This is a genomic window from Chromatiales bacterium (assembly GCA_024234935.1).
GTDB lineage: Bacteria > Pseudomonadota > Gammaproteobacteria > Steroidobacterales.
In genome coordinates this window covers 456081-513307 of sequence record JACKNI010000002.1, presented here as the reverse complement: position 1 = coordinate 513307, position 57227 = coordinate 456081, and the positions used below count along the sequence as shown (strand labels likewise).

The 57227-nt window shown below is 63.1% G+C and carries 53 protein-coding genes and 1 pseudogene (2 of these 54 cut by a window edge); 32 read left to right on the top strand and 22 right to left on the bottom strand.

What is annotated here, in order from left to right; genetic code table 11:
• The 5 genes and pseudogenes from H6979_07780 to H6979_07760 all read left to right on the top strand — a co-directional run.
• A protein-coding gene (locus tag H6979_07780; GenBank protein ID MCP5139739.1) for a hypothetical protein crosses the window boundary here: on the top strand, positions 1 to 630 show its 3' portion. The gene continues 66 nt to the left of window position 1, outside the view; the window shows 630 of its 696 coding nt (coding positions 67-696); the start codon falls outside the window, past its left edge; it ends in the stop codon at positions 628 to 630.
• Between the two features lie 78 nt (positions 631 to 708).
• Positions 709 to 1821 carry a hypothetical protein gene (locus H6979_07775; protein ID MCP5139738.1) on the top strand — a complete coding sequence of 371 codons (1113 nt, stop codon included), beginning with the start codon at positions 709 to 711 and terminating at the stop codon, positions 1819 to 1821.
• A gap of 23 nt (positions 1822 to 1844) precedes the next feature.
• Positions 1845 to 1922 (top strand): annotated as a pseudogene (locus tag H6979_07770) (zinc-ribbon domain-containing protein).
• 75 nt (positions 1923 to 1997) lie between these two features.
• The gene (locus tag H6979_07765; GenBank protein ID MCP5139737.1) at positions 1998 to 2414 is read left to right on the top strand and encodes a DUF4878 domain-containing protein; all 417 of its coding nucleotides are present in this window, start codon (positions 1998 to 2000) and stop codon (positions 2412 to 2414) included.
• Positions 2415 to 2434: 20 nt separating this feature from the next.
• Entirely contained in the window at positions 2435 to 3034 is a 600-nt protein-coding gene (locus H6979_07760) for a hypothetical protein (GenBank protein ID MCP5139736.1), read from the top strand.
• Between the two features lie 19 nt (positions 3035 to 3053).
• On the opposite strand, the gene H6979_07755 is transcribed toward H6979_07760, so the two are convergent.
• The 4 genes from H6979_07755 to H6979_07740 form a co-directional block, all read right to left on the bottom strand.
• Positions 3054 to 3710 carry a hypothetical protein gene (locus H6979_07755; protein ID MCP5139735.1) on the bottom strand — a complete coding sequence of 219 codons (657 nt, stop codon included), beginning with the start codon at positions 3708 to 3710 and terminating at the stop codon, positions 3054 to 3056.
• Between the two features lie 2 nt (positions 3711 to 3712).
• The gene (locus H6979_07750; protein MCP5139734.1) at positions 3713 to 4399 is read right to left on the bottom strand and encodes a hypothetical protein; all 687 of its coding nucleotides are present in this window, start codon (positions 4397 to 4399) and stop codon (positions 3713 to 3715) included.
• 99 nt (positions 4400 to 4498) lie between these two features.
• Positions 4499 to 6061 (bottom strand): glutamate--cysteine ligase, encoded by a 1563-nt coding sequence (locus H6979_07745; GenBank protein MCP5139733.1) that lies wholly within the window; start codon positions 6059 to 6061, stop codon positions 4499 to 4501.
• A 141-nt stretch (positions 6062 to 6202) separates the two neighbouring features.
• A complete protein-coding gene (locus H6979_07740) occupies positions 6203 to 7531 on the bottom strand; it encodes a response regulator (protein ID MCP5139732.1) in 1329 nt (442 codons plus the stop codon).
• Positions 7532 to 7717: 186 nt separating this feature from the next.
• Here H6979_07740 and H6979_07735 point away from each other — a divergent pair, with 186 nt between their 5' ends.
• The 10 genes from H6979_07735 to H6979_07690 all read left to right on the top strand — a co-directional run bounded on the left by H6979_07735 (position 7718) and on the right by H6979_07690 (position 22629).
• Complete coding sequence (locus tag H6979_07735; protein ID MCP5139731.1) at positions 7718 to 9739, top strand: EAL domain-containing protein; 2022 nt, start codon at positions 7718 to 7720, stop codon at positions 9737 to 9739.
• Positions 9740 to 10529: 790 nt separating this feature from the next.
• Entirely contained in the window at positions 10530 to 11783 is a 1254-nt protein-coding gene (locus H6979_07730) for a TolC family protein (protein MCP5139730.1), read from the top strand.
• On the top strand, positions 11780 to 12781 hold the full coding sequence (locus H6979_07725) for an efflux RND transporter periplasmic adaptor subunit (protein ID MCP5139729.1): 1002 nt from the start codon (positions 11780 to 11782) through the stop codon (positions 12779 to 12781). Before H6979_07730 ends, H6979_07725 begins: the two co-directional genes overlap by 4 nt.
• Before the next feature lie 11 nt (positions 12782 to 12792).
• Positions 12793 to 15942, top strand: a complete 3150-nt coding sequence (locus H6979_07720; protein ID MCP5139728.1) for a CusA/CzcA family heavy metal efflux RND transporter — start codon at positions 12793 to 12795, stop codon at positions 15940 to 15942.
• Positions 15939 to 16262, top strand: coding sequence for a P-II family nitrogen regulator (locus H6979_07715; GenBank protein ID MCP5139727.1), 324 nt, complete (start codon positions 15939 to 15941; stop codon positions 16260 to 16262). The genes H6979_07720 and H6979_07715 overlap by 4 nt, the downstream gene beginning before the upstream one ends.
• 430 nt (positions 16263 to 16692) lie before the next feature.
• Positions 16693 to 17037: a hypothetical protein gene (locus H6979_07710; protein MCP5139726.1), complete on the top strand. Its 345-nt coding sequence runs from the start codon at positions 16693 to 16695 to the stop codon at positions 17035 to 17037.
• An 85-nt stretch (positions 17038 to 17122) separates the two neighbouring features.
• Entirely contained in the window at positions 17123 to 18100 is a 978-nt protein-coding gene (locus H6979_07705) for a malate dehydrogenase (protein ID MCP5139725.1), read from the top strand.
• A 90-nt stretch (positions 18101 to 18190) separates the two neighbouring features.
• Positions 18191 to 20650 (top strand): acyl-CoA dehydrogenase, encoded by a 2460-nt coding sequence (locus H6979_07700; GenBank protein MCP5139724.1) that lies wholly within the window; start codon positions 18191 to 18193, stop codon positions 20648 to 20650.
• Positions 20651 to 20713: 63 nt separating this feature from the next.
• Positions 20714 to 21145, top strand: a complete 432-nt coding sequence (locus H6979_07695; GenBank protein MCP5139723.1) for a DUF4399 domain-containing protein — start codon at positions 20714 to 20716, stop codon at positions 21143 to 21145.
• A gap of 29 nt (positions 21146 to 21174) precedes the next feature.
• Entirely contained in the window at positions 21175 to 22629 is a 1455-nt protein-coding gene (locus tag H6979_07690) for a hydroxymethylglutaryl-CoA synthase (GenBank protein ID MCP5139722.1), read from the top strand.
• Here H6979_07690 and H6979_07685 read toward each other — a convergent pair.
• Positions 22620 to 23699 (bottom strand): hypothetical protein, encoded by a 1080-nt coding sequence (locus H6979_07685; protein MCP5139721.1) that lies wholly within the window; start codon positions 23697 to 23699, stop codon positions 22620 to 22622. The genes H6979_07690 and H6979_07685 overlap by 10 nt on opposite strands.
• Positions 23683 to 24654, bottom strand: a complete 972-nt coding sequence (mvaD, locus tag H6979_07680) for a diphosphomevalonate decarboxylase (GenBank protein ID MCP5139720.1) — start codon at positions 24652 to 24654, stop codon at positions 23683 to 23685. The genes H6979_07685 and mvaD overlap by 17 nt, the downstream gene beginning before the upstream one ends.
• A gap of 96 nt (positions 24655 to 24750) precedes the next feature.
• Here mvaD and H6979_07675 point away from each other — a divergent pair, with 96 nt between their 5' ends.
• From H6979_07675 to H6979_07665, 3 genes are read left to right on the top strand one after another with little or no spacing between them, the layout of a single operon-like run.
• Positions 24751 to 25644, top strand: coding sequence for a polyprenyl synthetase family protein (locus tag H6979_07675; GenBank protein ID MCP5139719.1), 894 nt, complete (start codon positions 24751 to 24753; stop codon positions 25642 to 25644).
• A 35-nt stretch (positions 25645 to 25679) separates the two neighbouring features.
• Complete coding sequence (locus tag H6979_07670; GenBank protein MCP5139718.1) at positions 25680 to 27347, top strand: AAA family ATPase; 1668 nt, start codon at positions 25680 to 25682, stop codon at positions 27345 to 27347.
• A gap of 31 nt (positions 27348 to 27378) precedes the next feature.
• Positions 27379 to 28056 (top strand): general secretion pathway protein GspB, encoded by a 678-nt coding sequence (locus tag H6979_07665; GenBank protein ID MCP5139717.1) that lies wholly within the window; start codon positions 27379 to 27381, stop codon positions 28054 to 28056.
• A gap of 24 nt (positions 28057 to 28080) precedes the next feature.
• Here H6979_07665 and H6979_07660 read toward each other — a convergent pair whose 3' ends face one another.
• The 3 genes from H6979_07660 to H6979_07650 are packed head-to-tail and all read right to left on the bottom strand — an operon-like array spanning position 28081 to position 30459.
• Positions 28081 to 28854 (bottom strand): ABC transporter permease, encoded by a 774-nt coding sequence (locus H6979_07660; GenBank protein ID MCP5139716.1) that lies wholly within the window; start codon positions 28852 to 28854, stop codon positions 28081 to 28083.
• Positions 28851 to 29801, bottom strand: coding sequence for an ABC transporter ATP-binding protein (locus tag H6979_07655; GenBank protein ID MCP5139715.1), 951 nt, complete (start codon positions 29799 to 29801; stop codon positions 28851 to 28853). The genes H6979_07660 and H6979_07655 overlap by 4 nt, the downstream gene beginning before the upstream one ends.
• A 22-nt stretch (positions 29802 to 29823) precedes the next feature.
• The gene (locus tag H6979_07650) at positions 29824 to 30459 is read right to left on the bottom strand and encodes a hypothetical protein (GenBank protein ID MCP5139714.1); all 636 of its coding nucleotides are present in this window, start codon (positions 30457 to 30459) and stop codon (positions 29824 to 29826) included.
• Between the two features lie 121 nt (positions 30460 to 30580).
• Between H6979_07650 and H6979_07645 the strand changes: the two genes are divergently transcribed.
• A complete protein-coding gene (locus H6979_07645) occupies positions 30581 to 31135 on the top strand; it encodes a hypothetical protein (protein ID MCP5139713.1) in 555 nt (184 codons plus the stop codon).
• A 9-nt stretch (positions 31136 to 31144) separates the two neighbouring features.
• Complete coding sequence (gene nudC, locus H6979_07640; protein MCP5139712.1) at positions 31145 to 32089, top strand: NAD(+) diphosphatase; 945 nt, start codon at positions 31145 to 31147, stop codon at positions 32087 to 32089.
• Here nudC and H6979_07635 read toward each other — a convergent pair whose 3' ends face one another.
• Both H6979_07635 and H6979_07630 read right to left on the bottom strand, forming a co-directional pair.
• Positions 32090 to 33316, bottom strand: coding sequence for a tetratricopeptide repeat protein (locus H6979_07635; protein ID MCP5139711.1), 1227 nt, complete (start codon positions 33314 to 33316; stop codon positions 32090 to 32092). It lies immediately after the preceding gene.
• On the bottom strand, positions 33313 to 34416 hold the full coding sequence (locus tag H6979_07630) for a uroporphyrinogen-III C-methyltransferase (protein ID MCP5139710.1): 1104 nt from the start codon (positions 34414 to 34416) through the stop codon (positions 33313 to 33315). The genes H6979_07635 and H6979_07630 overlap by 4 nt, the downstream gene beginning before the upstream one ends.
• A 65-nt stretch (positions 34417 to 34481) precedes the next feature.
• On the opposite strand from H6979_07630, the gene H6979_07625 reads away from it, so the two are divergent.
• On the top strand, positions 34482 to 35033 hold the full coding sequence (locus H6979_07625) for a hemerythrin domain-containing protein (GenBank protein ID MCP5139709.1): 552 nt from the start codon (positions 34482 to 34484) through the stop codon (positions 35031 to 35033).
• 6 nt (positions 35034 to 35039) lie between these two features.
• Here H6979_07625 and H6979_07620 read toward each other — a convergent pair whose 3' ends face one another.
• Positions 35040 to 36080 (bottom strand): LLM class flavin-dependent oxidoreductase, encoded by a 1041-nt coding sequence (locus H6979_07620; GenBank protein ID MCP5139708.1) that lies wholly within the window; start codon positions 36078 to 36080, stop codon positions 35040 to 35042.
• A 93-nt stretch (positions 36081 to 36173) separates the two neighbouring features.
• On the opposite strand from H6979_07620, the gene H6979_07615 reads away from it, so the two are divergent.
• Entirely contained in the window at positions 36174 to 36542 is a 369-nt protein-coding gene (locus H6979_07615; protein MCP5139707.1) for a group 1 truncated hemoglobin, read from the top strand.
• 10 nt (positions 36543 to 36552) lie between these two features.
• Here the strand turns inward: H6979_07615 and H6979_07610 are convergent, their stop codons facing one another.
• Entirely contained in the window at positions 36553 to 37473 is a 921-nt protein-coding gene (locus H6979_07610; GenBank protein MCP5139706.1) for a LysR family transcriptional regulator, read from the bottom strand.
• 163 nt (positions 37474 to 37636) lie between these two features.
• On the opposite strand from H6979_07610, the gene H6979_07605 reads away from it, so the two are divergent.
• The 6 genes from H6979_07605 to H6979_07580 all read left to right on the top strand — a co-directional run bounded on the left by H6979_07605 (position 37637) and on the right by H6979_07580 (position 45104).
• Positions 37637 to 40210 (top strand): TonB-dependent receptor, encoded by a 2574-nt coding sequence (locus H6979_07605; protein MCP5139705.1) that lies wholly within the window; start codon positions 37637 to 37639, stop codon positions 40208 to 40210.
• A gap of 26 nt (positions 40211 to 40236) precedes the next feature.
• On the top strand, positions 40237 to 41685 hold the full coding sequence (locus tag H6979_07600; protein ID MCP5139704.1) for an FAD-dependent oxidoreductase: 1449 nt from the start codon (positions 40237 to 40239) through the stop codon (positions 41683 to 41685).
• Between the two features lie 51 nt (positions 41686 to 41736).
• Positions 41737 to 42552, top strand: a complete 816-nt coding sequence (locus tag H6979_07595) for an SDR family oxidoreductase (GenBank protein MCP5139703.1) — start codon at positions 41737 to 41739, stop codon at positions 42550 to 42552.
• Between the two features lie 32 nt (positions 42553 to 42584).
• Complete coding sequence (locus tag H6979_07590; GenBank protein MCP5139702.1) at positions 42585 to 43598, top strand: LLM class flavin-dependent oxidoreductase; 1014 nt, start codon at positions 42585 to 42587, stop codon at positions 43596 to 43598.
• A gap of 70 nt (positions 43599 to 43668) precedes the next feature.
• On the top strand, positions 43669 to 44232 hold the full coding sequence (locus H6979_07585) for a DUF4136 domain-containing protein (protein MCP5139701.1): 564 nt from the start codon (positions 43669 to 43671) through the stop codon (positions 44230 to 44232).
• 68 nt (positions 44233 to 44300) lie between these two features.
• Positions 44301 to 45104 carry a pyridoxamine 5'-phosphate oxidase family protein gene (locus tag H6979_07580; protein MCP5139700.1) on the top strand — a complete coding sequence of 268 codons (804 nt, stop codon included), beginning with the start codon at positions 44301 to 44303 and terminating at the stop codon, positions 45102 to 45104.
• Between the two features lie 92 nt (positions 45105 to 45196).
• Here H6979_07580 and H6979_07575 read toward each other — a convergent pair whose 3' ends face one another.
• The 8 genes from H6979_07575 to H6979_07540 form a co-directional block, all read right to left on the bottom strand.
• A complete protein-coding gene (locus tag H6979_07575; protein ID MCP5139699.1) occupies positions 45197 to 47599 on the bottom strand; it encodes a TonB-dependent receptor in 2403 nt (800 codons plus the stop codon).
• 225 nt (positions 47600 to 47824) lie between these two features.
• A complete protein-coding gene (ubiM, locus tag H6979_07570) occupies positions 47825 to 49003 on the bottom strand; it encodes a 5-demethoxyubiquinol-8 5-hydroxylase UbiM (protein MCP5139698.1) in 1179 nt (392 codons plus the stop codon).
• 24 nt (positions 49004 to 49027) lie between these two features.
• The gene (locus H6979_07565; GenBank protein MCP5139697.1) at positions 49028 to 49879 is read right to left on the bottom strand and encodes a helix-turn-helix domain-containing protein; all 852 of its coding nucleotides are present in this window, start codon (positions 49877 to 49879) and stop codon (positions 49028 to 49030) included.
• Between the two features lie 8 nt (positions 49880 to 49887).
• A complete protein-coding gene (locus H6979_07560) occupies positions 49888 to 50646 on the bottom strand; it encodes a response regulator (protein MCP5139696.1) in 759 nt (252 codons plus the stop codon).
• Positions 50643 to 51761, bottom strand: a complete 1119-nt coding sequence (locus H6979_07555) for a sensor histidine kinase (protein MCP5139695.1) — start codon at positions 51759 to 51761, stop codon at positions 50643 to 50645. The genes H6979_07560 and H6979_07555 overlap by 4 nt, the downstream gene beginning before the upstream one ends.
• Positions 51706 to 52218, bottom strand: coding sequence for a DUF4124 domain-containing protein (locus tag H6979_07550; GenBank protein MCP5139694.1), 513 nt, complete (start codon positions 52216 to 52218; stop codon positions 51706 to 51708). The genes H6979_07555 and H6979_07550 overlap by 56 nt, the downstream gene beginning before the upstream one ends.
• 102 nt (positions 52219 to 52320) lie before the next feature.
• Positions 52321 to 53703, bottom strand: a complete 1383-nt coding sequence (locus tag H6979_07545; protein ID MCP5139693.1) for an ammonium transporter — start codon at positions 53701 to 53703, stop codon at positions 52321 to 52323.
• 74 nt (positions 53704 to 53777) lie between these two features.
• On the bottom strand, positions 53778 to 54116 hold the full coding sequence (locus tag H6979_07540) for a P-II family nitrogen regulator (GenBank protein MCP5139692.1): 339 nt from the start codon (positions 54114 to 54116) through the stop codon (positions 53778 to 53780).
• Positions 54117 to 54366: 250 nt separating this feature from the next.
• On the opposite strand from H6979_07540, the gene H6979_07535 reads away from it, so the two are divergent.
• From H6979_07535 to H6979_07520, 4 genes are read left to right on the top strand one after another with little or no spacing between them, the layout of a single operon-like run.
• Positions 54367 to 54621, top strand: a complete 255-nt coding sequence (locus H6979_07535; protein ID MCP5139691.1) for an accessory factor UbiK family protein — start codon at positions 54367 to 54369, stop codon at positions 54619 to 54621.
• A gap of 24 nt (positions 54622 to 54645) precedes the next feature.
• The gene (locus tag H6979_07530; protein MCP5139690.1) at positions 54646 to 56172 is read left to right on the top strand and encodes a YifB family Mg chelatase-like AAA ATPase; all 1527 of its coding nucleotides are present in this window, start codon (positions 54646 to 54648) and stop codon (positions 56170 to 56172) included.
• Positions 56173 to 56179: 7 nt separating this feature from the next.
• Positions 56180 to 56746 (top strand): hypothetical protein, encoded by a 567-nt coding sequence (locus H6979_07525; protein MCP5139689.1) that lies wholly within the window; start codon positions 56180 to 56182, stop codon positions 56744 to 56746.
• Positions 56721 to 56927, top strand: a complete 207-nt coding sequence (locus H6979_07520; protein ID MCP5139688.1) for a hypothetical protein — start codon at positions 56721 to 56723, stop codon at positions 56925 to 56927. Before H6979_07525 ends, H6979_07520 begins: the two co-directional genes overlap by 26 nt.
• Before the next feature lie 97 nt (positions 56928 to 57024).
• Here the strand turns inward: H6979_07520 and ppk2 are convergent, their stop codons facing one another.
• Positions 57025 to 57227, bottom strand: partial view of a polyphosphate kinase 2 gene (gene ppk2, locus H6979_07515; GenBank protein MCP5139687.1) — the end only. 577 nt of this gene lie beyond the right edge of the window; the window shows 203 of its 780 coding nt (coding positions 578-780); the start codon falls outside the window, past its right edge; it ends in the stop codon at positions 57025 to 57027.

The window sequence follows — 57227 nt, the reverse complement described above, 5'->3', positions numbered from 1 at the left end:
GCCTCGATGCCGGGTGGCGACCAGTCGGCAGCCGACGATTCGTCCTCCGCCTGCAATCCGCTGGTCGGGGCCGGTATCGGTGCGGTGGTTGGCGCCATCGCCAACAAGGGCAAGGGCGCGGTTGTCGGCGCCGCGGTCGGTGCTCTTGGCTGCATGGCCATCAACGCCATGAGCAAGCAGACCAAGCCGGCATCACAGGTAGAGAGTGATTTTCGCAAGAACAACAAGGGGACGCTGCCGGCAGAGCCGGTGGTCAGTGCCTACCAGGTCGTCGTACAGCCGGGTCCGACCATTGCCGCTGGTCAACCGGTGACGATCACCTCTACCAGCGAAGTCGTTTCGGGTACGGTGACACCGGTCACCGAGATCCGCGAGGAGTTTGCGCTGCTGGATCCCTCGGGCAAGGAGCAGGCGAAGAAGTCAAAAGTGCTGACGGAAAAAGGCGCTGGCTCGGGTGGCTACGAAAACCAGTTCAACTTCAAGCTGCCGCAGGGCGTGCCGCAGGGTGCGTACACGATTCGCACCACCTTGTACGTGAATGGTGCCGCTGCGAGTACCAATGATTCGAAAGTCCAGCTGGTGTTCAACGCACGCGAAAGCGCCACAGGCCGGATGGTCGCGGCGCGATAGCAAATGCCAGCCTGCAACTGAAACGATGACAAGGGGGAGATCATGAATGCAGTAGTCGGAGGAGGATCGCAGAATCGCATGGCCGGCCTGATGAGGGCCGCGGATGCCTTCAGAAACGTCCGTGCCGTCATGACCCTGTTTGCAACCTTCCTGCTCGTGTTCCTTGTGCTGGGGCTTTTTGGCCTGACCCGCTCGGCGGGCGGAATGGCCGTGGGCTTCCTGCTGGCGGTGCTGGTATGGATCGTCGGCGTTTCTTCGGCTGGTATCCAGTACATGAACCAGGTGCATGGTCTGGATGCGCGAACCGCTGATCCCGGCCTTGTCGGCGCGGTGTTTGCCGCCGGCAAACTCATCGCGCTGGCCGTGATCTTCTTTCTCTGCTCGCTGATCTTCCTGATCCCGATCGCCATCCTGCTGTTCATCTGCAAGATCCCTGGTATCGGGCCTTTCCTGCTGGCGATCGTCATTCCCGTGAGTACGGTGATGTCGGCGGTCTTCTATTTCGGCCTGTGGGTCGCTTTTGCGCTCTCCGCTCCGGCGGTCTGGGAGGGCAATACCATCATGGGCACCCTGGCGCGCGTCTATGCCATAGCTCGCAACCGCGGCTTCGAGGGTCTGGTCATGCTGATCCTGCTCTCGATACTCTGCGGTCTCGTCGCCGCGCTGGTCTTCGTCGGAATCGGCACCGGTTATGCGATGACACTGGGCATGGCCGGTTCGATCCTGAAACAGGGTATCGGCGGTGGCGGCATGCTTGGCGCCTTCGGCGGGCTGTTCTCGAGTCTCATGAATATCGCCTCGGGCATGCGCGGCGGTGGTACCGCACTGGGGATCGCGTTCGGCACGCTGCTGCTGCTCGGCCTCATGTGGCCGATCATCGTCGCGCCCTGGGTGATGGGCCTGAACCTGGTCTATGTCGGTCTCAGCGAGGGGCTGGACGCCTCAGCCGCCGAGGGGCAGCTCTCTGCCGGCCTGGCGCAGGCCCGGCAAAAGGCCACCGAGATGCAGGAACTCGCCCGGCAGCGCGCCGCCGAGATGCAGGCGCGTGCCCAGGAAGCGGCAGCCCAGCGCTCCGCGTCGATCAATCAGTCCCGCTCTGCACCGCCGCCCGCACCGTCCTGCCCCGGCTGCGGCCAGGCAGTCACGGCGGCCGATGTGTTTTGCGGCAACTGTGGGCACAAGCTGAAATAGACAATTGATCAGGGGGAAGCCAGATGGCCGCGTTTTGCACCAGCTGCGGTACGCAGCAAACAGGCGACGCTCAATTCTGTGAGAACTGCGGGGCACCCATCGTCAAACGGGCGGCACCGGGGTCCGCTGCTCCACCGGTAACACCAGCTGCCGCCGCCCGGCCGGCAGCTGGTCCGGTGAAATCAGGCAAGGGCTTCCCGGTGATGCTGGTCGTCGGTGGCCTGGTGGCACTGCTCGTCATCGGTGGACTCGTGGCGCTGCTGTTCTCCAGTGGCGGCGGCAGTCCGGCGAAAACAGCCAGCAATTTTTTCTGGGCACTTGAGCAGGGCAATGTCGAAGAGGCCAAAGGCATGATGAGCAGCCAGCTGCGCGCGGTACTCAACGACCAGAAGCTCACCATGGTCCTGGCGCAGAACCGGGCCATGGCCGAGCAGCGCGGTGGCCTGAAAGATATCGAAGTCGTGCAGGAAACCGTCAATGAACAGTCGGCCCTCGTCCGGCTGAAGCTCATTTATGGCGATGGCTACACCGATGTGCAGAATACGAAGCTGATACTGGAAGACAACGAATGGAAGATATCGGCTGACAAGTGAACAGGCGCGGCGCAATCGGCTTGTCTGGCGTCATCTTGCTGATCGCCGCATGGACAGTTGCGGCAACGCGCCCCGTCGAACCGGAGTTTCCCGCGCGGCCGGTCGTGCTGCCGGAAGCGCTGCATGAGGGGGACCTGGTTTTTCGCACCGGGCATGATGCGGTCAGCGGTGCTGTGCTGGCCCTGGATCCCACGCCGCAGTTCTCGCACGTGGGGATTCTCGCGCGACGTGATGGCGCCTGGGTGGTGATCCACAGTCTGCCGCCGGCATTTCCCGGCGATCGGGATGGCGTCCGCGTCGAGCCGCTGCGTGACTATCTGTCGACCGGCAACGCGCGCCAGGCAGCGGTTTACCGGCTGGCTGGCGGCTCCCGGGAACAGGTCCGGGCGGCTGTCATGGAAGCATTCAGCTACGACCGGAAACACACGGCTTTCGATGGCGACTTCGACCTCAAAGATCACCGCCGTCTGTACTGCACTGAACTCGTCTGGCTGGCGTTTCGCAAGGCCGGAGTTGATCTGGCACCGACACCGGACTGGCTCGATCTTCCCTTGCGTGCGGGGTATTACGTGCTGCCCAGCACCCTTATCCATAGCGGGGCGCTGACACCGGTGAGCTGAGTTCCAGGCCGCTGCCGCATCATCGGCTGCGCAGCGGCGGTGGACTGGCCTTGAGCGAGAGCTGCCAGCCCGGTTCACCTGTGGTGGCCGGCAGCAGGCTTTCGCGGATCTCGCCAATGTAGCCGGCATAGCGGCCAGCAGCACCGCTGACGCCGGCCAGCGTTCCGGCGGGCGGCGGCACAGAAAGCGCGTAGGCCGGTTCCGCGTTCGCATTGGCACCCGGCAGCATGGTCAGGAACCGGTCCTGCACCATTGGCCAGTAGTTGCTGTAACCACTGGCTAAGACGCTGCCCTCGCCGGGCCAGAAAAGATTCCAGTAATCCAGCGTGCCGAGCTGTGCGCGCCACAGAGCGTTCTGCTCGGCCAGCGTTGAAACCTTGACGGCCAGCGCGGCCGGACGCCCATTGCCGGCCGGCAAGACGATGATCGCAATGCGCAGATTCGCCAGCGCCGGCGCAGCCAGCGCTGTTTCGCCGGAGCGTGTGCCACCACGGAGCAGGCTGACGAGATCCGGACTCATGCCGCGGTAATCGTCCATCCGATAGCTCTTGTCCGGCACCAGATCTGCTTTCAGCGGTGCCAGCGGCCCACGTACCATCAGCGGATTGAAAAGCAGCAGCGCTGCGCCGGCAACGATGCCAAGTATCAGCCCGAGAATGCCGATCAGCCAGCGCATCGTCACTCGACCCTTTCGCTCAGGGTGGAGAGGATGATCCGGCCATGGGTGCTGCCGTCCGGGTTGATACCGTCAAGTTTCCAGGTTTCGCTGAAGCTGCCGGACAATCCGGCAAACTCGCTGGTGCCGCGCAGAATCCGGCCGGCGTAGCGGGGTGTGGCTGCAGTGATGCGCCGCTCCCTGGTGTTGTTCCAGAGTGCCCGGCTCTGCATCATGCTGAGCGCAATTACGCCGTTCAGGGTGTCGCGTTGACGCGCCGTGGTGTCGAAGGCATCGGGCTGGCTGAGAAAGATCGCACCGCGACTGGGTATTACCACCAGCCAGTTGGATACGGAGCGGTTCGTATCGGCGATGGCGCCACCGGTGCCGGCCATGCGGCTGGCTACCCCGATGACGTTGTCGTCCGTATCGCGTACGCGAAATATTTCTGCCGATACCCGCTGACCGGCGCTGTCTTCAAGGACGGCAGCGCCTGTTACCGCATCTGCCGGCAGCCCCGTACCGCTTTCACCGTTGCGCCTGATGCGGTCATCTGGCCAGCGGATGATGAAATCTTCCTGTCGCCCGCCATCGGGGAGTACGGTCGTCAGCGAACGGTACCGTGCGTGCTCAGGCAGCGGCCAGAAACTGGCGGCCAGTCCGGTGAGCAGCAGACCAGCAACAAAAGTGCCGACAAATAGCCGCGACATCTTCGGGCCCCACCCGCTGAACAGTCGTACGGTCAGTGTAAACGCCCGTCCCGGACAGCAACAGTGCGGCCGTCACGTCGCCTGCGCGATGAATCGGGCTCAGGCCAGGTAGCGCGCCAGATATTCGTCGAAATCCAGTTCGTCGCTGGCTTCCATCTGCGCCTGTCTGCGCAGCGAGTCGTCGGCTTCGGCAGCGAGAGCCTCACGATGCTGGTTCAGATCTGCGCCCAGCGACAGGAAGTAGTCGCGGGTGCGCCTGGCCAGGTCCAGACCATAGCTGGCCAGCGAAAGCTGCTTGTCGCGCAGTTCCGCAATGAGTGCTGCGGAGGGCGTCAGGGATGAATCCTCCACAATCCGCGCATGATGCCGTACTGCCTCGACATGTCCCTGCCTCCCGTCCGGATCCAGAAGCCGGGCGACTGCCTCCATCTCGCGGCAGATCGCGATACCCCACTCCGGCAGGGATATCTCACCCTCGCCGCGTGCCAGCTGCAGACCCGGCTCGCGCCCGCGCCGCGCCACCAGGCCGTGATTCCGGTCGATGCACTCCTGCTCGGCAGCAGAGATGGGCGGGCTGTCGAGCAGCAGGCAGTAAATCAGGAAGACTTCCAGAAAACGCATTTGTCTCTGGTTGAGGCCGACCGGGTCCGACGGGCTGATATCAAGGGCCCGCAGCTCGACGTATTGCACGCCGCCGCGGAGCAGTGCTGCCGTGGGTCGTTCGCCCGGCTCGATGACGCGCTTGGGCCGGATCGTGCTGTAGAACTCGTTCTCGATCTGCAGCTGGTTGGCGTTGAGCTGGCGATACTCGCCATCGACTTTCACGCCGATACGCGCGAACTCGGCTCGCGGCAAATGCGTAGCCTCGCTGAGGTCCCGGACGTATTCGTCGAGGCTGTTCGCTGAAACGACGAGATTTGCCTGCGCGTCGTTGCGATAGCCGAGATCGCTCATGCGCAGCGAGGTGGCCCAGGGACCATACAGGGTTGCGGAATCCAGCTCTTCGAGTCCTGATTCGCGGCCCTGTACAAAGCTCTTGCACAACGCGGGCGAGGCGCCGAAGAGGTACAGCAGCAACCAGTCCATACGCCGGACGTTGCGCACCGCACTGAGGTATGCGGCGGAGCGGAAGTCCTGCGGTGCGGAATCGTCTGCTTCGAGTTCGCGGTAAAGCGGCCAGAAGGCATCCGGCAGCGAATAGTTGTAATGCACACCGGAGATCGCCTGCATGATGCTGCCGTAGCGGTGGCCGAGGCCGCGCCGGTAGATGGTTTTCATGCGGCCGATATTGGATGTGCCGTAGTAGGCGATAGGCACATCGGCATCGCTCGTGATCCGGCACGGCATGCTGAGTGGCCACAGCAACTCGTCGCCGATCCGCTCCATCGTGAACTGGTGGATGTCGCAGAGAAACTGGATCGTCTGCCAGTTCCAGGACTGGGGCGGTGTGACGAATTCGAGCAGCGCTTCGGAATAATCAGTGGTAATCCAGGCGTTGGTCAGTGCCGAGCCGAGTGCCTTCGGGTGCGGGGTCCGGGCCAGCCGGCCATCCGGCGTGATGCGCAGGCACTCCCGCTCCACGCCACGCAGCCCGCCACGTACCAGGCCGGCTGCCTCTGGCGCTGACAGTCTGAGCAAGCGGTTTTCGAGCAGATCTCCCACGCATGTTCCTCTGCGTTTTCTGGTTGTTCCGGTCAGCTGCGGTTCTGGCCAGCGCGCCAGATTACACGTTATCCCTGCACTGATCTGCCCAAAGTCCGCCACCTGGCAATCACCCGGCCAGGTTTACAGTGACAAGCCGTGTTACTGGTCCGTCGGAATGACCGCCGGGTCGGCAAGCAGGCGGATCTCGACGCGCTGGTTGGCACGCGCTGCGCGGTTCCACTCGCCGGCAGTTACGCCATCGGTGGCTGCCGGATAGGGGACGCGCGGCTCCGTGTTGCCGAAGGCTTCGGTCTCGATGCGGATGGGTCCGCTGCTGATGGCGGGATCAGCAAGAAAGTTGGCGAATGCCACCGACTGCCGGCCGGATTCGGTACGCGCTTCGCTGGCCGGAAGGCCGAGACGGTCACAGCGCGTTATCGGCAGCTCATCCGCAGCCAGCTTCCAGCTGGCATCACCGGCACGTCGCATGCAGAAGTCCCCGACATGGCTTTCGAGCCGCACCGTGCCACGAAAATCCAGGCTGCGCAGCCTGTCGAGCAGGCCCTTCAGCATCTCGAGCCGGGTGTCGCCCAAGGGCAGCTCATCCGGCGGATAACTCGCCGCCTGATTGACGCTCCATTCGAGCGCAGCGGCAATTCCGGCTGAACGGTCCACCGCCGCGGCCGTGGTGCCGGTTACCGGCGATGATTTGCCGGAACCGGGTGTGCGGCCCGCCCGCTGCTCGCCCAGCGCCCTGACCAGCCCGAGATTCTGGCGGGCGACCTCGCGCCAGCGGGTTTCGGAATCGAGATGCAGCCAGAATGAAATTGCCGCGACGACGGTCAGGATCGCCACCAGTGCACCTGCCGGCCAGAATGGCAGCTGTGTGCGGCCGGTTGCCGCCTTCACTGCGCCGGACGAATTTTCCGGCCGCTCGCCCATCACCTGCCGGACGGTGGCTTCGAGGTCGGTGCGCAAGGCGCGATTGTGGTCGGCGAGCATCTCCTGCAGCCAGCGATGCAGGTCAGACCAGTCAGCGGGTGAATTCACCGACTCGATACCCGAGAGCCCCGACGGGCTGTCGCCGGCGCGGCGGGCATGCACCGGCTCCGAGCCGGACAGCAGGCGCAGGGAGCGCAGCACTTCGGTCACTTCAACCGGCTTGATCTGCTTTGGCAATACACCGACGGCGCCAAGCGCGCGGGCCTGTCCCACATACAGGTCGCCGGACTGCGAGGTGTACATCATCACGGGGATGGTGGCCGTGGCGGGGTTTTCCTTGATGGCCTTCACCGCCTGGAAGCCATCCATGCCCGGCATCATGTGATCCATGAAGATCACATCCGGTCGATTTGCGCTCAGGTATTCGAGCGCCGCTTCGGCAGATTCGGCCGTTTCCACCCGCAGCTCGTGGGCTTCGAGCATGCGTCGCAGAACCTCGCGGGCAGTCCGCGAATCATCGACGATCAGCGCGCATTTGTAGCCCATGCCAGGGGCGACCCCGACGCCAGATGGCGATGCCGGCATTCTAAACCCCGTAATGGCAGCAACGTGCGCGCTGCAACACAGTTGGCGCCATCAGCCTGCCGATGTGCCATAAGCAACTTGTCCACGCCGCGCCCGGTCGTCATGCTAGGCCCACGTGAATGACCCGCATGGGGTATGGCCCGGTCTATGCAGTCTCGTTTCAAGGCGCTCCGGTACGTTCTGGTATTTGCCGCCAGCGGCTTCGCGCCGGTGTATGCAGCGCCGTCGCTGGCGGTGACACTGGCGAACGCCGTGATCGGCCTGCTCGTGGTCGTGCTGCTCGTGGGACTGATCGTTACCCGGCTGCGGCTCCGGCGCCGGAGCCGGATGATCCGCGAACTGGCCGCGACGGTGGAAGGGCTCACGCACGTCGAGCATGTCGGCGAACTCAAGCCGCCCGCACCCGGCGAACTGCATGGCCTGGCCGACGAGCTTGAACGCCTGCGCGTCGCCCTGCTGAAGGCGAGCAGTTCCCACGAATATCTGAGCCAGGTTATCCGTACCCTCAGGGATGCGCTCATCGTCACGCGCACCGACGGGAGCATCAACCGGGTGAATCCCGCAGCCGAACGCCTGCTCGGCAGGGATAATGCGGAACTGTGCGGCCAGCCGCTGATCAGCCTGGTTGCCGAAAACCAGCGTGCCGATTTTTCCCTCAGCGACAACCAGGGGCGTACGCGCGAGACCATATTATTGAATGCCGCCGGTGATGCAGTACCGGTGACCTATAGCTGTGCGGAACTCGGCAGTGAGGATCCGGCACTCCGCGGCCACGTGATTACCGTACACAACATCAGTGAGCGAAAGCTCGCCGAGCAGCGCATCCGTTATCTGGCGCGCATCGATGCGCTGACCAAGGTGCCGAACCGCATGCAGTTCCAGCATCTGCTGCAGCGGGCGCTGGCGCGCGCGCGACGTGGCAAGCATCGCCTGGCGCTGATCTACATGGATGTAGACAAGTTCAAGGAGATCAACGACACCTTCGGGCATACGGCGGGCGACCTCTGCCTGGAAACGCTCACCACGAGGCTGCGCAACCTGTTGCCTGAAGGTTCTGTCATCGGCCGTATGGCCGGCGACGAGTTCGGGGTGGTGCTCGACAACCTTGATCCGGGGCGCAATCTGCGCGCCGAGGTCGTGGCGACGACGCGCCTGCTGCAGGAGGCAATCAGCGAGCCGCTGATGTTTCAGGGTCACCAGATCTATACCACGGTCAGCGCGGGGATTTCCCTGTATCCGGCTGACGGCAACAACGTCATCGACCTGATCCGCAACGCCGATGCCGCGCTCTATCGCGCCAAACGCCAGGGTGGCGGCGCACTCGACGTCTATCACCCGGACATGAACGCTGCAGCGGTTGACCGGCTGATGCTGAAGAGCCGTCTCCGCAAGGCTTTCGAGAAGAACGAACTCCGCGTTCACTACCAGCCCAAGGTTGATCTGCGTGACGGCTCGATCGCCGGCGCCGAGGCGCTGGTGCGCTGGGAGCTGACCGACCGTGGTCTGGTATTGCCCTCCGAGTTCATCCCGCTGGCCGAAGAGAGCAACCTGATACTCGAACTCGGTGAGTGGGTGCTGGACCGGGTCTGTCGCGACTATCGCAGCCTGCGGGACAGCGACATCAACCCGGGCCGGATCTCCGTCAACCTGTCACTGCGCCAGCTCAAACAGCGCGACTTCATCAGCCGGGTCAGCGCCATCTGCAGCAAGCACGGTGTTTCGCCCGACAGCCTCGAACTGGAAATCACCGAAACCACGCTGATGGAGGATCCGGTACGTACGACGCGAATCCTCACCGAACTGCACCAGATGGGCTTGCGCCTGGCCATCGACGATTTCGGCACCGGCTATTCATCGCTGAGCGCGCTCCAGCAGTTTCCGATTGCCACGCTGAAGATCGACCAGTCTTTTGTCCGCCACGCGACAACCGGCCACGACCAGGCCACCATCGTCGCGCTGATCATCGAGATGGGTCATACGCTGCGCCTCGACGTGGTGGCCGAAGGCGTGGAGTCGGAAGAGCAGCTGCGCTTTCTGAAGGCGCTGAACTGCGACTACGCGCAGGGCCTGCTGTTTGGCCGGGTGATGGCCGCAGATGATTTCCGTGATCTGTTGCTGGATCAGGGCGGCACAGCCGGCCGCTATCGCAGCCTGTTCGCCCGCGGCTGAGGCTGCGTCGAAATCGGCCTTAGAGGCCGGGGCCTATCAGTACGAGGCGCCGGCCGGGTCTCGCTCGCTGCCCAAGGGCTGTTGCGCTGCACCTTGACGAACCCCGCGGCGCAACCGTCTGCAGCATCTCTCGGCTTGCGCTACCGCAGGTCGTTGGCAACAGGCCCTTTGAGCGCCTTATCTGCTTTCGCAGGTCGTTACGGTTTGTGCGGCCAGGGCCGCCGCACTGGACTTGAGAGTCACTGCGGGCGTAGCCTACCCTCTCAACAATGCAGCTCTGTGGCAACTTGTCCAATTGAAGAACCCGTCACGAACCACCCTGGCTCTATTCGCGATTCTTTGCGTTGTGGTGCTGTTGCCGCGGCTCGGTGGACCTCATCTGCATTTTTGCCTGGACGGTTCCGGACCAGCCATTGCACTGCATTCTTCCGGTGCCGTTGACGACGAAGCAATACTCGGCACCGATGATACCCATGAAGACCAAACGGTTGACGTGACCAGCCCGGTTGTCGCCAAGGTCTGGCCTCCGGGGTTCGATGCGGTGCTATTCCTGATCGTTCTTCTCGTTCTTGGCGTCTTTCGTCACGCGCTTCGTCTGCCCAGGTTTCGTAGTGCGCCGCTTCCGGCATTGCCTCTGTTCCTCCGCCCACCTCTCAGAGGCCCTCCGGCCTAGTCTCCCTGCGTTTTTTCGACGTTGTCGCGTCGCACTCGGCTGCGACGCTTGGACCGGGAGACATCCATGGACTTGTTTCGAGCACGCGCTGCGGGCGCGTGCAGTCTGATTCTTGGCTTGGCGCTGAACAGCGCTTTTGCACAATCGCAGACTGTTGCTGCGCCGACAGCCAGTCCCCTGACGTTGGGGCAGGCCATTGAGCGGGCTTTGGCAGCGAACCCCGCGCTACGCGGCTTCGGATTTGACCTGAAGGCCCAGGACGCGCGGATCGTCGGTGCCGGTCAACGACCCGCCACCGAAGCATCGATGGAGCTGGAGAATTTTCTCGGCAGTGGCGAAGATCGCGGACTGGATTCTGCTGAGGCGACATTCCGGCTCTCTCAGGTAATTGAGCTGGGTGGCAAACGGAATCTCCGCACCGCGGCTGCTCAGGCTGGCCGCAATGTACTTTCGATTGAGCAGCAGGCGGCCCAACTCGATGTGTTGGCGGAGGTTACGCGCCGATTCATTCTCATTGCTGCTCATCAGGAGCAGCTTGAACTGACTCGCAATGCGACAGAAGTGTCGCGCGAGACCGTGAAAGACGTGGAGCGACGCGTTGCTGCTGCCCGGTCACCGGAGGCGGAACTCCTCCGGGCACAGGCAGCGCTGGCGACTGCAGAACTCGACGAACGGTCCGCAGAACAGCAGCTGGAAGTTGCCCGCCGCCAGCTCGCCGCCCTTTGGGGTGAGCCTGACGACCGCTTTGGTGTGATCACAGCGGATCTCTATCGCTTGCCTTCACCGGTGGAATTCGAGTCGCTGGCAAGGCGATTGGACGCTAACCCGGATTTTCTGCGCTTTACTTCGGAAGCCCGACTTCGTGAAGCAGAAATCAGGCTTGCTCGCAGCCAGCGGCGGCCCGACCTGCAAGTATCCGGTGGCGTGCGGCGACTGGAAGCAACTAACGACCAGGCCTTCGTGCTCGGCGTTTCGGTTCCCCTGTTTTCCGGTCGACGTGCCGCGCCAGCTATCGCCGAGGCGACGGCTCGCAGAGACCGGCTCGACGTAGATCGTCAGGTCGCCGTTCTTCGTGCGCGGACCCAGCTATTCGGGTTGTACCAGGAACTGCGTCAGGCCATTGCGGAGACACGCACGGTTCAGGACACGATCCTTCCCAGGTTGGAAAAAGCACTCGAGCAGACGGATTACGCCTACGAGCGGGGGCGCTACAGCTACCTGGAGCTGGTGGATGCCCAGCGCACGTGGCAGGCGGCGCGGCGGGCGCTCATTGAAGCGGCCGAGCGCGCCCAGACGCTGCAGGTCGAAATCGAACGCCTCACTGGCGAGCCCCTTGCCAACGAGAACAACAGTAATCAGGAACGGCCATGAACAGGACCAGAACACAAACGTTGTTGGTGTCTTTCGTCACCGCGGTGGCGATACTCATTCTGGGTGTTGCTGCGGGGTGTTCCGACAAACAGCCCACACCTGCCGGTGACGATCGAGATCATGATTCCGCGGAGCCGGGCCATGCGGGCGACAGCCAGGATAACCACGGCGACGAAGAAGCCGCCGACAGCGTCAGATTGTCAGCGCAGCAGATCCAGCGGGCGTCGATCGAGGTGGCCGAAGCCGGCGCAGGCACTATCCGCGAGCAACTGTCGCTGTACGGCGTGATCGCGCCCAATGCCGAGCGCGTACGAGAGGTGACGGCGCGATTTCCGGGCGCGATTCGCAGCGTCTCCAAACGGGTTGGGGATCCCGTTCGTCAGGGGGAAACGCTGGCCACGGTCGAAAGCAACGAAAGCCTGCGTACCTATGCTGTGACGTCCCCGCTGACCGGCGTGGTGACGGCGCGTGACGCCAATCCCGGTGAGCAGACCGGCAACCAGCCGCTCTTCACGGTGGCTGACCTGGCAACCGTGTGGGTTGAGGTGTCGCTGTTCCCGCGCGATCGGGCTCAGGTTCGCGTCGGTCAGTCAGTCCGCGTGCGGAGCAGTGACACGGGACAGAGCGCCGAGGGCCAGGTCACCTACGTGGCGCCCTTCGGCAGCGCAAGCAGTCAGACCCTGACGGCCCGCGTCCTGCTTGACAATCAGGATGGCCGTTGGGCGCCGGGCCTGTACGTCAGTGCGGACGTGACGTTGGCGGAGATCGTTGTCCCGGTGGCAATCAGGAATGAGGCACTACAGACCCTCGAAGAGCGCAGTGTGGTGTTTCTGGAAATTCCCGACGGCTTTCGTGCGCAACCCGTCCGCATTGGGCGCAGTGACGCCGAGCTGACTGAAATTCTTGATAGCCTGAAGGCCGGTGATCGCTATGTCACCCGGAACAGTTTCATTCTCAAAGCAGACCTCGGCAAAGGCACAGCCGAGCACGAGGACTGAGGGCAACCACCATGATTGACGCACTTCTCAGGTTTGCCATCGCGCGTCGGTGGGTGGTTCTTGCCCTGGTATTGTTCGTGGCCGCCGCGGGCATCTGGAGCTTCCAGCGCCTGCCAATCGACGCCGTACCGGATATCACCAACGTGCAGGTGCAGATCAACACCAGTGCGCCCGGGTACTCGCCGCTGGAAGTCGAACAGCGGATTACCTACCTGGTCGAGACTGCCATCGCCGGCCTGCCACACATCGAGTACACCCGTTCGCTCTCGCGGTACGGGCTGTCACAGGTGACGGTCGTGTTCGATGACGGCACGGACATCTATTTCGCGCGAAACCTGATCAATGAACGGCTCCAGGGCGCCCGGAGCCAGATGCCGGCCGGGCTTGAACCAGTGATGGGGCCCATCGCGACCGGTCTGGGTGAGATCTTCCTGTATAGCGTAGACGCTGAACCCGATGCCCGGCAGCCCGACGGTCAGCCTTATGATGCGACCGCACTGCGCACCCTGCAGGACTGGATCATCCGTCCCCAACTGCGGCAGGTTCGTGGGGTCACCGAGGTCAATACCATCGGTGGCTACGAGAAACAGTTTCACGTCACGCCGGATCCGGCGCGGTTACTGGCACTTGGTTTGACCTTTGATGATCTGGTCAGCGCACTGGAGAAGAACAACGCTAACGTCGGTGCTGGCTATATCGAGCGCAACGGTGAGCAGTATCTGATCCGCTCGCCGGGCCAGGTTGGCGATATCGCATCCATCGAACAAGTCATTGTCACCCACCGGGACGGAATACCGGTGACGGTGCGCGATATAGCGGACGTGGGGCTCGGTAAACAGTTGCGAACCGGCGCCGCAACCCATGACGGTAAGGAAACGGTACTCGGCACAGCGGTCATGCTGATCGGCGAGAATAGCCGAACGGTCTCTGCGGCCGTGGCTGCCAAACTGGCCGAGATCGCCAGGACGCTGCCAGAGGGTGTCACCGCGAAACCGGTCTATGACCGCACGGTGCTGGTCGACAAGACCATCGCCACGGTGCGCAACAACCTCCTTGAAGGGGCGGTCCTGGTCGTGGCGGTACTGTTGCTGCTGCTGGGCAATGTCCGAGCCGCGCTTCTGACCGCCGCCGTCATCCCCCTCGCCATGCTGATGCTGATCTCGGGCATGGTAAGTACCAGGGTCTCGGCGAATCTGATGAGCCTCGGCGCGCTCGATTTTGGTCTGATCGTCGACGGCGCCGTGATCATCGTGGAAAACTGCATTCTACGGCTGGGTGGCCGCCAGCATCGTCTGGGTCGTCTCCTGACCCTCGACGAGCGTTTGAACACCGTTTTCGTGGCGACGCGCGAAGTGTTTACCCCCAGTCTGGTCAGCGTGCTGGTCGTGATCCTCGTGAATCTGCCGATATTGGCGTTGTCGGGTGTCGAGGGAAAAATGTTTCAGCCGATGGCATTTGCGGTAATTCTCGCGCTGTTGTCCGCACTTGTTCTGTCTCTGACATTTGTTCCCGCGGCCGTTGCCATACTCCTGACCGGCAAAATCGAGGAAAAGGAAAACCTGCTCGTTCGGGGAGCACGGCGTGCCTACGTTCCCGTCCTTGATGCGGCACTGCGCCTGCGCCTGCCGATTCTGGCCGGCGCCGTGGTCTTCGTGGTGTTTTGTGGCTGGCTGGGATCGCGAATGGGTTCCGAGTTCATACCCAGCCTGGACGAGGGCGACATCGCGGTGCAGGCTCTGCGTATTCCCGGTACGAGCCTTACCCAGTCCCTGGAAATGCAGTTCCAGCTCGAACGAGCGCTGTCGGACCTGCCAGAGGTCAAGACGTACTTCACACGCGTTGGGACCGCGGAAGTGGCAACGGACCCAATGCCGCCAAGCATTTCCGACGGCTATGTGATGCTGAAGGACAGGCAGGACTGGCCCAATCCGGACAAGACCAAAGCAGAACTGTCTGCCGAGATCGAGAGGCGCCTGGAAGCGGTCCCCGGAAATGCCTTCGAGATCAGCCAGCCCATCCAGCTGCGCTTTAACGAACTGATCTCGGGGGTTCGGTCCGACCTTGGCGTCAAGGTGTACGGCGATGATCTCGGCAAGTTGCTGGAGGCGGGTAACAGCATTGCCGCTGTCCTGAATGGCGTTGCGGGCGCCCAGGGCGTCAAAGTCGAGCAGGTCCAGGGCCTGCCAGTGCTGTCAGTGGAGCCGAATCGCGATGCCTTGTATCGCTACGGCCTGAACGTGGCCGACATTCAGGACGTATTGGCCGCAGCCACCGGGGGCGAGGAGGCCGGTCAGATCTTCGAGGGTGATCAACGATTTGCTCTCGTCGTCCGACTACCGGAAGAGTTGCGGAGTGACCTGTCTGCACTGGAGCGATTGACGATTCGGCTAAGCTCTGGCGGTTATGTGCCGCTCGGTGAAGTGGCAACTCTGAAACTGGCGCCAGGGCCGAATCAAATCAGCCGCGAGAACGGCAAACGCCGGCTTGTCGTCTCGGCAAACGTTCGTGGTCGCGACCTGGGCGGTTTTGTTCGGGAAGCGCAGGAGAAGATCGCCGATCAGGTTCGGCTCCCAACCGGCTACTGGCTCGCCTACGGTGGCACGTTTGAACAACTGCAGTCAGCGACCGAGCGCCTGACCTTGCTGGTGCCGGTCACGCTGGTGATGATATTCGCGCTTCTTCTGATGACCTTCGGATCTGCCCGGGACTCCGCACTGGTATTCAGTGGCGTCCCACTTGCCCTGACGGGCGGTGTGATCGCCTTGTGGTTCCGGGGCATTCCACTGTCGATCACAGCGGGGGTCGGATTCATCACGTTGTGTGGCGTGTCTGTTCTGACTGGCGTAATCATGGTGTCTGCGTTCAAGGAGCGTCTGGCTGAAGGACTGGGCATTGAAGACGCCATCCGTGAGGGGGCCATGCTGCGCCTTCGTCCGATACTGATGGTCGCGCTGGTAGCAGCCCTCGGCTTTCTGCCGATGGCCCTGAATACCAGCACGGGAGCCGAGGTTCAACGGCCGCTCGCGACGGTGGTGATCGGTGGAATCATCTCGTCAACGGTCCTTAGCTTGCTGGTTCTGCCGGGTTTGTACCGCATGGTTTGGCGTCCCAACGCCAGGCCCCTGCCGACGGTTGCCGTAGCCAAGGAGTCCCCCGCATGAAACTGATCAAGTCCTTCATCCACCACGTGCGTGCGCCGGACGTGATCCAGGCGCTGTCCGAAGCCGGCTTTCGAAGAATATCGCTGCTGGAGTCGAAGGGCATGCTACGCGCCGTCAGCGAAACAGAAATGGATTTCACCCTGGAAGCGGGCGGCCTTCTTATCGCGGAGGCGCAGCTTGAGTTGGTCTGCGATGACCACGAGGTGGAAGCCGTCACGGCAATTATCCGGACCCATGCCCGTATTGGCCCGCAGATTTCTGGCTGGGTGTATGTCAGTACCGTGGATGAGGTGCTGCCGATCGGCGAGGCAAGCCCATAAGGGTCGAGGCAAGTATCATGCGAACAGCACCTGTTTTATTGTCTGTACTTGTCTGCAGTCTTGCAGTATCCGGCTGCCTGTTGCCCACCCATAGGCCGCACAAGATCGACAACTTTCGCGAGGCGCTGTCGGTGTGCCGCTCTCAACACACTGGCCGGCCCAATCAGAGGCTGGCTCTTCCAGCGGACGAGGAACACATTGAAAAGTGCCTTGCTGGACATGGGTGGCTTCCGTCCGGAAAGCCTCTACTGGCCTTGCCCTGAGATTCCCGACACCGGGGTCAGGCAGGATGCTGATCTCGGCGGTGTCATATAGGAAGGCGGAATTTCTATGGCACAGATCAAGCACGCAGCCTGTTCGCACGCGGCTGAGGCTGCGGCATAATCGGATATCGTGGATAACAATCATTCTCAACCGGAGACCCCGCGCCATGCAGAAATTCATGATGACCGCCGTACTCGGTATCGCCTTTGCCATCTCCAACTCCGCTGCAGCTGCCTGCGAGTATCCAGCTGACGTCGCCCTCCCCGATGGCGCGAAATCCAGCGAAGCGGAAATGAACGCTGCATCCGCCACCGTCAAGAAATACATTGCCGACATGGATGCCTATATGGCCTGCCTGGATGCCGAAGAGGCTGCCCTGCCGGAAGAGGAAAAGACGCCGGAAACCCGGGAAATGCATATCAAGCGGCACAATGCAGCCGTCGATGCGGAAGAAGCCATGGCTGCGCGCTTCAACGAACAGATCAAGGCCTACAAGGCTGCCCACAAGTAACCGTACCTGGACCAGGTCCGCGGATCTGGCCGGGGTCCCCCATGGCGGGTAGAATCCGCGCGCCGCAAAGAGGAATTCAAGTCCCATGACCAAAGCCGCGAGAGTGACTATCACCGGTGCCGCCGGCCAGATCGGCTATCAGCTTGCCTTTCGCATTGCCTCCGGGCAATTGCTCGGACCGAACCAGCCGGTGATCCTGCAGTTGCTGGAAATCACACCGGCGCTGAACGCGCTGAACGGCGTGGTCATGGAGCTTGAAGACTGCGCGTTTCCGACCCTGCAGGGCGTGGTCGCCACCGACCAGCCGGATGTGGCCTTCAAGGATACGGACTACGCGCTGCTGGTCGGTGCCAAGCCGCGCGGCCCGGGCATGGAACGCGGTGATCTGCTGCGCGAAAACGCGAAGATCTTCTCGGTGCAGGGCAAGGCGCTCAACGAACATGCGAGCCGCGGCGTGAAGGTGCTGGTGGTCGGCAATCCGGCCAATACCAATGCGCTGATCGCACAGGCCAACGCACCGACGCTGAATCCCGCCAACTTCACCGCCATGATGCGACTTGACCACAACCGTGCCCTGGCGCAGCTTGCCCGGAAGACCGGTACGCATGTCACCCAGATCAGCCGCATGACCGTCTGGGGCAATCATTCAGCCACCCAGTATCCTGACATCAGCCAGACGGTGATCAATGAGCGACGCGCCAGCGAGCTCGTCGATGCCAAGTGGGTGAAGGACGAGTTCATTCCTGTCGTTCAGCAGCGTGGCGCAGCGATCATCAAGGCGCGCGGCCTGTCCAGCGCGGCTTCTGCCGCATCAGCGGCGATCGACCATATCCGCGACTGGGCGCTCGGTACGCCCGGCGATGACTGGGTCAGCATGGCGGTACCGTCTGATGGCAGCTACGGAATCAAGGAAGGCATCATCTACTCGTATCCGGTACGTTGCGCGAAGGGCAAGTACGAGATCGTGCAGGGTCTGCCGATCAGCGATTTCAGCCGTGAGCGCATGAGCGCAACCGAAGAAGAACTGCGCCAGGAACGCGAAGCGATCGCTGCCCTGCTCTGAACGGACTTCGACAGGGAGCCGCCTGTACCGGATGCTCCCTGACGCTCCGCGTGGTTTATAGTCAGTCACTGCACCAAGCGGGGTGACACGATGACTGATGTCATTATCTGGCTGTTATGGACCGCCGCCCTGATGGGCGTCGGCCTGTTGCTGGCCTATCGGCGTTTCGATCTGCCCACATCCACGCTGACGCTGGGTGGTGCGCTGTTTGTCTACAGCCTGTTCGGCCCCGGCTGGGCGATCTGGAAGCTGCTGCTCTGGGTATTGTTCGCGGGCCTCGTTGCGCTGAACTCGGTGAAGTTCCGTCGCGAACGGATCACCCTGCCCCTGTTGCGCTTCTATCGCACGGTCGTACCGCAGCTTTCCGATACCGAGCGTGAGGCACTGGAAGCCGGCACGGTATGGTGGGACGGCGAATTGTTCACCGGCTTGCCGGACTGGGGCCGGCTGATGGCTCTGCCGGCACCGCAACTGAGCCCTGAAGAGAAGGCGTTTCTCGACGGCCCCACCGAAGAGTTGTGCCGCCTGAGCGATGACTGGCAGATCACTCACGAGCTTGCCGATCTGCCACCGCAGGTGTGGGCATTCATCCGCCAGCATCGTTTCTTCGCGATGATCATTCCAAAGCGCTACGGTGGCCTCGAGTTCTCGCCGATAGCGGTCGCGGCCGTGCTGGCGAAACTTTCAAGCCGCAGTGCCGTCGTTGCCTCGACGGTCGGTGTACCCAACTCGCTCGGTCCGGCGGAACTGCTGCTGCACTATGGAACCGATGAACAGCGGGACTACTATCTGCCCCGGCTCGCCAGCGGTGACGAGATCCCGTGCTTTGCACTGACCGGGCCGCGCGTCGGATCAGATGCCGCGTCGATTCCGGACACAGGTGTCGTCTGCCGTGGCCAGTGGGAGGGCCGTGAAATCACCGGTATCCGCCTCAACTGGGACAAGCGCTACATCACCCTGGCACCGGTAGCGACGGTTCTCGGGCTCGCATTCAAGCTTTCGGATCCCGGGCATTTGCTTGGTCCCCAGGAAGACCGTGGAATTACCGCTGCGCTGATTCCGGTCAGCACGCCGGGTGTTGCCATCGGCCGCCGGCACTTCCCGCTCAACGTCCCGTTTCAGAATGGCCCGACGCAGGGTCACGATGTGTTCGTGCCGCTCGATGCCATCATCGGCGGACCGGAACGGGCTGGCCAGGGCTGGAAGATGCTTGTTGAACAGCTGTCGGCCGGGCGTGGCATAACCCTGCCCTCAAACGCGATGGGCGGCAGCAAGGCCATCGTTTATGCGTCCGGTGCCTACACGCGGCTGCGCCGGCAGTTCAATTTGCCGGTTTGCGAGTTCGAGGGGGTGGGCGAGGCACTGGCCCGCATGGCCGGCTTTACCTACATCATCAACGCCGGTCTGTCGGTTACGGCGACGGCGATTGCGCGCGGCGAGCGGCCATCGGTGCCCTCTGCGGTCCTCAAGTATCACTGTACCGAGCTGGCACGGCGGGTGACGAACGATGCCATGGACGTGCAGGGCGGCAAGGGCATCATGCTGGGCCGCTCGAACTATCTGGCGCGCAGCTACCAGGGCATACCGATCGCCATCACCGTTGAGGGTGCAAATATCCTCACACGCAGCCTGATCATCTTCGGCCAGGGTGCGGTGCGCTGCCATCCCTTTGTGCTGAAGGAAATGGAGGCGGCCAATGATCCGGACTTCAGCCGCGGCCTGCGCGACTTCGATCGCTACCTGTTTGCCCACGTCGGTTATGCGATCAGCAACGCGGCGCGGACTTTCGTGCTTGCCCTAAGCAACGCAAGAGCCAGCCATGCACCCATGGACGGTCCGACGGCGCGCTTTTTCCAGCACGTCAACCGCTACAGCGCCGCGTTCGCACTGGTAGCGGACGTGGCGATGCTGGTGGTCGGCGGCGGTCTGAAGCGCAAGGAGATGTTGTCGGCCCGGCTCGGCGATGTGTTCAGCTGCATCTATCTGGCGAGCATGGTGCTCAAGCACTACGACAATCAGGGCCGGCAATCCGCTGACCTGCCGCTGGTCGAGTGGTCATGCCGAACGCTGCTTTATCAGGCGCAGGAGCAGCTGCACGGCTTTCTGCGCAACTTCCCCAACCGCTGGGTTGCAGCCCTGTTGCGGGTACTCATCTTCCCGCGCGGTCGCATGTACTCGGCGCCGCCCGATGAGCTGGGCCAGCAGATCGTTGCGCTGATTACCCGACCCACCGAAACCCGCAGCCGACTCTGCGAAGGCATTTATGCCGCGCCTGAACCGGGCTGCGTGATCGGCCAGCTGCAGGCGGCGATGGAGACCGGCGAAAGCCTGCTGCCGCTGCAGCAGCGCGTGCGCGAAGCGACCAAGGCGGGTCTGCTGCCGCCGGGTGACTTCCACGAGCATATCGAGCAGGCGCGGATCCAGGGGATTCTGTCGGCGGAAGAGGCCCTGCAGCTCCGGCAGTTTGACGCTGACGTGCTGGCGCTGACGGCGGTCGATGACTTCGATCCGGCCGAGCTGCAAAGCCGTATGCAGTCGTCCCAGCCATGACACTGCGCGGCCCGGTCGGTTAGTATCCTTGCTCAATAGTCCGGTATCCGGAGGATCCCTCGCATGAAACAAAAAACAATGCTGCCGGCGCTGCTGCTCGCTGCCAGTATCGCTGTGACCGCCCAGGCCGGGCTGCCCCGTACGCCATCGCCAGCCGATGCCTCGGTAGCGATCGTGAGCCCGCAGGATGGCGATGTTGTCGCTTCACCCGTCAAGGTGGTTTTTCTCATAAACGGCATGACCCTCGCGCCAGCCGGCGATGCGCGGCCGGACAGCGGCCATCATCACCTGCTGATCGATGCCCCGGTCCCCACCGACCTGGACAAGCCCTTGCCGGCAGACGGCCAGCACCTGCATTTCGGCAAGGCACAGACAGAAACCGAAGTAACGCTCGCTCCGGGCCAGCACACCCTGCAGTTGATTCTTGGCGATGCGAACCACATCCCGCATGAACCACCGGTGATCTCGAAGCAAATCACAATCACGGTACGTTAAACATGCGCTCGTCGTGCACCGCTCAGGCGATTGCCGGGCTGAGCGGTATGGTCGTGTACCTGCCGCCCTGCCGGGTCGATCTGCACAAGTGGTGTGAATGGACCGGATCAGACTGGGAGAAGATCCGCCAGGTCGTGGGTACGGGCTTCCGCATGCTTGCTCCCGCGCAAAGCGTCTACACGATGGCGGCCAATGCCTGTCTGCGACTGATCGACAGCTACGAGGTCGATCCGGCCAGAGTCCGTTACCTGGCCCTGGGGACTGAATCCAGCACCGATAACTCGGCGGGTGCGATCATCGTCAAGGGCATGGTCGATGCGGTGCTGCGTTCGCGCGGCGCTCCGGCGCTGGCACGCAACTGTGAGGTGCCCGAGTTCAAGCACGCCTGTCTCGGCGGCATCTATGCGCTGCGCGGCGCACTGCGCTTTCTGCAATCTGACGGGAGCGATGGCGTGGCCATCGTGGTCTGTACCGACAAGGCCCTGTATGGACGTGGCAGTACCGGCGAGCCGACGCAGGGCGCCGGCGCCGTGGCGATGTTGCTTGAGAGCAGGCCAAGACTCGCCAGCATCGATCTGCGTCTGGCCGGCACGGCTTCGGAATACCGTGGCATCGATTTTCGCAAGCCCTTGACTGCCCGTGCCGGCAGCGGCGGCGAGGCAGCTTCGCTCGATATCCCGGTTTACAACGGGCGCTACTCCACCAACTGCTATATCGACGAAATACACCGCGCGCTGGACGACCTTTATTCCCGGTCTTCACTGTCGCCCGCCGCGCATCTGCGCAGCCTTGAAGCGGTATTCATGCACCGGCCCTATCAGCGCATGCCGGAAACCGGCCTGGGCCTCGCATACCTGTTCGCACTTGCCGGCGGTGACTCCGCGGACCGTGATGAACTTGCGCGCTACAGTCGCGGTGCCGGGCTTGCGGTCGAGGAGGTCATTGCCGAAATGCATGCCGAGCCCGAGCTGAACCAGCTGGCCGTTCAGGCGCGCATCCACGAAGAAGTTTTTCCGCTCAGCATGACGGTGCTGAAGGCGTTCCGGCAAAGTGAAGCGTTCAGCCAGCAGGTACTCGGGAAGATGACGCTCGGTTCCGAATGGATGCGGGAAGTGGGCAACCTGTACACGGGCGCATTGCCGGCATGGCTGGCGGCCGGATTTGCCGATGCCCGGCAGCGCGGAATCGAGCTGGCCGGCAAAGAGCTGCTTGCGATCGGCTATGGCAGCGGCGATGCGGCTGATGCGATCCCGCTGAAGGTTGTCGATGGATGGCGGGATGCGGCCGCACGGATAGGCATCGAAACTGCCCTTGAGCCGGCCATAGACCTTTCGGCTGACCAGTATCTCGCGCTGCGCGAAGGCCGGCAGCCGAAAGATCTGCAGATCGGCTACGCCGGCGAATTCATCATCGACCATATCGGCGCGCGCTCGGACCGCAGCTTTCAGGATCTCGGTGTCGAGTATTACCGCTATCAGCCCTGAGTGCCGGCCTGCACCCGGAGGCCGGGTGCGCGGGGTGCAGCTTCGCGGCACAGGTAGCCGCCGGCTCTGAAGTCCTTCTGCAGTGCTGCGAGGACTTCGCGCGATGCAGTCAACGCAATGCCGAAGTCGCCACCGCCCGCCCCGGATGGTTTGTAGGTGGCTCCATGTGCCAGCGCGATTTCCCGCATGGCCGCATGACCGCCGCCGTGGATGCCGATGCCTGCATCCTCATCCAGATCGCGCAGTGCTGCTGCGTAGCTGTCCAGCGACGCCAGCACGGTACCGGTTTCACTTGCGCGCCAGGCTGACACCGTCTGTCCGGCGATCTCGCGAAGACGTGCCATGTGACTGGCGCAGGCTGCCGGCTGTCGTTCACGGTAGCCGTGCAGCCGATCGAGCATTGCCGGTGTCGAAGCGCTCCTGCCCGACCACACGGCCAGCATGTGCAACCCGTCCGGCCACGACAAGGATGTTTCGCGCGGTAATTCACTACCTGGCGAGAAAGCAATGCTGATCACACCGCCGGCAAGCGCAGTCAGCACATCGATGCCGCTGCCGCTGCCATCCTGCAGACGTCGATGCGCTTCAAGGCAGAGCACGCGGAGCTTCTCGTGTGGCTGAGGCGCAGCGCGTACAAACTGCAGGAGCGCGCCCATCAATGCGACGGTAATCGCCGCGCTCGAACCGAGCCCCAGCTTGATGCGCTGGCCCGAAGCGTCCCTGCCCTGAAAGTCGGAGGTGTCGAGCGCGATCCGGCAAGCCGCCAGTGCACCGGTCTGTGGCAACAACTCGTGCGCAACGAGTGTTGCGATACAGGACTCGAGCGGCAGCGCAAGCGGGCCGGGAGATGGAGTGGCCCACGCCAGCCGGCCGGCCGCATCCTGATGAAACCGGAACCGTGCGCCGGTATCCGGGACGACCAGCTCGCTGTCCTGGCCAGGCCGGGTTTCCAGCGTGGCCAGCGCGCAGGCATCGACGGCCACTGCAATTCCGGGTGCGCCATGCAGCACGGCGTACTCGCCGATGATGACGAGCTTGCCCGGTGCCCTGGCTTCAATCACCGGCTGCACGCAGTCGCGCTCCGGCGCCGAGGGGGCTGCGCAGCACATTGCGCACACCATCGATGGCGGCCAGCGCTGCGGCAACGTCGCTGGCCGCTTCCGGCAGGCAGACGGCCTTCAACTGCGGTCCCGCATCGATGGTGAAAAAAACCGGCACACCGGCCGCGCGCAATTCACGGACCCGCTGCAGGCAGGCCAGTGTGGCCGGTGTCCAGTAGATCAGTGGCGGACGTGTGCTGAGCATCACCGCATGCATCTTCAGGCAGTTGTGCTCGGCCAGGTCGGCCAGTGCCGGGAAATCCCGCTTCGCCACGGCCGCGATGCCCGTCTCGAGATCCCCGGCGTGTGTTTCCACCCACGCGGGGTAGTAAGGCGAAGTCTGTTCGCTCAGCGCCATGCCCTGCCGTGAGCTGATTGCCTTTTGTCCGGTGGCCGTGACCGCAACGACGATCTCCAGCGGCCAGTCTGCCGGTGCCATGAGCTGCGTGCAGACTGTGGTCGCTGCCTGATTCTTCAGGAGCACGATACCGCCCGACAGCGAACGCGGCGCCGAGCCGGAACCCGTGCGTGCAATCTCGGCGAGCCGCGCGGCCGGCAAGCGCAAGTCGAGTGCGCGGGCTGCGGCGACGACCAGCGCCGCGAATCCGGATGCCGAGGAAGCAAGCCCGGCCCCGGTGGGGAAGTCGTTGCGGGATTCCACCACGGCGCCGTCCTGAACCCCTGCCTCGCGGCGCAGGAGATCCAGGCAGGCAGAGACGCGCGCCGAGGTTTCCGCATCCTCGCGACCATCCAGCAACACGCTGTCACCCTGCCGGCCGGCCTCGAAGCGCACCAGGGTTTCGGTCGTGAGTCCGCCGAGTACCAGCGACAGGGAGCCGGTGGCGGGCAGATTGCCAGCGGTGGCGCGTTTCCCCCAGTATTTGATGAGTGCCACGTTGGGGTGGGCTATCGCGACCGCTTGCATCGTGGACCCTGTGCCGATAAACAAAGGATTATAGCCTTGGGGAATAGCCGGCTTCCGTGCAAGCCACTATCCTGCACGGCAAAGGATTCCGAACACATGACATTTGACGACCGGGTTGAGGCTTACATCGCGCGCATCGAAGCCGTGCTCGATCACTATTTGCCGGCCGAGACCGTGGCACCTTCCATCCTGCACCGGGCCATGCGCTATTCCGCACTGAGTGGCGGCAAGCGGATCCGGCCGCTGCTGGTGTACGCCACGGGGGAAGCGCTCGGGGTGTCCCCCAATGTGCTGGACGCGCCGGCGGTCGCCATCGAGCTGATGCATACCTTCTCGCTGATCCACGATGATCTGCCAGCCATGGACAACGACGACTTGCGCCGGGGCCGGCCTACGGCGCATCGCGCGTTCGATGAGGCCACTGCAATCCTGGCGGCCGATGCCATGCAACCGCTTGCCTTCGAAGTGCTGGCTACACATCCGGCGTTGCGCGGCCAGCCCGCAACGCAGGTGCGGCTGGTCGCCTTGCTGGCGGACGCCTGTGGTTCGCGCGGCATGACCGGCGGGCAGTCGATGGACATGGAATCGGAGGGCAAACGCCTGGATCCTGCCGAACTCGAGCATATCTACCGGCTGAAGACCGGCTATCTGCTGCGTGCCAGTGTGCTGTCTGCGGCCTGTTGCTGCGCCGATGTTCCCGTAACCACGCTGCATCGGCTGGAGCGCTTTGTCGATGCGCTGGGTCTCGCCTTCCAGGTACGCGATGACATCATGGATATCGAAGGCAGTACCGAGGAAACCGGCAAGAGCGGTGGTTCCGATCTGGCCAGCGACAAGGCGACTTACCCGCATCTGTTCGGCATGGTTCAGGCGCGCGAACGGGCAGACGAACTGCTGAAGCAGGCAATGGATGCGATTGCGGATGCCGGACCGGCATATGATGGGCTGCGCTGGGCGGCGCGCTATATCGTTCTGCGGCAGCGTGCGTAGCCATACCGCGCTCCGCCTGAAGGCTTGCGAACAGGATGTACACCAGTTTTTTTGGACTGAACGAGAAGCCATTCTCGATCACCCCTGATCCGCGTTACCTCTATATGAGCGAGCGGCATGCGGAAGCGCTCGCCCATCTCATCTACGGTGTCAGGGAAAGCGGTGGCTTTATCCAGCTGACCGGCGAAGTCGGTACCGGCAAGACGACCCTGGTACGCAGCCTGCTGCAGCAGTTGCCCGAGTTTGCCGATGTTGCCGTCGTGCTGAACTCGCAGCTGTCGCGCATCGAGTTCCTGAGCGCGATCTGCGAAGAGCTGCATGTTCCGCTGCCTGAGCAGCGCAACAGCGTAAAGGCGCTGACCGACGCCCTGAACAGTTTCCTGTTGCACAATCACAGCCTGGGTCGCCGCACGATCCTGATCGTCGATGAAGCGCAGAACCTCCGGCCCGAAGTACTGGAGCAGGTGCGTCTGCTCACCAATCTCGAGACGGCCAAGCAGAAGCTGCTGCAGATTATCCTCATCGGTCAGCCAGAGCTGCGCGAACAGCTGGCGCGCAACGACATGCGACAGCTGGCGCAGCGGATCACCGGCCGTTATCACCTAGAGCCTTTGAGCAGCGACGAGACCAGTATCTACGTCGATCACCGCCTCAAGGTAGCCGGTGCGATCGGGACGATATTCACTCCGGCTGCCAAGCGCATGCTGTTTCGCCACTCGGGTGGCGTGCCGCGCATGATCAACGTGATTGCCGACCGGGCGCTGCTCGGCGGCTATACCAGCGAGACGCAGCAGATCACGCCGCAACTGGTACGCGAGGCCGTGCGTGAGGTTTACGACGAGCCGATGACGGGCTTCAGCTGGCGACGACCCTGGTGGGCGCATCCGGGTGGTTTGCTCGGCGCGGGAGTTGCCGGCCTGCTGATCGTTCTGGCCTCCGGATTTGCCGGCGTACAGTGGCTGCGTGCAAACCGCGCACAGGAAGCAGTTACGGTTTCCGCTGTGCCGCCGACCGACGCAGCACCGGCCAGTGCGATCCAGGGCGAGCCGGTCGCCGGGAGCGACAGCGAGGTGCCACCCGTGCCGCTCGGGCCGCTCCTGCATGACAACGCGGACCGCACCGGTACCGACACCGCCTTCGGTGAGCTCTTCCGGCTCTGGAATGTCGATCTGCACAGCGATTCGAGGCGTCCGTGTGTCCAGGCGGAGGAACGCGGCCTGCATTGCCTGTATCAGCGCGGTACGCTGGAACAGGTGCGTACACTGGGCCAGCCCGTGATCCTGACGCTGCGTGATACCGACAGCAATCCGCATCAGGTCGTACTCACCGGGATCGGTAATCGTGCCGCGACGCTCGATATCGCAGGTGCTGAATATCGTGTCGACAGCCAGGAACTCGCGCGGTTCTGGTTTGGTGAATATCTGTTGCTGTGGCGACCACAGACCGGGACGGTAAGCACCCTTCTGCCCGGCATGCGTGATCGCGGGGTGCGCTGGCTCCGTGACAGTCTGGCGGTCATCCAGGGGAGTCCGGTTGAGCCGGCTGATTCCGAACTGTATGACGAAAATCTGGCTGACCGGATACGCGACTATCAGCGCGAGCGCCAGTTGCCGATAGACGGCATTGCCGGACAGGCGACGCAGGCGGCGATCAACGCCGAAGTCAGCAGCGGCGATATGCCGCGACTGGCACAGACCGATTAGCCTCAATCAAGCAGCATGGTGCGACCCGTCAATGTCATTCATCCTTGATGCCCTGAGGAAAAGCGATGCCGAGCGGCAACGCGGCGCCGCACCCGGACTCGCCGATGTGCGTTATGCCACGCATCGCGGCCGGCGCAATCTCTGGGTCCCGCTGCTCGCGGTGGTACTTGTGGCAAATATCGGCTTCATGGCCTGGCTCTGGTACGGGCGGCCGGGAGATCGCACGCCGGACAACCCGGACAGCACTGCCGTGCCAGTGGCCGCGCCTGCCGTTCCGGCAGGGATATCCCCGCCTGCACCGGCCGTCCGCGCGCTGGCGCGGGAGGCGACACCGGTGGAGCCGCCGGTTGCGCCGGAAGTGGAACGCGATCTGCCCGTAGAGCCACCCGCAATGCAGACGCCCGAAGTGCCTGCAGCAGACGCACCGCCGGCTGCGGGGAAAGCATCGCCGCCAGTCTCGAAGATCATCGCTGATCCTGCGCTGCCGACTGTCGAGCAGCTGATCAGTGCCGGTACGCTGGATGTGCCGCAGCTCAATCTGGATCTGCTGGTCTACAACGACAAGCCGGCCGTTCGTTTTGTGGTGATCAATGGACGAAAATATCGGGAAGGCGCCCAGCTGACGGAAGGGCCGACACTCGAAAGCATTACGCCGGATGGAGCGATCCTCGCCAGCCGTGGACAGCGCTTCACACTCAACCGCAAATAGGCGGCAGGCAGCACTCCGCTCGCGCTAGTCGCGGATCCGCGTGCCGCGCTCGAGCAGCACGACGCAGACGGTGAAGAGCACAGCCAGACTCACCAGCATCATCGCGAAGGCCACGCCGATATCGATGTCGGAAACCCCGAGCATGCCGTAACGGAAGGCATTCACGATGTACAGGATCGGATTGAGCTTCGAAAGCTGCTGTGCGAGATCAGGCAGCAGCGAGATCGAATAGAACACTCCGCCCAGGTAGGTCAGTGGCTGGAGCACGAACGACGGGATGATCGAGATATCGTCGAAGTGCTGCGCGAGGATGCCGTTGATCAGGCCGGCCAGCGAGAAAATTGCCGCGCAGAGCAGGAATACCGTTGCCGTGGTCAGCGGATGCACCAGTGGCAGCGGCGTAAAGAGCCTTGCAACGACGGCGACCATCAGCCCCACCAGTATCCCGCGCACGATACCGCCCGCCATGTGCCCGAGCACAATGGTCGCCGCCGACATTGGTGCGACCAGCATCTCCTCCAGGTGCCGGTGGATCTTTGCAGAGAAAAAAGATGAAACGACGTTGCCGTAGGAGTTGGTGATGACCGCCATCATGATCAGCCCCGGCGCGATGTACTGCTTGTAGTCGAAGCCGTCCATCTGGCCGATGCGTGAGCCGATCAGGTTCCCGAAGATCAGGAAATAGAGACCCATGTTGATCGCCGGGGGCAGCACGGTCTGAAGCCAGATACGTACCACGCGGTTGTATTCCTTGCGGGACAGCGTGGCGAGTGCGATTGCCTGTTGGCTGAGACTCACTGCCGCGCTTCCTCGATGCGCCCCGCGGGCGTTCTGTCCTTCCGTTCGGTGAGCTTCATGAACAGTTCTTCCAGGCGGTTCGCCTTGTTGCGCAGACTCACGACCTCCAGTCCGGCGGCCGACAGCCCGGTAAACAGCTCGTTGATCTGGCGTGACCGGGGCACGCTGACCTCGATCTCGTGATCCGAGACCAGCCGGGCATCGAAGCCCGGCAGGGTCGGCAAGACAGTGATCGCTTCGCGCAGGGTCAGCAGGAAGTCCTGCTGCTGCAGCCGGGCGAGCACCGTGGCCATGCGGTCGTCCACGATCACGCGCCCATGGTCGATGATCGCCACGTGCCGGCAGAGGTTCTCGGCTTCCTCAAGATAGTGGGTGGTCAGGATGATGGTGGTGCCCGCCGCATTGGTTTCGCGCAGAAACTCCCACATGGAACGGCGAATCTCTATGTCCACACCCGCCGTCGGTTCGTCGAGTATCAGCAGCTCCGGTTCATGCATCAGCGCCCGTGCGATCATCAGCCGGCGCTTCATGCCCCCGGAAAGCGTCCGTGCTGAATCATGGCGCTTGTCCCAGAGCTGCAGTTGGCGGAGGCAGATCTCGGCGCGTCGGCGGGCGCGGGCGGGCGGCACGCCGTAAAAGCCGGCCTGGTTGACGACGATGTTGCTGACCTTGTCCCAGAGGTTGAGGTTGATCTCCTGCGGTACCACACCGATGGCCGATTTCACGGCATTCAGTTCGCGGTCGAGATCGTGGCCGAATACGCTGACCTCGCCGCTGGTCTTCCTCACGAGCGAGGTGACGATACCAATGAGGCTGGTCTTGCCGGCGCCGTTTGGCCCCAGCAGGGCGCAGAAGTCGCCGCGCGGAACATCGAGGTCAATGCCGGCGAGGGCCTGGACGCCGTTGGCGTAGACCTTGACGAGCTGACGGACAGACAGGGCATGCATGGCGCGGCATTGTGCCTGTCCCTCAGTGCTTTGTGGGCAGCCGATGCAGCTTGTCCCGCTGCGTTCCGGACAGTGGTACGCGCTGTACCAGGGTGAGCTGTACCGCAGACAGATGCGTTGCAGCCATCAGCTGCGCGTTGCCGCTTGTTGCTGCCCGAACCAGATCCGGCCAGAGCCGTGGATGACGGCAGAAGCGCGCTTCCAGGCACTCGGTCGCCGTGACCGCCGCCCGCTGCAGTTCGCCGAAGGCGGCGCCCGACAGGCCATCGAGATCGTGCAGGCCGGGGCCAATGCAGAGCACCGCCAGCAAACGGTCTTCGCGGGCGGCGTGCCAGAGCCAGGCGAGCAGCGATGCCGCAAACAGGCGGGCCGGCTCTGCCAGCGCGGCGGGAAATGGTGCCGCACCGGCACCAGGAGATTCCGCGACCCCGCGCGGGCTGCGTGCAGGGGGCAGCACCCTGAAGCTGGCCAGCAGGCAGGGTGCGCTGGCGATGCTGTCGAGCTGGCTTCCGTTCAGGCTGGCCAGCCGCTGGCGGAGCGAGGCATCCAGCCCGAATACAAGCGGCTGTCTGGCTCCCTCCCGGAGCAACTCAAGAAATTCGCGATTGAAGCCATAGATCTCGGTGCCGAGGCGCGTTTCAGGCCACTTTCCGGTCATTTGACGCATTCCAATATGGGCTGACGCAACTACTATATTTGGTCCCACAGGGACAAATATACAGGCAATATGCCGAGATTCGGTCCCAATGGACCAAATATGGTAGAAAACAGGGGTAAATATGCGCGCCACAGATGACCGCTACGCCACCGAGCGTGACCGCTTCGATCTCGCTGTTCGCATGATTCGCCACGAGGCACGCACGGGCACGATCCGCCTGTGCACGGGTTTTACGGAAGACCGGATCCGGAAAATCTATGCCAGCTACTTCCCCGGCCAGAGCGGTACCGTGCGTCGGCGCCGCGGCAAGACGCCCAGCCAGATCGCGCCCTTCGTGACCACCGCGCACCGTCAGGGCGAGGCAAGCCTGATTGCCGGCCTGCTGGTCCACAACCGGGTTGCCGAAGTCGAGGCCTCCGGCCGGAGTTTGCGCGCCGCGAAAGTACCGCCCGACGTCATGGGCTGTCGTTTCTGCGACGCCTATGAGGCCTATCTGTATCTGCATCCCCGGCCACAGCTTTCCTTTGAGTGGGCGTGGAATCTGCTGAGTTCGCTGGTACGCACGCACGAACTCCAGCTGGCCTGGTGCGCGCTGTGCGATGGCCCCTATGTGCGTGATGCCTATGCACTGGACTACGAGCGTTGCCCGTTTTGTGAAGTAAAGGATCACGCGTAACCTGCAGCCATGACCATCGCCAGGCTCACTTTCAGTGGTGCCGGCATCGAGCGCCTGGCGGAGCTGCGCCAGATTCCGGAGGCGCTGGCTGCCGCTTTTGCCGAGACCGAAACCCGTTTTCTGCCGGTATGGCAGTCGCGTTGCCTGGTGCGGGACGGATTCGTGGCCGACTGTCGTCGCGAAGAACTGGAACTGGTCGCCACGGGGCACGAGACCATGGTGTTTCTGGGCCGGCGTGCCGGTCGCGCACTGTTCGCCGTGGAATTGCCCGGCGAGGCGCCGCCACGCGGACTGCCCAGCACGGGATTTCTGGGCCTGCGCGAGATCACGAGCCAGGTCAGCGAGGCCGATGCAGCCTTGCTGGCCTACGCGCGAGCCATGATCCTCTGGCAGGAGCGTCATCGCCATTGCGGAGTCTGCGGTGCGCCAAACCGGCCGGCCGAGGGCGGATTCGTCATGACCTGCAGCGATGAATCCTGTGCGCAGCGGTGCTTTCCGCGCATTGATCCGGCTGTGATCGTGCTCGTACACCGGGGTGAGCAGTGTCTGCTCGGGCGACAGGCCAGCTGGGCGGAAGGCCGCTTTTCGACCATCGCCGGCTTTGTCGAGCCGGGTGAGACGCTGGAAGAAGCGGTGATCCGCGAGGTCCGCGAAGAAACCGATATTGTCGTGGCCGATGCGACCTATCTGGCTTCGCAGCCGTGGCCGTTTCCTTCGGCGCTCATGCTCGGCTTCCATGCCGAGGCGCGCAGCAGCGATATCCGTCTCAACGATGGCGAACTCATCGAAGCACGATGGTTGTCGCGTGCCGACATCATGGCGGGCCGGGTGCGCCTGCCGCCGCCGATTTCAATCGCCTTCCGCCTGATCGAGAGCTGGTTTGACCAGGTACCGGGACCGGGCCTTGCCAGTCTCGCCGTGGATTGGGCTACCGGCGAATCACGGCGCGCCTGATCAGATCGCGGCGCGGCTGGATGCGGCGGGCAGTGTGCCGGTCGCTGCGGAGCCCGGCTGTGGTGTCGTGGTCGCCATCGACAGCCCGCGTTCAAAAGCCCGTGAGGCAGACTGCGCCTCGCCGACCTGTGCCATCAACTGCCCGAGTGCGCGGTAGGTCTCCGGAACCGCACGGATCGCCAGGCTCGCTTCGAAATAGCTGCGCGCCTTGCCCCATAACTGGTGCCGGACACAGGTGCGCCCGGCGGCCAGCAGCAAGGCGGGATCTTCGGGATGCTCCTTCAGCCAGGCTTCGATGCGTTTCAGGTGGGCGGCGGGATCCGCAACCTGGAGTTCACCATAGAGCTTGACCAGCGCCTCGTCCCAGTCGTCTTTGAGCGTACGACGGATCTCCTGCTCGGCATCATCGATGCTGCCGCAGGCGATCAGTGCCTGAGCGCGCGCCAGGGTCAGTCGCGGCTCACGGCGCAGATGGCGCGGCACGTCATCCCAGAGGCGTTCGAGGGCGCTCCGATCGGTGTGCATTGTGGCCATCATGTTGCTCCACGCGGCCACACTCCACTCGTCAAGCATTTCCGGTGGCACATTGCCGTGCCGCCGGATCAGCGGCAGCAGGGCGGCCAGCGGCTGCCATTCCCTGCGGCGCTGGTGCAGGTCGCCGAGCAGCTTGAGCGCCTGCGCGTGGCCGGGCTGCCGTTCGCGGACACGGTTCAGGCTGGCCAGCGCCTCGTCGTACTGACCATCTTCCAGCTGCAGTTCGGCCTGCGTCAGCAGCACCGCATCGGTGGCAGCCGGTTCCTGTACGCAGGCCATGTTGAGCCATGCGTCTCGTCGCTGCCGGTCGCCCTGCATCTGGGCGGCGCGGGCGGCGGCGAGGTAGTTGAGCAAGGGTGTCTCGGAGTGACGGGCGCCGCGGGTCAGCAGTCGTTCGCCCTGGGCCAGCCGACCTTCGGCGAGTGCGATGTACCCCTGGGTCGCTTTCTTCCCGGCGCTTCTCGCACGGCCGCGTGCCCAGGCTTCGCCAAGCCGGCGGGGTGCCTGCCAGATGTAGATCACGGTGCGCACGGTGAGGTAGGCCAGTATCAGCAGCAGTACGAGTACCGGTACCGAGGTCTCTACGATGTAGCCGCGAAAGTTGATCAGGGCGTAGCCGTTGTCGGGCAGCACCAGGTGAGCGGCAAGCGCTCCGATCATCAGCGCGACGATGATCGTGAAGCCGGCTTTCATTCGTTTTTCCCGGTGTTTGTCAGACGCAGCAGCATGGTCAGCGAAGCCGATATATCCGGCAGTTCTTCGGGCAGCCGGACCGTCGACAATTCCTTGAGCGAATCCAGCGCTGACTGCACGTCCCCGGACATCGGGTCGAACTGGTCGGCAACGCGTTCGGTGGCGGCACTGATTGACCGCCGAAACATGCCCGCATCACCGCGCATGATGGCCAGTCGGGCCAGTTGCAGTTCCAGATCCAGACTGCGGATCAGAACGGTCTTCTGCGCATCGGAGAGCAGCGGCGAGATCGGGTCATCGGCCCGGCGAATGCTTACCAGGCTGGCCAACGCGGCGCGCACGGTCGCCGCAGCACGGGCAAAGCCGGTGAGTTCCTCGGCCGGTTCTGCGGGTGCTTCGCGGAAGGTGTCCGGCATCGAGTTCTTGAGCGGCAGGTCCTCCAGGCTGTCGGCGATGCCGCCGAGGGTCAGGACGATACCCTCGGTGTCGGGCCGGGGAACGGCCCTCAGCTCGTTGAGCTCCTTGGCCAGCTGCTTGCGCACCGGTGTCATGCGCGGGTCGTTGAGTTCGCGCAGCGTATCGTCGGCCAGGCCCAGCGAGGTCTGGGCGACATCGACCTCTCCGGCCAGCCCCAGCTGGGCATTGGCGATACGCATGTAGTGTTCCGCTTCCGCCAGCAGCCAGGCTGCCCGCACCTTGTCGCCGGCACCGGCGAAACGATCGACCGCTTCCTGAAGGGTGTCGATACGGGCGGGGAGCGCCCCGAGCGCTTCGGTTTCCTGGCTGATCCGCTCGGCCAACCGGTCCATGTCTTCGTCCTGGCGACGCCGCCCGGCGCTGAATTCATCGACGCGCGCCTTGAGTGCGGCGAGTTCGGAGTTCCTGACGCTTGCCTCCTTCTGCAGTTCCACGAGCTGCGGACCGACGCCCGAGCGCTGCCCGATCCAGACGTAGACCGCCACCGCCACGGCGATAGCGAGGGCGAGCAGCGCCACGCTGATTGCCTGCAGATGCCGGCTGCCCGGTGGCGGCAGCGTTGCGTCATGGTCCGTCCGCACGGCGGCTGCAGCGGTATCGGTGGCCGGCGTATATTGATTCATCTTCGGGAATGTCCGGTGGCAGGTCCAGCGGTAGCCCATTCTGCCAGTGATCGTCGGGTGCATCCATGCCGCCAAAACCTGTCACAGCTGTTCCGGCCGGTCAGCCGCCGTCCGATGCCCTGCCGATTCCGGCGCTGCTGGACCTGATCCTCGATACGCACCACGTCTATGCCCGCGATGTGCTGCCCCGCATGCGGGAGAGTGCGGCTGCCATTCCTGCCGCCGATTTCCGGCGCGATGAGCGCCTGACGAAGGTCGGGGAGGCCATCGAGGCCCTGAGTGATGAAATGCTGACGCATCTGCATCGCGAGGAAAGCATGCTGTTTCCGGTACTCCGGCATATTGCGGCGTCGACCGATGTCAGCCCGGTCGACATGGAGATCATCCTGCCGCCGATCGAGTGCATGCATCGCGAGCACGATTTCATCGACGAGCTTGTTGAATACCTGCGCCAGCTCACCGACGATTTTCAGCCGCCGGCCTGGGCGGTGGCGGAGCACCGCGCGCTGCTCGATGAGCTCGCGGCCTTTGCAACCGACACCGCCGAGCATGTGCGCAAGGAGAACGAAGTCCTCTTCCCCGCGGCCCTCAATCTTGCGCCGGCCCGGGATGCCTGAGCCGGCTCAGGCGCGTTCGAATGCCGGGACGACGTGCTCGGCGATCAGCTTCAGGCCGTCCATCGGCTCATCGAAGAGGCGCAGCGCCAGATCGCTGAGTCCGGCTGCCTCGAACTTCCGGTAGCGGACCAGTTCCTGCTCGATGTTGCCGAGGTCGCCGGCCGATGACAGCTCGGCGATCAGGTGGTTCACCATCGCCTCGGGTGCACCTTCAATGACGCCCGAGCGCGTCCAGTAAGCCTTGGCGAAATTGGCCCAGTTGTCCTTCACGTACTGCACGTCCTTTTCGTCGAGGAAGTGATGCAAGCCGGTGAATGGCGGCACCATTTCACCGCGGAACACGAGTTCCCGCCGCGCTTCATACATCGACTTGTCGCGATCCTTCTTTATGTGCCAGGCCCAGAAGTTGCCGGTTCGGAAATCTTCAGCCGGCACCTTGCGCCGGGCGAGTCCCGCGCGCACGTTCGCCATCGCCTCGCCGATCATCGGTATGGCCACATCGCTCATCTGCAGGCCATCGGCCACTTCCGCGCCCATGCGCAGCATCTGCGGTGCGGTTGAGCAGGTGTAGATGCGTGGCGGGCGCGATTTTGCCCATGCCATCTTGTGGGGCCGGGTGACCTGGAAGATCTCGCCCTTGTAACCCATGCTGAACTTGCCGGTAGTGGCGGACTTGAGGATATCCACCGCTTCGCGGACGCCGCGCACGATGCGCAGCTTCTTGTAATCGATGGTCGTGCCGATGGAACTCAGCACCGCACCACCGCCACCGACGGCGAGCATGGCGCGGCCCTTGCTGATCTCGTTGAGGCTCAGGATCGAGTTCGCCATCTTGAGCGGATGGAACTCGTAAGGGCTGACAGCCAGTACGCCGAGGAGTATCTTCTTCGTCGCCATGGCCGCCGGGACCAGCGTGACAAAAGGGTCCCAGTGGGCATGATAATTCGAATGCCACAGCGCCCGGATGCCGTAACCTTCAGCAGCGACGGCAAGTTCGGCAACCTGCTCCGGGGTGAGGTCGGGTTCGAGAATGATTTCAATTTGCATTTGCTGTACCAGAATGACCTGAAGCGATGAATGACCTGATGCTACTGAAGTACGCGACGGGTTGCAGCATCCTCAACTGATGGAAAAAATGAAATGAGCGACAAATCCCTTTATGAACGACTCGGTGGCTACGATGCGATTCGTGCCGTGGTCAACGACCTGTTGCCGCGTCTGCAGGCCGATGCGACGCTCGGACGTTTCTGGCAGAACCGCGGCGCTGACGGCATCGAACGCGAAAAGCAGCTGCTCGTGGATTTCCTCTGCTCACAGGCTGGCGGACCGATGTACTACACCGGACGCGACATGAAGCTCTCGCATGTGGGCATGAAAGTCAGCGACCGTGACTGGACGGCATTCATCGCGCATCTCAATGCGACGCTGGATGCGTTCAAGGTGCCGCCGGCCGAACGTGCCGACGTCGTGAATTTCATCCAGAGCACGCGGGCCGAAATCGTCGAATAGGCTCGCCGCCTTACAGCCGCGGCAGGTTTTTCGCGGCCGAACGCACGGTCTCGATGAATTCGGCCGCGGTTGGCCCTGGTTTGCTGTCGGCGCGCATGACCAGCAGGCAGTGCCAGCTGCGCGGCTTGGGTTGCCGGACCGGAATCGCTACCAACACGCCGCTGCGCAGTTCCGCGCTCACGAGCCGGGCAGGGAGAAACGAGACATAGTCATCGTTCAGCAGCTGCTGAACGCAGAGTTCCACCGAGTTGCTCTCCATGCTGTGTCGTGGTGGTGCCAGGCCGCTCGCCGCGTACATGTCTCGCAGTTCGTTCCACAGACGACAGAAAGGCCCGATGATCGCCCACTCGGCGTCAATCAGCCGTTTCAGTTCGAGTCGTCCTTCGCCAGCCCAGGGGTGCTGCTTGCGGACGACAAAGATATTGCGATCGGTATAGAGGGTCTCGGCGCTGAAGCGGGCGTCGAGCCGTTCGTCCGGTTCGTCGCAAATTGCAATGTCGTAGAGGCCGCTGCCGAGCTGTTCAAGCACGATATGCGTGACCTGGCGCATGATCTGCACCCGGACCGCCGGCCGTTTTGCACGGAATGAACGGATGGCAGCGGGCAGCAGGCTGCGCGCCACGGTTGGCGTGGCGCCAAGCCTCACCATTTCGCGACCGGTACCCATGACGTTCTCGATCTCATCACGGAACATCCTGAGTTCGGCCAGCGCCCGCTCTGCCCTGGGCAGGAGCATCAGGCCGAATCCGGTGGGCCCGACGCTGTGACGGGTGCCCTTTTTGCGCTCGAGCAGGCGTCCGCCACATTCCTTTTCGAGTTGCTGGATGCTGCGGCTGATCGCCTGTGGCGTGATATTGACGCGTGCCGCCGCCTTGTGAAAACTCCCGGTCTCGACGACCGCCAGAAAATGCTGCAGTTGTCTGAATTCCATCGCGCCCCCGCCTTTTATGCGCCGCTTCAAGCAACAACGGCCGCTTGTCGAACAAGAATAACAATTGCTGGTTCTGCGCGCGCCGTGTTTATACTCTCGCCGCCACGGGGTGAGTCATGCTGCCCGCAGGGCGCGTGGCCGGTTATCCAAATGGGGGTTCAAAATGCAGACGAAGTTCCGCAGTCATCTGTTACGCGGCAGTGTTCTCGGTATTTCATTGATCATGGTGGCGCCGATGGCCTCGGCGCTGGAAGAAATCATCGTCAGTACCCGCAAGCGGGAGGAAAACCTGCAGACGGTACCGGTTGCGGTATCGGTGCTGACAGCAGGCGATATCGAGAAGCTGAACATCGCGAACGTTGCCGATGTCAGCAAATTCAGCTCCAGCGTGATTTTTGACCAGGGCTTTGCGTCGCAGGACACGCGGATCACGATCCGTGGTCTCGCGCCCTCGCGCGGCCGGCAGAATGTCGCCGTCCTGGTGGACGGTATCGATATTGCTTCACAGGCGATCCAGACCAACGGTGGTGGCCTGCTCCTGAATCCGCGTCTCTTCGACCTTGAGCGGATCGAGGTGGTCAAGGGTCCGCAGAACGCCCTTTATGGCCGTACGGCTTTTGCCGGTGCGGTCAACTACATCACCCGCAAGCCGTCGAAGGATTTCGAAGCGCGGGTTGGCACGGATATCGGCGATAACGGCAAGCTGGAAGTAAAGGGCAGCCTCAGTGGTCCGCTGCTTGGCGAAACCCTGCTCGGCAGTATCAATGTGGCGAGCTGGAACCACGATGGTTTCTACAAGAATTCCGTCACTGGCCAGGATATCGGTGGGGCGGACGGCGAAGGGGTGTCCGGCACCCTCGTCTGGAACATCAATGACCGGGTCTCGGCGACTTTCCATACCGAGTACACGGATGACACCATCGAGCAGGCGCCCTATTCGGCGATCACGCCCACGGAGCTCAAGGATATTCCGCTGAGTGCGCGTACCGATCCGGATGGCGCGGGCCCGCTCGGCCCGGCCATCAATCCCAATCTGACGCAGATCGCATCGGTCACCAGCCTCCCGGACGGCGATGACCTCGCGGTCACGCTGTCGGAAGACCCGCGTACCGGCGCCGATTACCCGGGCACCGATCGGGAAATCTGGCGAAATACCCTCGACATCGGTGTGGACCTCGACGGGATGAAGTTCACCTCACTGACCCACTTCGCGACCAGCGATGTATTCAGTTTCGAGGACGGGCGTCGCGAAGGCAGCGTGTCGGCGGCGGGCAAGACCACCGGTGCCGAGTTCTGGCTGCGCGATGAAACCGACCTGTTCAGCCAGGAGCTGCGCCTGCAGTCCACGACGGACGGCGCGGTGGCGTGGACGGTTGGCGCCCTGTACTGGACTGAAAGCAAGGATGTTCAGGATGGCAGCGTCAACTGCATCTCGAATGCGGCACTGCCCTTCGCAGCGGGCGTGAACTGCGCGCCGCAGCTCGCCGCGATCAGCTCGGACGCACTGCGCTATATCGACCCATGGAGCCAGGACACCGATCACTGGTCCGTGTACGGACTGGTTGAATGGGAATTCATCGACCGCTGGAAGCTGATCGTCGAGGGCCGTTATTCCGACGAAGAGGTCAAGGTGACAGGTCCCGACCGCCGCGATCCCGACGGTACCGGCCCACTGTGTGCCCTTCCACGGGCGGTCGACTCACGCGGTCTTACGTTCCCGCCGTGTGCGAACTTCCCTGCCGCCCTGTCAGCGGCGTATGGCACCCTGTCTGACAAGGTGACCGACACCTTCTTCTCGCCGAAAGTGACCTTGCAATGGCAGGCATCGGATGATGCGATGTACTACCTGTCATGGGCCAACGCGACCAAGCCGAAGGGCATCAGCATCGTCGGCGCGCTGACGGGCTTTGATCCGGCGGCGAGCCGCTTCAATGATGAAACCCTCAACGTTTACGAAGTTGGCGCCAAGACCGACTGGCTGGACAAGCGACTGGTGCTGAACACCTCGCTGTTCTACCAGGAGTTCGATGACAAGCTGGTGTCTTCGCAGAAACAGGATCCGGATACCGGCCTGTTGTTTGCCGCGCCGGTCAATGCATCCAAGGCTACCGTCTATGGCCTTGAACTGGACATTGCCTGGCAGGCAACGGATGCGTTGCGGCTGAATGGTTCGTATACCTACCTGAACACGGAATACGACGACTTCACCCTGTTGACCAAGGGTCCGGGCACCATTGCTGATGCAGGCAACTGCACGATCGTCGCCGATCCGGGCAAGGGCAGCAACGGTGTCGATGATGACTTCTGCCAGGTCGATCTGTCCGGCAACGAGCTGGAATATGCGCCCAAGCACGCTTTCGTCGGCGGTTTTTCATACCGCAGGTCGCTGGTTGGCGAAACCGACTGGCTGTTCGAGGGCGACCTGATCTATCAGGATGATCGCTATCAGGATGCGGTCAACACCGTGAAGTTCGACGCCTATACGACGGCTGATTTCCGCCTCGGCATCGTGAACAAGCAGTGGGACATCATCGCCTACGTGGACAATGCCTTTGAGGATGACACCATCAAGTCCTCGTTTCGCAACACCTATAACCAGGGCATTGCATTCTTCGGCGGCAGTTTTTCACCCGATGGCCCGCCGAGCACCTTCGTCCTGCCCGGCAACCAGACGCCGATCAAGCCCGATCAGCGCCAGGTCGGGCTGCGCGTGAACTACCGTTTCGGCGCCCCGTAAAGCAACGACAGGAAGGACCCGTCAGCATGACTCTTACTGCCACACGCACCCGCCGACGGGTCCTGAAGGAAATCGCAGCCACTGCCGGTGTCATCACCGCCGGCAGTGGCCTCGGCACCGCAGCGCTGGCGGCCAGCCGGCGTGACGCTGATGTGATCGTCATCGGCGCAGGCCTCGCAGGACTGAATACCGCGCTCATGCTGCAGGATGCCGGCATGAGTGTGCTGCTGCTCGAGGGCAGCAACCGTGTTGGCGGGCGTGTGATGACGCTCGACAAGGTTCCGGGTCGACCCGAAGCCGGCGGTACCGAATTCGGTGCCGGCTATGCGCGCTGCCTGTCGATGATCGACCGGCTGGGCGGTTTTCCGATGCAAAAGTGGCTCGATACCGTTGAGCTGCCTTTTGCGTTGAAGGTCGATGACACGACCATGTCGATGGCGGCATGGGCCGACTCGCCGCTCAACAAGCTGGTCGGCAAGGAGCGCACCGGAGGCGGGCCGTTGATGGGGCCCTTCGGGCTGACGATGATGTATGCACCGCAGCCCTCGCCACTCAATGGTCTCGACAGCTGGCTGTTGCCTGAAATGGCGGCGCTCGACATCAGCTATGGCGACTACCTGAAGAGCTGCGGCGCCAGTGAGGCAGCCCTGCGGTTCATCGACAATGACACGCCCACCGGTGACGTCAATACGCTGTCAGCGCTGTGGCAGCATCGCCTGTTCCGTTTTCAGGACGCGATGGGTGGCATGGATGGCCTGAAGCGCATCGCCACGGGCAGCAGTCGCCTGCCGGAAAGCATGGCCAGGCAGTTCAAGCGGGAGATCGCCTTCAATGCGCATGTCACGGCGATCCGCGCTGACAAGAACGGCGTCGAAGTCAGGACCAAAGCCGGCCGCCGTTATCGTGCCGGCCGGGTGGTCGTCGCCGTACCGCTGCCGCTGCTGCGCGAGATCGCCATCGAGCCGGCGCTTCCGGCCCTGCAGGCGGCAGCCGTGCGCGAGATTCCCTACGACAACATGGTCAACGTGTTTTTCGCCGTCAAGGAGCCCTACTGGAAAGTGGACGGGCTGCCGGGGTCGCTGTGGACCAATCAACCGATGGGTCGCCTGTTCCATTTCAAGTCAGAGCAGGGCGAATATGTCTGGATGAACGTCCGCAGTCCGCGTTCACCGTGGCTGAAGATGAACGACGCGGATGTGATGCGGGCAGCTACCAAAGCACTGAATGAAGCGCGGCCAAGCACCGTCGGGCGCGTGGAAGCCACGGCGGTGGTGAACTGGTCTGCTTACCCGTGGACACGCGGCCACAACATGTACCGGACGCCGGGCCAGATTGCCCGCTTCGGCAATGTTGTTGCAGAGGCACATGGCCGTATTCATTTCGCTGGCGATCATACGGCGGCAACCATGATGGGCATGGAAGGCGCAATGGAGTCAGGCGAGCGTGCGGCGGTGGAAATCCTGCAGCTCGCCTAGATCGCCAACTGGCCTAGAATGGTCTTCTTTCTCCCTGAATGAAGAAGACGCATGCAAACGATCGTCATCACGGGCAGTACCCGGGGTATCGGCAAAGGTCTCGCCCGTGAATTCCTGAAACTCGGCCACCGGGTGGTGGTGACTGGCCGCAGTCAGGCCGCCGTCGATGCCGCAACCACGGAGCTGGGCAGCCCCGCCGAGGTGCTGGGCGGCGTCTGCGACGTACGCGACATGGCCTCGCTGCAGGCGGTTTGGGACGCGGCTGTCGCGCGCTTTGCCCGTGTCGATGTCTGGATCAGCAATGCCGCAGTCGCGACGGACCGCGCACTGCTCGCGGATCTGCCTGCGGAGCAGATCGCCGCCACCATTGAAACCAATCTGCTCGGCACGATTTACGGTACCAAGGTCGCACTCGCCGGAATGCTGCGCCAGGGCAGCGGCAAGATCTATACTTTTGAAGGCTTCGGCAGCAACGGCATGATGTCGCCGGGCCTGACGGTCTACGGCAGCAGCAAGTATGCACTGCGCTATCTGACCCGGTCCCTGGCAAAGGAATACAAGGATTCGCCGGTACTGATCGGCGCACTGAGTCCCGGCATGGTGCCGACCGACCTGCTGATCTATTCGTCGAAGAGCAAGGATCCGCAGGAGTGGGCGAAGGCCAAGCGGGTCATGAATATCCTTGGCGATACGGTCGAAACCGTAACGCCGTGGCTGGCTGCCCAGGCGCTGGCAAACTGCAAACAGGGCGCATGCATCGAGTGGCTGACGCCGCGCAAGGCTGCGCTGCGTTTCGCAATGGCGCCGTTTCGCAAGCGCGACATCATTTCGCCGATCGAAGCGCGGACGGACCTGAAGGTCCGCTGATTTCAAACTGACTGAAGTACAAGGGAGCTCTAGTGGAAATCGACATCATTCTTGAAGCGGACGTCACGCCCGCACGGGTTGCGGAGCTGGCCGCGATTGCCGAGAGCTACGGCATACGCGGCCTCTGGACGCAGAACTACGCCAATGCGCGCGATGCCTTCATGTGCCTCATGCCGGCGGCAACAGCCACGAAAAAGATCATGCTCGGTGCCGTCGTCATCAGTCCCTACGAGATGCATCCGCTGAAGATTGCCAACGCGGTTGCGACGCTGAACGAGTACTCCAATGGCCGTGGCATGGTGGTGATCGGCGGTGGCGGGGAATGGCCCGGCGTCCTCAACAAGCCTTACGGCAAACGCGTAAAGGGCCTTGGCGAAGCGGTGGCGATGGCAAAGCGCGCGGTACGCGGCGATGTGGTGGTGTGGGATGGCGAGGTCTACAAGTCGCGCTATTTCCGCTCGACCTGGGTAAAGGGCACGCCACCGATCATCTACGCGGGTGCCACCGGTCCGAAGATGCTCGATATGGCGACGCGGTTTGCCGATGGCACCATGTTCAGCGACATGATCCTGCCGATGTTGCCGAAGTGCATGGGCGACGTTCGCGAGGGGCTGGCCCGGCATGGCCGCAGCGCTGCCGATTTCCGCGTCAACAACTTCTGCGCCTTCCATATCAAGGAAGACCGTGAAGCCTCATTCCGTGAGGCGCGCCGCGAACTCATGGTCCGTGGCTGGCTGGAGGAGGCCTGGTACGAACCCTTCCTGACGCCCGAGGAAGCGAAGGTCGTCCATGACAACAAGGACGCATTCCTCACCGCGTTCCGCACCAAGGCTGGCGAGATCAAGGGCGTGGCGCCGGAGATCGTCGCCAAGCTGGTCGAAGGCCTGAGCCTGGCCGGCGATCTGAGTGATCTGGACCGGCATGTGGAGCGCATCAAGGCCTTCGCCGCAGCCGGCATGACCGAGAATGCGCTGCGTCTGCACGATGAGCCGGAGAAGTCGCTGCACATCATCGGCAAGGAATTGCTGCCCAGGTTGCGCCGCTAACAACATAAAAGTAAACAATGAGTTAGTTTTTCTACTGTCAATACAGTGTTTATAACAGGCGAGGTCCTTCATGCGCATCAAGTCTGCTTCCAGCCTGGCCCTGATCGTCAGCGCCCTGCTGGCTGGGGGCTGCACCAGTCCCTCGTCGCCCGAGCGCGCGTCACAGACCGCACCAGACGCCAACTTCGCTGCCTACCGTACCTTCGGCTGGCAGCCTCCGCCCGCCGCCGGCAGCGAAGAACCCATGCGACTGCTGGATTCCAATATCCGTGAGGCCATCCGTACCGAAATGACCCGCCGCGGATATACGGAAGCAAAAGATGATCCCGACCTGTGGATCGCTTACGAGACCGCGGCTGACGAACGCCTGAAATCCAGTCCGTTCCGCATCGGCATCGGTGTCGGCAGCTTTGGCAGCAATGTGGGTGGTTCGGTCAATGTCGGCAGTCCGAGCGTACAAAGCTATCGCGAAGGGCGGCTGGTCATCCATGTAGTGGACGCTGCGGCAAACCGCGAGTTGTGGTTTGGCTCCATCGCGGGAAGCATGCAGAAGGGCAGCCTGGAGGCGGATGCGGTAGCCCGGGCCGTCGCGCTGGCGATGCAGGATCTACCCGCCCGGACGGCTGCACCCTGACTCATGCGAACTCGGGCTGGCACCGGATTTTCTTGAATGTTGAACATACACGCGACGAGGTAATTGCAATGAAGAAACGACAATCCCTGCTGATCGGCATCGCGGCAGCTGCCGCTGTGCCGTTTGCACTCAGTACGACGCTGCTGCAGGCGGCGGAGCCCGCCAAGGCGGAACAGAAGCCGGCTGCGGGCGTCAATGTGGGCGGCGGCGAACGCGGCATCGATGCGGTCATCATCCCGGGACCGCCGATCACCGCGAACGACTTCATGAACAAGAAGCATCGCGCTTTCCCGCAGGGCATGACCTGTGCCGAGTGCCACGATGTGGACTTCACCATTGATACCGTCGCTTCCGCCACCCGGCAGATGGCGCGCAGTTCGATGCAGCTCCCCCAGGAAAAGATCTGGGAGAAGATCGTCGAGTTTCTGCCGGGCCGCGAGCGGTTCGCGCTGACCACCGCCATCAACAACAAGCCGCTGGCGACCACGGTCGACATGGTGCTCGACAAGGACGAGAAGGTCCTCTACGTCGTTTCCGAGATCGGTACCGAGAAGCTGCTGCAGATCCGCAAGAACCCGAACATCAGTGCGGTGCACTTTGCGGGCTGGAGCATCGCTGAAGGGGGTCCCAAGCTGTGGCGCAGTACGCAAATCAATGGTACGGCGGAGGTGATTCCCTCGTCTGATCCGCGTTTCAGTGTTGCCGTCGACAAGTACAACCTGGTGCGTGTGAAGAAGGAGCGGGCCCTGCGTCGCTTCGACCTTATCCGCATCAAGCCCGAGCAGATCTACTACTTCGATACGACGCTCGGTGAAGGCTATGCGGTCTACCAGCGCTGGCTGCGTGGTCGCACGGGCGTCGTCACCGACTGATGGCGCTCTGAAAAGGTCGCCTGAAAAGAAAAGGGCGGTGGATCTCACGATCCACCGCCCTTTTTATTGTCGTCGCTCTGGCCAGGTGACCGTTACTGGGCACCGCCGAACTTGTAGCTGAGCGTTGCACCGACCTGCCGGCCGGGTTGCAGGGTCAGGCCGAATCCGCGACCGCTGGTCGAGGTCGAGACGCATTGTGCGGCCGTTCCGCCGGAGGCGGTACAGCTGGGCAGTGCGCCGCCGGAGGACGCCTGCCGGTCGATGTACCGCAGGATATCCAGCGGGGTGTCATCGTCCGTCAGGTTCTTGACCCAGGCGGTAAGCTGCCAGTTCTGCCAGTTGGCGCCGATGCGCGCGCCGAGCAGATTGCGGTCTCCCGTCTCGATAAGGTTGTGCTCCTGTGAATACTTCGACTCCTCGAAGGTGTAGTCCGCACCGACGAACATGCTGCCCCAGCTGAACGGTATGTCATAGCGGGTGAACAGCGCGAACTGGTTCTCCGGTACACGCGGGGACTGCTTGCCGGATACGTCACCGAACTCGTTGTAGTAATTGCTGAGTGTCGTAAAGCCGGTGACATTGCCCACCAGATCGGCCTGGTCAGTGCTGATCCGCTCCTTGATCTCGGAGTGAGTCCAGGCGTAGATGAACCCGGCAGTCCAGTTGTCGGTGATGGCGAAGTTGGTCTCGAGTTCTGCACCCCAGACTTCGGTCTTGCCCACGTTTGCAAGCACCGACTGGGGCACGCCGCCCGGACCTTCGATGTTGGTCGTCAGCTGCTGGTCTTCCACGTCGTTGAAGTAGACCGCGAAATTCGCGATCAGGCGACGATCGAGCCACTCGGTCTTGGCACCGATCTCATAGCTCCACATGGTCTCTTCATCGACGGCACGGAAGCTCTCATCGGGCAACCCGGAAACCGGATCGTTCGGCAGCGTCGCATTGAAGTCACCGGGCTTGGTGCCGCGGGCGATGTTGGCATAGAGATTGACATCGTCGCTGTACCGGTAACGTGCGGTCAGACGCGGCGTAAAGCTGGTGAAAGTCTTCTGGCAGCTCGAACTGCCTGCGCAGGGATCAATAGTGCCGGTGCCGTCATTGACGACATTGGAGACCTCGACGTCATCGCTCGAGTAACGACCTTCCAGGCCTACCGTGAGGCGGTCGTTGATATCCACATCGATGCCACCGAATACGGCGCGATTCTGCACCCTCTGCGTGGTCAGATTGGCGATCGTCTGCAGTGCTGACACGCCACTGGACAGAACTTTGCGGTTGTAGACTTCCCATGCCTTGATATCCAGGAAGTAGAAGCCAAACGTACCGCGAACCCGCGCATCCTGTGGCGTAGTGACACGCAGCTCCTGGGTAAAGGTCTCCGACTTGTCCTCATCCAGCTGGTAAAAGCTGCCAGCCGACGCGCCAAAGGGGACGGGGTCATAGTTGGCGTAGGAATTGTCAAAGCCCGTATTGACCTTGTCCGCGATGTAGCCCGTGGTGCTGGTAAACGTGTAGCCGCTTGGACCGGTGTACTCGATGGCCAGACTCGCCAGATCGCGATCGATTTCGGCACCCGACATGCCACCGTCGGCACCTTCCAGCAACCCGGTCGCGAGGTTGATGTTGTTTTCGTCGAGAACGGCGGTACCACAGTAGTAACCGCGGGCGCGTGGCGTGGTCGCGGTTCTGGGGTAGCAATTGTTCAGCGTCCTGGGCTGCAGGTAAATCGCGAAATGGTCGTCGTCGGTGCGCTGCATGCCACCCTTCAGGGTGATCTCAAGGCCATCCAGCGGCGTCCATAGCAGCTTGGCAGTGATGTTCTTGGTCTCTGTGCCGCCCAGCTTGTCACCATAGGCCTGGTTGGTGAACTCACCGCCGTAGGTGTCGTAGCCCGCGCTGAGGTAGTAAGCGAGTTGATTGTCGATGAGTGGTCCGCTCAGCCAGCCAGAGTACTCCTGGGTGTCGTGTTCCGCGCCGGTGATGGTGGCGCCACCCTCGAGTCCGTCAAGCGAGGGCTTGCGGGTGATGTAGTTGATCGCGCCAGCATAGGTGCCACGGCCAAACTGTGCGGCCTGCGGACCCTTGATGATTTCCACCCGCTCCAGGTTGGAGAGCTCGGTCGCCTGCGGTGAGCCGGACAGATAGATGCCATCGACGAAATACCCGACAGCAGAGCTGTTGGCGACGCCGTTGACGACAGTCGTGATACCGCGCAATGACGGACGATCCGAGCCCGGTTGACGGCCAAAGCCGGAGGTGAACGAGAAGCCCGGCGTGAACTTCGCGATATCGTCGATGCTCTTCAGATTGAGCTGTTCGATGTTCTGCGCAGTGAATGCGCTCACTGCAATTGGAATTTCCTGGATGCTTTCCTCATATTTACGAGCGGTAACGACAATCTCTTCGGGGATTGCCATTGCAGGCTGCGCGAGCAGGGTGATGCCCGCTGCGGCAAGGCCCAATAAGGGCTTGTTGAAATAATCGATCGGTTTCATGCGGGTTTCCCCCTCTCTTTAGGAACAATAACTGTAGCGCGAGTGCAACACAAAGCATTGCTTCCGCCAAGTGGATATAAAGTTAGTACAACGTGCCGACACTACGAAGGCAAGTCAAGCGCTTGTCTATAGTGGAACTTACGGACGGCTACATTACAAGCGACAGTAATTCGCTGATTGTGGCCGCCAAGCAAATCGCGACTCGATAGGTTGTCCGAATAGCGGTCAGGCCCGGCCGGTCAATTGACGGGTAATTCCGGCTTTCAGGGGCGGCAACCGGTTGGCGAGACGCAGCACGGCCGACCTGACAAAGCGCGCCGGCATCTGGTCGTCGGTGAACAGGCCGACGAGCACATTGGTGCCCAGATAGATCGGCCGGGTCGCCCGCCGGTGCTCGGACTGGTAGCGAGTCAGCACCGACATGCTGCCGATATCCCGGCCGGCGGCGCGCGCACCGCGCAGGGCCCGGGTCAGCGACGCCACCCCGTAGAGGCCGCAATTGAAGCCGTGTGCGGTAACCGGGTGCATGCCGACCGCGGCGTCGCCAAGCAGCGCGAAGCGATGGGCAACAAAGCGCTGCGCATATACCGCGACCAGCGGATAGCTGTGCCGTTCGCCGACCAGCCGCATCGGGCCGAGCCGGGATTCGAACTGCTCGGTGACCAGCTTTTCGAATTCCGGGACCGGCATCTGCATCATGGCATTGCTCTGGTCGGCCGACAGCGTGATGACCGCCGAAGACACCAGACCATTGAGCGGCAACACCGCGAGAGTACGGCCATAGTGGAAACATTCGTGCGCGATCCCGTTGTGCGGCAATTCGTGGGACAGGCGACAGACAATCACGGTGCGCCCGAAGTCACGCATGTCCGCGCCGATGCCCATGCGGCGCCGCGCGTCTGAAAACCGGCTGTCGGCGGCGACCATCAGCGGAGCCTCCAGGTTCCGCCCGTCAGCCAGGCGCACTTCAGCCGCATCTGCAGTCGTCGCCACGCCGCTGACCGCCGCATCGCTGATGATCTCGATCGAAGGCATGGACGACGCCACCTCGAAGGCGGCTTTGCGGATCACGTTATTCGCCACCAGGTAGCCCAGTTCGGTCTGCTGCGTGCCACGCGTGTCAAAACCCAGAAAGTGCGGTGACTTGCCATCGAGCACCCGGGCCTCGCGGATCGGCGAAACGTCTCCGGCAGGATAGTGCTGCCACATTCCCAGCGACTGCAGGATGTCGGCGGCGCGGTGAGTGAGTGCGATCTCCCGGCCATCGGCCGGCGGGTCGGCCAGGACGGCACGCGGCAGCTTCTCGACGACCGTCACGCCGAAGCCCGCATCCGCCAGTGAAATCGCGAGTGACAGGCCAGCCGGTCCTGCGCCGATGATGATTACGTCCCGCTCGTTGACCATGTCTTGCTCCTGACCGCGCCTGATTCAGCGGCGGGTGGTCCCTGATTCCGGCCGGTGGCGATTGATCCCGCACCTGGAATAGGGGTTCATGCACTCGGCGATTGCGTACAGACCCTCCGGATTCAGCAGGGTGATCTGCCGGCGATTGGCACGCAACAGCCCGCTTTTCTGAAAACGCGCGAGTATGCGGCTGACCGTCTCGGTCGCGAGGCGCAGGTAGTTGGCGATGTCCTGACGCGACATCGCCAGTTGCAGTTCGGTCGAGACACCGCCCGCAAGTCGATGCCGGGCACCGACCATGACGAGAAAGGCCGCGAGCCGTTCCTCGGCAGTGAAGTCGCCGGAGATGCTGGTCATGCTGAACACGTGGCGGCTGAGCCCGCGCAGGATCTGGAGCTGCAGTTCCGGAATCTCGCGAGCCAGCTGGCTGATGGCGCGATAGGGCAGGTGACAGACCGAGCTTTCCACCAGCGCAATGGCGTCTGAAAAATGCTGCTCCGGGAAGATCGCATCGATGCCGATAAGCTCGCCGACGAAATGAAAATTGATCACGTGCTCCCGTCCGTTTGGATCCACGGCGCAGGTCTTGAGGCATCCGGTACGCACGGCGTACAGGGAATGGAATTTGTCGCCGACTCGAAACAGGTGTTCGCCCGGTGCCAGGGTGGCGGAGTGCTGAACGATATTCTCGAATCTGCGCAGGGCCTCGGGTGCCAGGCCGGCGGGCAGGCAGTGCGGCCGCAGGATGCAGGTCCCGCAGCGCGGCCGCGCCGGACCCGTCTTGATCGGGGTCGCCGCTGCAGCTGACCGGGCGTTTTTTGCGCCCTTGCCGGCGGCATCACCACCTGGGTTGTCTTTTTTTCCGGACCACGGCATGTGGCCGATTATACGGGAGTGCCGGAGCTCCGGCCGGCTCGCAGCCTTCGCTTGACCTCGCCGACATGGCGGCGACTCACGGCCAGTGGCGGCAAGCCGGCCTTGAGCCGTACCTGCCAGGCACCGTTGTCTTCCTGTTCGAGGCTGTCCATGTAGTCGATGGCCACCAGGGCATTGCGGTGTATGCGCAGAAAGCGTTCGCCAAACTCGCTTTCTAGACTCTTCAGGGGTTCGTCGAGGAGTGCTTCGCCACCGGCGTAATATGCCGTTACGTATTTCTGGTCGGCCTGAAAGCAGTATATGTCTTCGACCGGAATCATCTGCAGGGCGCGGCCGCGCTGGGCACAGATCTGTGTGCGTGGCAGCGCACCGGGCAATTCGGCCAGTTGCATGCGGCTGATGCGCGCCGCATGGGCCAGCGTCTGCTGCAGGCGTTCGCGGCGCACCGGCTTCAGGAGATAGCCGATCGCCTGTGCGTCGAAGGCCTGGATCGCATATTCGTCGTAAGCCGTGGTGAAGATGATTGCCGGCTTCTGCGCCCAGTTCGCCATGTGGCCGGCCACCTGCAGGCCATCGAGTCCGGGCATGCGGATATCCAGCAGCACGATGTCGGGGTGCAGTTCATTGGCCACCTGCAAGGCCTCCTCGCCGTGACTGGCCTCGCCGACCACGCTGAAGCCCGGGATTTCCGCCAGCAACTGGCGCAGGCGGCTGCGCGCCGGCGGCTCGTCATCGACGATCAGTACGCCTGTGGTCGCGCTGCTCATGCGGGCAGCGCCTGACGATCGGCCGGGAATTCGATGGTGACGGTGAACATGCCCGGCACCGTGTCGGTCACGGACAGCACCCCGCGCACGCCAAAGGCGAGTTCCAGCCGTTCGCGGATGTTGTCGAGTGCGATGCGGTTGCCCTGTCGTGCCGTGAGCACCGCGGGCGGCAGCGGGTTGCTGACGCTGATGCGCACCATGCCGCCGGTCGATTCGCCCGATACCTGGATGCGGCCAGGTGTCGGCATCGGCTCGATGCCATGGTAAATCGCGTTTTCCAGCAGCGGCTGGATGGTGAGTCCGGGAATGGCCGTATCTTCCGGCAGCGGCCCCAGCTGCCAGTCCACCTGCAGGCGTTCGCCCAGCCGATGCTGCTCCATGCGCTCATAGACGCGGGCGATCTCGAGCTCTTCGCGCAGCGGGATCAGTTGTCGGCCATCCCGCAGCGAGGCCCGGAACAGATCGGCCAGATCCTCCACGGCCTGTTCGGCGGCCAGCGGGTTGCTGCGGGTCAGTGCGGCAATGGTGTTCATGCTGTTGAAGAGAAAGTGCGGGCGGATCCGCGCCTGCAGCGCATTGAGCCGCGACTCGGCTTCACGGCGGACATTGCGCTGCCATTGCTGGGAGACATAGAAATAGCGCAGCACGGGCGCGGTCACCAGCATGCCGATGGCGAGGTTCCGGGTCAGGAAGCCCAGGTGATTGGTCGGGAACCAGCCGCCACCGGTATCAGGACCGGTGCCGAGAACCCTGCCCAGCCAGAATGCCGCTTCCGAGACGGCAGCGACGCAAGCCATGACCACCAGAAAGGTGATGACGCTGCCTTCCGGTACGGGAAAGCGCGCCAGCCAGCCGCGCAGGCGGCACAGCAATGCCGCGCTGAGCAGCCCCGTCCAGAGCAGCAGGAGCGCGGTCTGGGCAAGATGGCTGTAGAACGCCCACCAGCCGGGTTGGCCGGCCAGTGTCAGCAGCAGGGCCAGCAGTTGTGATGCGAGTACGACGCCAAAGACGGCGAGCGGGGAGCAGAGATTCGGGATTTCGAAGCCGTCAGAACCCGTGCTATTCCTCGCTGCACCATTCTTCCATGACCCGTTCCGCATCTGCGCGCTCGGCATCGAGTTCCTCATCCGTCAGGTAGATGCGGTCGCCGTTCGGACCGGGTTTGTAAAGCTTCTGGGCCTGATTGTAGTTTGCCACACGCTCCTGCGCCTTCTTGCAGGTCGCAGCCCGTTGCGCCAGGTTCCTCTCGCGATCGGTCATCGCAGCGTCAGCAGCATCGGCACTGCCGGCAGCATCGTCGGCGTCCTGCTGACCCTCTGGCGGGGTTGCAGCGTCTCCCTGGGTCTCATTGCCTTTGGTCCGCGCCTGCGCCGTGCTCTTGTCCGTCCGGCGATAACGGATCGGCAGCGTTTCAGATGCGGCATTGACCGGCGGCTGGTCGCTGTAGTGTGGAACGCCCTGGTCGTCGACCCACTTGTAGACTGCGGCCTGCTGGCCGAGCGCAGGTGTCACAACCAGGGCAGAGGCGAGAACGAGGGCGGACAAGCCGCTGGCAGTAATCAGGCGCTGCATGTTCGGGACCTCTGTGAAAGATGCCGGGGCCGTATCGATACCGCCCGCATGGCCGCGATTATGCCATCAGCGAGGCCCCGGAAAATCAGACACAGTTCACGCTCAGGTATAGGCGCTCTCGCCGTGCGAGCAGGTATCGAGGCCCGCCCGCTCCTGGTCTTCGCTGACGCGGAGGCCAATGGTGCTGTCGATGAGCGCAAAGCCGGCCACCGAAACCACGCCGGACCAGAGGATCGTGGTACCGACTGCCCACAGCTGGGCAGTCAGCTGTGCGGTGATGGAATAGTCGGCCGTGGCATTGGCGACGTAGTCGTATACACCGGTGCCGCCCAGCGCCGGATCGCAGAAAACGGCGGTCAGCAGCGCGCCGACGATCCCGCCGATGCCGTGCACGCCGAAGACGTCGAGTGAGTCGTCATAGCCGAACATCGCCTTGAGCCGGGTCACGCCGAACAGGCAGATGAGGCCGGCGACGAAGCCGATGCAGATTGCGCCCATCGGTCCGACCCAGCCACAGGCGGGGGTGACCGCCACGAGCCCGGCAACGGCACCGGATGCGGCGCCGAGTACCGTCGGCGTGCCGCGGTGTACCCATTCGGCACAGGACCAGGCCAGCGCCGCTGCCGCTGTAGCAAGGACCGTGTTGACGATCACCTGCGCGGCCAGGCCATTGGCTTCAAGATTCGAACCGGCGTTGAAACCGAACCAGCCGACCCACAGCAGCGAGGTACCGATCATGACCATCGGCAGATTGTGCGGCGGCATGGCCACCCGCCCGTAGCCCACGCGCTTGCCGACGAACAGGCAGCCGACCAGTCCGGCGATGCCCGCATTGATATGCACGACGGTACCGCCGGCGAAATCCAGCGCACCCTTCTGGAACAGGAAACCGGCCGCTTCGCCGGCGGCCGCGCCGGCGGCGGGATCCGTATAGGCATCGGGACCGGCCCAGAACCAGACCATGTGTGCGATGGGCAGGTAAGCGAAGGTGAACCAGACCACCACAAACAGCAGTACTGCGGAAAACCTTATGCGTTCGGCGAAGGCGCCGACGATCAGGCAAGGGGTGATGCAGGCGAAGGTGAGCTGAAAGGCAAAGTAGGCGAATTCGGGGATGTACACGCCCTTGGAAAAGGTCGCTGCCAGCGAGTCGACGGTAATGCCCTGCATGAACAGCCGGTCGAAACCGCCGATGAACACGCCGTTGCCGCTGAATGCCAGGCTGTAACCGTAGATGGCCCACAGCAGTGCGATCAGGCAGAAGGTCATGAACACCTGCATGAATACCGACAGGACGTTTTTCGAACGCACCATTCCACCGTAAAAGAGCGCAAGGCCGGGGATGGTCATGAGTACGACGAGGATGGTCGACAGCAGCACCCAGACGGTATCGCCCTTGTCGGGCACTGGCGCATCGGCGCCGAGCGCACTGCCGGCGGCAAGCATCAGGGGCAACAGCAGCGCTGCAGCTGAGGAAAAAGCCATCCGGCGCGGGTGGCCAGCGGGGGTCTTGTTCTGTATCACGGTCTGTTCTCCTGCTCGATTCTTCCGGGGTTTGCTCAGACAGCTTCGCTGCCTGTTTCGCCGGTGCGGATGCGGATGACTTCGTCGAGCTGGGTGACGAAGATCTTGCCGTCGCCGATCTTTCCGGTGCGGGCGACGTTGACGATCGCTTCGATGACCTGTTCGGCGATGTCGTCGGCAACCGCCAGCTCGAGCTTGGTCTTCGGCAGGAAATCGACGACATACTCGGCACCGCGATAGAGCTCGGTATGTCCACGCTGCCGGCCATAGCCCTTGACCTCGGTGACCGTCACGCCGTGTACGCCCATGTCGACGACGGCCTGACGTACATCGTCGAGCTTGAAGGGCTTGATGATTGCGGTGATCAGTTTCATGAAAGCGGGTCCTTGCATGTCAAGTCATCTGTCGCTGGTGTTTTGCCGTCATTTGCCGCTTGTGTGGCCCGGGTGGGGCTGGCACGATCTCCGGCAGCTGACAGCACGACTAAGCACGATCCGTGCCAGTCATGCGGAGGCCGCTTGGCGCAAGGCTTTGCGCTTTTTCAGACGAGGGCGTTGCCTCATGCTGGTGCAGCCGGCAGCAGCGTCTGGCGCTTTTTGGAGCGCCGTTCAGAGGACTTGCTCAATGGATGCGAAATTCATCGAAGATCTGGCCCGCAAGCTGGCCGCGAACGTGCCCGGCAGCATGCGCGTGGTACAGGCTGACCTGGAGCGGAACTTCCAGGCGCTGCTGGCCAGCACCTTCGACAAGCTCAACCTCGTCACCCGCGAGGAGTTCGACGTGCAGCGCAAGGTGCTGGAGCGCACCCGCGACAAGCTCGGCGCGCTGGAGGCGGAACTCGAGGCCATCGAGTCGCGGCGGACCGGCAGCAAGGGCTGAGCAGACGGCTGCTGCGTCCCTGCGATGCGCCTTGCCACCACGCTGACCCGCGCCCAGCTTGGTCTCAAGGCGCCGGAGGTGGTGGTCGAAGCGCATGTGGGCAGCGGCCTGCCGCAGTTCACCATCATTGGCCTGATCGAAACCGCGGTACGCGAGAGCCGCGACCGGGTGCGGGCGGCGATCAGCCAGTCAGGACTCGAATTTCCGGACGGGCGGATCACCGTCAACCTTGCGCCGGCTGACCTGCCCAAGGGTGGCAGCGGCTTCGATCTGGCCACGGCGATCGCCATTCTCGCGGCCTCCGGACAGGTATGTCCCGGGCGTCTGGCCGGCATCGAGTTTCATGGCGAACTCGCGCTTTCCGGCGCACTGCGCCGGGTACCCGGCCTCTTGCCGGCGCTGATGGCCGCACGGCGCTGCGGCCGGTCTGCTGTTGTGCCGGCCGTGGCGGAGCGTGAAGCGGCGCTGCTCGGTGGTGCAGGCATTGCTCTCGCCGATCAGCTGGTCGACGTGGTTCGCTACCTGAACGGCAGCGGCGAATTGCGCGCGCCGGTCGCGGCGCCGGTGGCTGTGCCGGCGAGCCCACTTTGCATTGAGGATCTCGCTGACGTGCGCGGTCAGGCCCAGGCGCGCCATGCACTCGAAGTCGCGGCAGCCGGCGGGCACCATCTGCTGTTCACCGGTCCGCCAGGTACCGGCAAGACCATGCTTGCCCGGCGCTTGCCGGGGCTTCTGCCCGAGATGAGTGAAAGCGAGGCGCTTGAATCAGCGGCGGTCCATTCGCTGGCCAGCGGAATGGTGGTCTTCCGCCAGCGACCATTTCGTTCCCCGCATCACACCGCGTCGACTGCGGCGATGGTCGGTGGCGGCGGCAATCCCCGCCCCGGCGAGATTTCCCTGGCCCATCACGGTGTGCTCTTTCTCGATGAGCTGCCCGAGTTCTCGCGCCCGGTGCTCGAGGCCTTGCGTGAACCGCTGGGCACCGGGCAGGTGACGATTGCCCGCGCGCTGCGCACGGTTGAATATCCGGCCGCTTTTCAGCTGGTCGCCGCAATGAATCCCTGTCCCTGCGGTTTTGCCGGCGATCAGACCGAGGCCTGTCGCTGCACGCCGGAGCAGGTGCGGCGCTACCAGCTGAAAGTCTCCGGCCCGTTGCTCGACCGTGTTGATCTGGTGGTCAGCGTCAGCCGGGCCGGCCTTGGTGACCAGCTGGCCGGTGCCTCGCCCGCCGGTACTGAATGTTCTGCTGTCGTGCGCAGCCGGGTACTGGCGGCTGTAGAGCGACAGCTGTCGCGTGCCGGCGCATTGAATGCCCGGCTGGATGCGGCCGGCCTGCGCGAGCACTGTCATCTGCAGGCCGATGCCCAGGCGCTGCTCGAGATGGCCGGTAACCGTTTCGCACTCTCCGCCCGTGCGCTCGACAGCGTGCGGCGCGTTGCGCGTACGCTGGCCGATCTTTCCGGTGCGGAGGCCATCAGTCGCACGCACCTCGCCGAAGCGCTCAGCCTGCGTGCCGACCGCGGCAAGGGCGACGGATTGATCGCCGGGTAGGGGCGACTTGCCGCCCGCAGCTTGGCACGATGCGTCGATGGCGCCATTGTCCCGACTGGGTAAACAGGTTCAGGAGGTTCTGGACTGCCTTGAGCGTATCGGCGTACCCAGTGCGCTGATCGGCGGGCTGGCGCTGGCACCGTACAAGGTCATCAGGGCTACCCAGGGCATCGATCTGTTGACGGATGCCCGGCGGGCCGATGCCGTGGATCGTGAGTTGCAAGCACTTGGTTACAGTTGTTTACACCGCAGCGGTGATGCCGGGAACTATGTACGCGGCGATGAGCGCGTAGACTTACTTTACGCAAGTCGTCCGGCTGCCCTTCGTCTTCTGGCTGACGCGAAATCACGCAGTACGCCATTTGGAACGCTGCGGGTGATCAGTCTGGAAGGCTTGATCGCCTTCAAGCTGCAGGGCCTGGTGAACGACCCGTCCCGGACCCGGGATCTTGAAGACATCCGCGCACTGCTGCAGATGAACAGGGACATCGTTGATCTGGATGCAGTGCGGGAGTATTTCCGCCTGTTTGATCGCGAGGCACTGCTGGATGAAATCCTCTCGACACTACCCTGAACCGAAGCAGAAGTTGACGCACCCGGTGGTCCTGTTTGCCGATGGCGGCGTGTCTGTGCCGATGTCCTCTGACCGCGACCCTTTCGAAGCGCTGGATGACCTGATGACGGTGATGGACGCGCTGTGTCCAGAGTGGCCGGCGCGCAGGAACTTCGGTCCGATGGACAAGCTGCGGCTGTAGTTCCGGCCCCGGGCAGGAGCGGCTGCTGCTGCGCCGGGCACGGCGGCGTCAGGCAAAACGTGCGCACTGAAGTGCAGGCGGCCAGCCCGGCGTATTTCTAGTAGCGGTTCCGGATCGGCCGCACCGGGCCGGTGTAGCGTTCCTTGCCCGGCTTGCCGCGCAGCGGGGGCAGTTTCACGCGCTGCACCGGCACGCGGCTGTCGGGGACATGGTCGAGCAGATGACGGATCAGGTTCAGGCGACCCCGGCGCTGATCATTGAAGTCGACGGCGAACCATGGCGCATGTCTGCGGTGCGTGG

Coding starts and splice junctions, on each gene's coding strand:
- H6979_07560 (MCP5139696.1), bottom strand. CDS start 50,646: ATGAGCAGCGCGACCACAGGCGTACTGATCGTCGATGACGAGCCGCCG.
- H6979_07615 (MCP5139707.1), top strand. CDS start 36,174: ATGAGCGACAAATCCCTTTATGAACGACTCGGTGGCTACGATGCGATT.
- H6979_07670 (MCP5139718.1), top strand. CDS start 25,680: ATGTACACCAGTTTTTTTGGACTGAACGAGAAGCCATTCTCGATCACC.
- H6979_07540 (MCP5139692.1), bottom strand. CDS start 54,116: ATGAAACTGATCACCGCAATCATCAAGCCCTTCAAGCTCGACGATGTA.
- H6979_07580 (MCP5139700.1), top strand. CDS start 44,301: ATGAAGAAACGACAATCCCTGCTGATCGGCATCGCGGCAGCTGCCGCT.
- H6979_07715 (MCP5139727.1), top strand. CDS start 15,939: ATGAAACTGATCAAGTCCTTCATCCACCACGTGCGTGCGCCGGACGTG.
- H6979_07520 (MCP5139688.1), top strand. CDS start 56,721: ATGAAATCCTCTCGACACTACCCTGAACCGAAGCAGAAGTTGACGCAC.
- H6979_07650 (MCP5139714.1), bottom strand. CDS start 30,459: ATGACCGGAAAGTGGCCTGAAACGCGCCTCGGCACCGAGATCTATGGC.
- H6979_07605 (MCP5139705.1), top strand. CDS start 37,637: ATGCAGACGAAGTTCCGCAGTCATCTGTTACGCGGCAGTGTTCTCGGT.
- H6979_07550 (MCP5139694.1), bottom strand. CDS start 52,218: ATGCAGCGCCTGATTACTGCCAGCGGCTTGTCCGCCCTCGTTCTCGCC.
- H6979_07565 (MCP5139697.1), bottom strand. CDS start 49,879: ATGCCGTGGTCCGGAAAAAAAGACAACCCAGGTGGTGATGCCGCCGGC.
- H6979_07530 (MCP5139690.1), top strand. CDS start 54,646: ATGCGCCTTGCCACCACGCTGACCCGCGCCCAGCTTGGTCTCAAGGCG.
- H6979_07755 (MCP5139735.1), bottom strand. CDS start 3,710: ATGCGCTGGCTGATCGGCATTCTCGGGCTGATACTTGGCATCGTTGCC.
- H6979_07735 (MCP5139731.1), top strand. CDS start 7,718: ATGCAGTCTCGTTTCAAGGCGCTCCGGTACGTTCTGGTATTTGCCGCC.
- H6979_07610 (MCP5139706.1), bottom strand. CDS start 37,473: ATGGAATTCAGACAACTGCAGCATTTTCTGGCGGTCGTCGAGACCGGG.
- H6979_07675 (MCP5139719.1), top strand. CDS start 24,751: ATGACATTTGACGACCGGGTTGAGGCTTACATCGCGCGCATCGAAGCC.
- H6979_07595 (MCP5139703.1), top strand. CDS start 41,737: ATGCAAACGATCGTCATCACGGGCAGTACCCGGGGTATCGGCAAAGGT.
- H6979_07725 (MCP5139729.1), top strand. CDS start 11,780: ATGAACAGGACCAGAACACAAACGTTGTTGGTGTCTTTCGTCACCGCG.
- H6979_07720 (MCP5139728.1), top strand. CDS start 12,793: ATGATTGACGCACTTCTCAGGTTTGCCATCGCGCGTCGGTGGGTGGTT.
- mvaD (MCP5139720.1), bottom strand. CDS start 24,654: ATGCAAGCGGTCGCGATAGCCCACCCCAACGTGGCACTCATCAAATAC.
- H6979_07635 (MCP5139711.1), bottom strand. CDS start 33,316: ATGAAAGCCGGCTTCACGATCATCGTCGCGCTGATGATCGGAGCGCTT.
- ubiM (MCP5139698.1), bottom strand. CDS start 49,003: ATGGTCAACGAGCGGGACGTAATCATCATCGGCGCAGGACCGGCTGGC.
- H6979_07630 (MCP5139710.1), bottom strand. CDS start 34,416: ATGAATCAATATACGCCGGCCACCGATACCGCTGCAGCCGCCGTGCGG.
- nudC (MCP5139712.1), top strand. CDS start 31,145: ATGACCATCGCCAGGCTCACTTTCAGTGGTGCCGGCATCGAGCGCCTG.
- H6979_07740 (MCP5139732.1), bottom strand. CDS start 7,531: ATGGGCTACAAATGCGCGCTGATCGTCGATGATTCGCGGACTGCCCGC.
- H6979_07625 (MCP5139709.1), top strand. CDS start 34,482: ATGCCGCCAAAACCTGTCACAGCTGTTCCGGCCGGTCAGCCGCCGTCC.
- H6979_07665 (MCP5139717.1), top strand. CDS start 27,379: ATGTCATTCATCCTTGATGCCCTGAGGAAAAGCGATGCCGAGCGGCAA.
- H6979_07695 (MCP5139723.1), top strand. CDS start 20,714: ATGAAACAAAAAACAATGCTGCCGGCGCTGCTGCTCGCTGCCAGTATC.
- H6979_07775 (MCP5139738.1), top strand. CDS start 709: ATGGCCGGCCTGATGAGGGCCGCGGATGCCTTCAGAAACGTCCGTGCC.
- H6979_07620 (MCP5139708.1), bottom strand. CDS start 36,080: ATGCAAATTGAAATCATTCTCGAACCCGACCTCACCCCGGAGCAGGTT.
- H6979_07600 (MCP5139704.1), top strand. CDS start 40,237: ATGACTCTTACTGCCACACGCACCCGCCGACGGGTCCTGAAGGAAATC.
- H6979_07700 (MCP5139724.1), top strand. CDS start 18,191: ATGACTGATGTCATTATCTGGCTGTTATGGACCGCCGCCCTGATGGGC.
- H6979_07535 (MCP5139691.1), top strand. CDS start 54,367: ATGGATGCGAAATTCATCGAAGATCTGGCCCGCAAGCTGGCCGCGAAC.
- H6979_07705 (MCP5139725.1), top strand. CDS start 17,123: ATGACCAAAGCCGCGAGAGTGACTATCACCGGTGCCGCCGGCCAGATC.
- H6979_07585 (MCP5139701.1), top strand. CDS start 43,669: ATGCGCATCAAGTCTGCTTCCAGCCTGGCCCTGATCGTCAGCGCCCTG.
- H6979_07545 (MCP5139693.1), bottom strand. CDS start 53,703: ATGGCTTTTTCCTCAGCTGCAGCGCTGCTGTTGCCCCTGATGCTTGCC.
- H6979_07710 (MCP5139726.1), top strand. CDS start 16,693: ATGCAGAAATTCATGATGACCGCCGTACTCGGTATCGCCTTTGCCATC.
- H6979_07555 (MCP5139695.1), bottom strand. CDS start 51,761: ATGCCGAGCGCGCAGATGCGGAACGGGTCATGGAAGAATGGTGCAGCG.
- H6979_07575 (MCP5139699.1), bottom strand. CDS start 47,599: ATGAAACCGATCGATTATTTCAACAAGCCCTTATTGGGCCTTGCCGCA.
- H6979_07750 (MCP5139734.1), bottom strand. CDS start 4,399: ATGTCGCGGCTATTTGTCGGCACTTTTGTTGCTGGTCTGCTGCTCACC.
- H6979_07645 (MCP5139713.1), top strand. CDS start 30,581: ATGCGCGCCACAGATGACCGCTACGCCACCGAGCGTGACCGCTTCGAT.
- H6979_07655 (MCP5139715.1), bottom strand. CDS start 29,801: ATGCATGCCCTGTCTGTCCGTCAGCTCGTCAAGGTCTACGCCAACGGC.